Consider the following 55993-nt stretch of genomic DNA (forward strand, 5'->3'; position numbering starts at 1 on the left):
TGAACTCCAAGATCGCCACCGTCCAAAAACGCGCTTGTGGCTATCGCAACCCAGACAATTTCAAGATCGCTGTCTATTTCCACTGTGGTGGCCTCAACCTCTATCCCGCTACCGTGACCCACACAAAAGTCGGATGAATCAAAATTTTAGGGAAAGTTACAGAGAAATGTCTCTTAGAGCCGCAGTTAAGAAAGGTCTCCGAAAAATTGGACTGGAGGCACATCGTTTTGTCCCGGCGTCATCGCCTACGGCTCAAATAATTGCATCGCTGCGAAAATTCGGGATTGATCTGGTTCTGGACGTTGGCGCAAATCAGGGGCAGTTTGCGTTAGAAATTCGAAGCGGTGGCTATGAAGGCAATATCCTCTCATTTGAGCCCCTCTCAACGGCCCATAATCAGTTGCTGCAGACAAGCAGCAGAGATCCAAAGTGGGATGTCTGCCCACGAACTGCGTTGGGCGACCATGATGGTGAAATTGAAATCAATATTGCAGGGAATTCCGTCAGCAGTTCCATTTTTCCCATGCTAGAGTCGCATCGGAACGCTGCCCCGGAGTCAGCTTATATGGGAAAAGAAAAGGTTGGAATGGCAATGCTGGATACCTTGGTCAGGCCATATCTTGACCAGTCAAGGGCCGCTTTTTTGAAAATTGATACTCAGGGATATGAATGGCAAGTTCTCGATGGGGCCAAGGATTCATTGTCGAGATTTCAAGGCGTGCTTCTTGAGCTTTCTTTCGTACCTCTTTATGAAGGCCAGCATTTGTGGAGAGAAATGATTGATCGCCTGGAAGCTGATGGATTTTCGCTTTGGGCAATGCAGCCGGGATTTACGGATGCACATTCCGGGCAGACGCTCCAAGCCGATGGCATATTTTTTCGCACGTAATGCCCTTGCTTTACAGACTTTGACAATGCAGATAGGACAGAAAAATTAAATCAACCATCAAATCAATCGCGATCCGGTTTCTGCCTCTTGCTGATGTACTAATGTCACCGCTGGTGGCATTGAGTAGTTTCATTCTCTGGCTTGTTCGCAAGGCAGGGATCAAGCGAATGCGGGTAAGCAAAAGAATTTTTTGCATGCTCGGGGTGTATCCACTACGAGATCATTATTACGAACCTTTGTTCAATCCGGCGCATCTGCGTAAGCCACTCGATCAGGACCGTACTTTGCTTGGACTGGATTTGAATGGGCAGGAACAACTGGAATTGTTGTCCAAGTTCGATTACGCAGAAGAATTGGCAAGAATTCCAAAGGTTCCATCTAAAAGTGGGCCGTCGGAGTTTTTCTATGAAAACCCATCGATCCTTTATGGCGACTCTGAATATCTGTATTCGGCAATCCGTCATTTCCAGCCCGGAAAAATTATCGAAGTGGGGAGTGGGTTTTCAACCTTGATGGCCATCAAGGCGGTTAATGCCAACAAATCGGACGATCCGACCTACGCCTGCCAGCATACCTGCATCGAGCCGTACGAAATGAAATGGCTTGAATCGACTGGCGTCCAGGTAATCCGGCAACGTGTAGAGGAAGTGGATTCAGCCGTGTTTGAAGGCTTGAGTGCAAATGACATTCTCTTTATCGATTCATCTCATGTGATTCGGCCACAAGGTGACGTGCTGTTCGAATATCTGGAACTGTTGCCGAAATTGCGATCCGGTGTTCTTGTGCATATTCATGACATCTTTACACCGCAGGATTACCCCGAGGACTGGGTGGTAGACCAAGTCAAGCAGTGGAACGAGCAATATCTGCTTGAGGCTTTTCTGAGTTTCAACAATCAATTCAGGGTGCTGGGTGCATTGAGTTGGTTAACAAAGCATCACTTTGATGCTATGTCGCGCCCATTTCCGATGCTGCGCAATCATCCAGAAGCGATTCCCGGTTCATTCTGGATGGTCCGCAACTGATGTCGAGCAAGGACTCAAGGGAAATATTCCTGTCCGTTATTTGTGCGACAAGGAATGCCGCAGCGACACTGCCCAATCTTCTTGAGTCCTACAAGGCGCAGCGCACCGATGAAACCGAACTGATTGTGGTGGATGCGTGTTCTGCCGATTCAACGGCAGAGGTATTGGAAAGATACCGCCAATACATCGATGGTCTGATCGTGGAACCAGACCGCTCGATTTATGATGCCTGGAACAAGGGAGTAAGCTTGGCGCAGGGGAGGTTCGTTTGCTTTGTCGGCGCAGATGACAAAATTGCGCCAGATGCAATCACTGCACTGCTAAGCGCGATTCATGAACACAACTCGGCGGATTATATCCACGGCCACAATATCATGCTCAGGAAGGGCCGGATTTCGGGACTGATTGGGCGCCCATACACTAAGGATATCCTTGAAAAGTACCTGCCGATGGCGCACGGGATGTCTGCGCATCGGCGCGACTGGGTTGTTAATGGTGGCGGATTCGACGTCTCGTTCAAGTCATCAGGCGATTATGATTTCTTGCTACGCATGCGAAAAACGATGCGCGTCGTCGACTGCCAAGCCATTCTGGTCTATGTCGAGGACGCAGGAATCAGCCGTAGCAGTATCAGGCCCATTCTCGAGTCTTTTAGGGCGCGTCAAATTAACGGTGTAGCGATGGTCAGAAATTTTCTGTGGACTCTACGTGGCCTGGCTGGATTCTGGATCAGAAAGATTGCAAGTTGGCTTCAAAGAAATTAAAAATTTCAGGGATCAAGAAAAAGTGAACAAGTTTCTGGCAATGACGAATCGGGCAATCCGAGAGTTGGGTCTGCTGAATGCCTCTGAAAATATCAGATATTTTGCAAAAGTGATCAGGTGCTATTGGCCGAACAGGCAATTCAAATCGGCACATCCTGAATTCAAAACGCCTCCACGCGAGCTGGCTTTTGATGCTTACTCCGCACCCGATTGGGATTTTTATAAGACAAGTGGGGAGGGGACGGCTGCGTTTCTGGCTACTTTGATCAAGCAGTACCAGAGTTCTTCGCCTGATGGCCTCAAAGTCCTCGAATGGGGCTGCGGACCCGCGCGAGTTATCAGGCATTTGCCAGGAGTTCTTGGGGCTGGTACGGACGTGTCAGGCTCAGATTACAACGAGAAATCAATTACGTGGTGCTCCCGGAATATCCCGGGCGTTACTTTTTTAACAAACGAATTGAATCCTCCACTTAAGTTGAGCGGGAACTGCTTTGACGTCTGCTATTCCATATCAGTTTTCACACACTTGTCCAATGATGTCTGCAGGGCATGGGTGAAAGAGATTTATCGGGTACTGAAACACGGCGGTATTTTCATAACTACCACCAACGGTGAGTCAAAGCTGGAAGATCTTTTTCCGGATGAGATTGAGAAATATCGATCCGAGGGCGTTGTCGTGAGAGGTAATTTCGAAGAGGGAAAGAAAATGTACTTTGCCTGCCATTCTCCGAAATATCTGGCGGAAAATTTATTCAAATGTTTCGAAGTTCTTGAGCATCGATCGGCAAATTTCCCTTTCACTGCCCAGGATATGTGGGTGTTAAGAAAATAAGCTCTCTCCGGCCATCTATTTTGAATAAAGAATCCCAGTGCACGCTCGTGATTTCAGCCGTTAATTTCAGCGAGGGCGGTCCTTTGACCGTCTTGCGTGAATGCTTGAGAGCGACAAGTCAGGTGCTCTCCGAAAATTGGCGGGTGATAGCGCTGGTGCACGATAAACACTTGTTCGAGGCCACTGCGGGCGTCACTTTCATCGAGTTTCCGTCAGCCAAGCGCTCATGGTTGCTGCGACTCTATTACGAATGGTTTCAGTTCAATAGCCTCTCGCAACGCTTGAAGCCGGATTTGTGGCTGTCCTTGCACGATATTACGCCACGCGTCACGGCTCGCAGGCAGGCCGTCTACTGCCACAACCCTGCCCCGTTTTTTACGGTATCACTGCGAGCTGCCCTGCTTGATCCGAAGCTGTATCTATTCAACAAGTTTTACAAGCATTTGTACGCATCGGGCATTTCCAGAAATCGGCATGTGATCGTTCAGCAATCGTGGCTGCGACATGAGTTTCAACAGTCTTTTGGTCTTGATGAGGTGGTGGTTGCTTATCCTGAAATGAAAACCGGCAATATCTCCCCTGTGCCAGAGCGGACGATCACGACGCGCAACAAGGTGTTTTTTTATCCGGCCTTGCCCAGAGTGCCGAAGAATCTGGAAATTATTTTTGAGGCGGTTCGTCTGCTAAATTCACAAGGCGTTGATGGCTTCGAAGTTCGCCTGACCATTGACGGTAATGAGAACCGCTATGCACGGATGCTGCTGAAACAATATTCTGCCGTGACGGGCATTGTTTTTACCGGGCGCCAAAATCAATCGCAGATGGCCGCACAGTATAAAAATGTGGATTGTTTGCTGTTCCCCTCACGACTGGAAACCTGGGGTCTGCCCATCAGTGAGGCCAAAACCTGTGGGCTGCCTTTGCTGGTCGCTGATTTGCCGTATGCGCACGAGACGGTGGGAACTTACGATCGTGTGCGTTTCTTCAATCCGTTGGCTGCGGGAGAATTGGCCGCGATGATGAAGGGTTTTATTGACGGCCAACTGAATTTCGAGTCGGTCAGAGAATGCACGCCGGAACAGCCGTTTGTCGATAGTTGGCCTGGATTGATTCGTCTTCTGGTCAAGGACCTGGATTCTGTCGAACCGCTCAATGGATCGGCAGATGTTTCTGATCCACCGCAGGTCTTCAACCGAATTGTTTCTTGAGTACTAAAAAGCACACGCTCTGGAATATCGCAGGCTCAGGCTTGCCATTGCTGATGGCAGCAGTAACGATTCCGGTATTGATGAAAGAGTTGGAGCTCGAGTCATTCGGCGTACTTACTCTAATCTGGACCCTTATCGGCTACTTCAGCTTGTTTGATCTCGGTCTGGGCAGGTCGATTACCCACCATGTTTCGGCAAAGCTGGCATCGAATTCTGCTGCTGAAATTGCTGGCATCATCAAGGCCGGACTGACCTTTGCCGGTCTTGCTGGTCTTCTGGGTGGAGGCATCCTCTTGGTTCTGGCCAATCCTCTGAGTAATTCCTGGCTTCATGTTTCAAAAGCAATCGAGCAGCAAACCTACCATGCACTTGTCTGGTCGGCTATCGGGATTCCTTTCGTGGTGTTGTCCAGTGGCGTTCGGGGCGTTCTTGAAGCCTATAGCCAGTTTGATCGAGTCAACATCACGCGCATTCTTCAGGGCGTGACTACATTCGCTTTCCCTGTTCTGAGTGTTTTTGCATTTGGGCCGGACTTGGGAACCGTTGCCCTATGGCTGGTCATCTCCAGAGTACTGACCTTAGTTATCTACGTCTATTTTCTTGGAAAAGCGATCCCCCAGTGGTCAAGTACCGTTGGGAACACCGTGCAAAAATCGTATTTGCTGAGATTCGGCGCCTGGATGACGATCAGTAATACCATCAGTCCACTACTGATTTATCTGGATCGATTCGTCATATCGGGCATGTTTGGAGCTGCTGTCGTGGCTTATTACACCGTTCCTTTTGAGGTGTTGACCAAATTGCTGATTCTTCCCGGTGCTCTTGGATCTGCCCTGTTCCCCAGGCTGTCACGCGAGTATCAGGCCGACTACCAGGAAACGCATCGCCTGATGATGCGCGCCGTTATTGTCACGACATCGACGATGGCCGTACTGTGCACCCTGGCGGCAGCAGCCTATTTTCCGCTTGTGTCGTGGTGGATGTCACAGGACTTTGCTCAGGCTTCTTGGAGAATAGCTTCATTGCTCGCTTTCGGCGTGTTCGTTAATAGCCTTGGTTTTGTTTTCTACACTGCGGTTCAGGCAAAGGTCGGGGCTAGGCAAACAGCCCTGTTGCATTTGACGGAACTCGTTTTCTTCGTTCCCGTTCTTTATGCGCTGTCATCGCTATTAGGGCTGGAAGGTGCCGCTGTGGCGTGGACGGTCAGGGTTTCATTCGACGCGTTGGTGATGTGGTGGTTTTACACAAAAGGGGTTAGGCATGCTGTTTGATCCGCGAGTGATTTTTGTATCCCTGTGGTGTATTGAATGCCTTGGCCAGATATTTTTTGGTGTCGTATTCGGCTCATTCGCGACTGAAACCTGGGCGGTCGTTGCCATCGCTGTTATTGCCTTCTTGTCCGGGGCACAACTTATGCAGTACGGGTTTGCTGGCCATCGTTCTCAAGAATGGATTGATCAGCGCTGGCCCGTTGTCAAATTGCCCGAAGTCATTTCGGAGAGATTCAAGCTCTTGATGATTCTCATCTACTCAGTGGTGGCCCTCTTTGTCATACAGCGCATTATCGAGGTGACTGGCATCGCTGATGTAGCGCGTCCGCTGGAATGTTTGCGACTCAAGATTGTCAAGGATCACATCGCGGAAAGAGAGATCGCCGCATTGATGAAATGCCTTATTTTTGGTGCGGCGCTTTCATTGTATTTCTTGAGCGATGCGGTTCATTCTTCCAAAATAACGGTGATCTTGCTTTGCGTTGTGGGCTTGCTGTCTGCACTGGCCACTACCGGAAGGCTGCTTCTGTTAATGTTCGTTCTGACCTTGATCTATCTGATGTACGCCCAAAAAATTTGGGGTTACAAAGAAATTTTTGCTAGCCTGGTGGGATTTTTCTTTCTGTTTTTTCTGATCGCATTTGTTACCAATAAGGCCCCGGCAGAAGAATGGATGCAGGAGAAGGTATGGAGTTGTGAAGTAGGCCATACAAAAAATATTGAGCAAGCAACTGCTAAAGCTCAATCCAATCCGACGAATGCAATAGAGAGTTCGGCAGCAGCGTCAAGCTCATCTTTTTCAGCCACAGACCGACTGGTATGGAATGCCAAAACCTACTTTCTAGCCAGTTTCGCTGCGTTCGATCATTTCGTTAAAACGGGACAACCTCGCATCGAAGGCGGCGCGTTTCTGCCCAACGCCATGAGATTAGTTCTAAACCGATTGGGTGCAGACTTGGCAATGAGGCCGGCGGTGAACCCGGTAGCAGAAATAGCGATGCCAACCAATACCTATACGGCTGTATTCCCGCTTTACCATGACATGGGTCGGGTCGGGGTACTCGCATGGTTTTTTTTCCTCGGTGGGCTTCATCAGTTTCTCTATCGGATGAGCCAAAAGCCAGGCCATCGGCTTTTCAGATATTTCTATGCAATCTCACTTTACCCCTTGTGCATGGTAATTTTTGAGGAGGCTTATGCATCATCTCCCGGTTTTTGGACTGTATTCGTGTTGACTCCATTTGCCATCCAACTCATCCGTCTAGTGTTAGCTAAATTAGTTATATCAGGAAAAAACACCTTATGAATCGACGTGTGGCTGTCGTAACGATTTGCGCGAAAAACTACTTTGCCAAGGCAAAGGTATTGCAGCAGTCCTATCTTGATCATCACCCTGAACATTTCTTTTATATATTGCTTGTCGACCGCAAGGATGAAAATTTCGCAGCCCTGCACACCGATTGCAATTTGATTTGGGTAGAAGACCTTGGGATTCCTGGCGTACTCAAATACGCTTTCATGTATGACATCATCGAATTCAGCACAAATGTGAAACCCGTGGCGCTTCGATCGCTTTTGGGCAAATACGATGAGGTTTTGTATATTGACCCCGATATCCAGATTTTCGACCACCTCACTCCAGTTTTCGATGCCCTGGCTAAGCATTCGATCGTGATTACACCCCATGCGCTAAGCCCAGTTCTGGATGGAAAATCTCCTAACGATATCGATTTCCTTCGGTTTGGCGCGTACAACTTGGGTTTCATCGGGGTTTCAAATTGCAAGGAGGCGTTTGAATTTCTAGATTGGTGGTCAAGCCGTTGTCTGTCTCACGGCTTTTATGAACCTCAGACGGGTTTAGCTGTGGACCAGAAATGGATCGATCTGGTGCCTGCGTATTTCCCGGGTGTCAAGATAATGCGTGAGCCTGGATTGAATTTGTCATTCTGGAATTTACATGAAAGATTCCTCAGTAAAGTCGATGGGCACTGGTTGGTGAATGACATACACAAATTGTATTTCATTCATTTCTCATCTTTCGACGAGTCCGAACCGGGTGCCATCGCGATGAAGCAAAACCGCTTCTCGCCAGAAGAAAGAGAAGATGTTCTGCCGTTGTATGCGGCGTACGCGCAACTGCTTAATCGACATAAGGCGAAGGAATACAAATCCATGTCTTATAGTTTCGATTTTTTTGATGATGGCGTTTACATCACAGCCGCCATGCGCAGATTTTATGCCTGTCTTCAGGTGAAATTCGATGCCGTCAGCAATCCATTCGCATCGAATTCCACGGTTCGAAAATGGGGCGAATCCAAAGGGCTGGTTTCAAGAAAAATTCTGCCCATGCAACGTCAGAATTTTAAAAGCCTGGAAAATTACGGTACTCAACTCAAAGTCATCTATTTCTTTCTACGGATTATTTTGAGGATAGTAGGCCCTATTCGCTATTTTTCATTAATGAGACTACTACCTTCCTTGTCTTCAATTAGAGGGCAGGCACGGGTGGTTGTCTGAGCATTTGGAGTGGGATCAAATAACTGATGGGAAAGTCAATATTAGTTACCGGAGGGGCAGGTTTCATAGGCCAGCACCTGTGCCGAAAACTGCTTATTAGTGGCCATGACGTTCGTATACTGGACTCCTTGCAGCCACAAATTCATGGCAGCAAGCCCAAGTTGTCCGATTTTACTTGCGAAGGTCGTGTTGAATTCATACAGGGTGATGTTCGTGACCGTGCAGCCTTGGAACGCGCTGTCACCGAGGTGGATATGGTCGTGCACTTGGCTGCCGAAACAGGGACAGGACAATCGATGTATCAAATAGCGCAGTATTTCAGTGTAAACGTTCAAGGTACAGCGCTATTGCTTGATGTGTTACAAAACGAGAGTTGCGCAAGAGACATTCAATCCATTGTTATGGCATCGAGTCGCGCCATCTATGGTGAAGGCGCATATCGATGCGCGATGCATGGCCTCGTCTATCCTGAACAGCGAACGGTTGAGCGCCTGTCTTCAGGCAGGTTTGAGCCCGTGTGTCCAGCGTGTGGTGATCCACTTGAACTTCTACCGACCCCCGAGAGTGCTCCATTCAAACCCATGTCAATCTATGGATTGACCAAACAGGTTCAGGAGCAGGCGATTCTGATGTATGCCCGAAACAGGCGAATCAATGGATTTGGGCTTCGCTATCAGAACGTTTATGGCCCTGGGCAATCTCTAAAAAATCCCTACACGGGGATTCTTGCGGTATTTTCCAATCTGGCCAGACAGAATCTGCCCATCGAAATTTATGAAGATGGTCAAGAATCGCGTGACTTTGTCTATATAGATGACGTGGTGGAAGCTACCCTGCGCTGTATTGATTTCTCGGGAAATTACATTGGCGCTTTGAACGTAGGTTCCGGGAAGGCCACGACCGTCATGCAGGTCGCAGAAAAAATCAGAGCTTTTTTCAGAAGTGATAGCTCCATAGCGGTTTCCGGAGCCTATCGTGCTGGCGATATTCGCCACAACATCGCCGACATGTCCTTAACAAATGAAGTTCTTGAGTTTGTGCCCGGAGAACCATTCGAAAAAGGTCTGCATCATTTTTTGCGGTGGGTTTGCGCACAAAACCACGAAGACGGGGCCAACTACATCCGCTCAGTTGAAGAGTTGCAAGCAAAGGGTTTGATGGGAAATCAGCAGGTAGGCGCATGACGCTTCGTGAATTCCTGTGCGTGCTAAAGGCCGACTTGATACGCTTGTCCCCAAAGCATCCAAGCGGAATTCAACCATTTGAGTGGGGGAACATATTCAATCCTCGCTTCACCCCCGTCGTCATTCTTCGCATTGCACGGTTTTGTTATTTGAGCAGGACTTTCCGCTGTATGAGTCCGGTTTTTACATGGCTCAATGTGCTTCTGTTTGGAATTGAAGTCACCCCAAGGTGCGAAATTGGCCCCGGGCTATTGTTGCCCCATACCCACGGAACGGTAATCGGTGCGAGTCGGATTGGGGCAAATGCCATCATCTTTCAGGGCGTAACCTTGGGAGCGAAATACGCACAGATGGACTACCACCCCGAGAGTCGGCCAACCGTTGATGACGATGTGATGATAGGAGCCGGTGCCAAAGTGCTGGGGGGGATCAATATCGGATCTCGTGCGCGGATTGCAGCAAACTCCTTGGTGATCGAATCCGTTCCTCCAGATTCGACTGTCATCGGTGTGCCGGCCATCATCAAAAACGCCAATAATCACTAGAACTGCAATCGCGTATGGCTGATATGAATTTAATTGGGAAAAATATAATTTTTTTCTGCCCGAAGTTTTTTGGTTATGAAATAAAAATCAAATCCGATCTTGAGAGCATGGGGGCTACGGTTTTTTATCATAGTGACCGGGCAGGTGAGGGTTTATTGATTAAGATTCTGACTCGCCGATATCCGAAATTGGTCTGGATATTATCCGATTTTATATTCACCAGATGGCTGAATAAGAAAACTATAGAAAAATGCGATATTGTTTTCATCGTCAAAGGTGAGGGGGTATCGCCAAATTTCATCAAAAAATTACGGTTGAGATATCCAGATGCTCAATTTATCCACTACCAATGGGACAGCATTGCCAATGTAAGACATTCTGAATCAAAACTAAAATTGTTTGACCACGTCGCAAGTTTTGATCTTGAAGATTGCCAAAGACTATCGTTTATTGATTACCAACCGACATTTTTCAGTTGTGAAATAAAGTCGGTCCAGGATAAATTGCAGAGCGAAAGTCTTTTATTTGTTGGAACACTCAATGGCGACAGGCCTCGTGTAATAGCGAATATCATTAAGACTATTGGCAATGAAATACAATTTGATTACAGCCTTTTTGTAAGAAGCAGGCTCGAATTGCTGCTGCGGAAAATATTTGATCCATCATTCAAAGTAATCGATGAGCATCGGTTGGTATATGAGCCAATTACAGCCGAGGAGATAAATCGGCGAATGGCTAATTGTGGAGCGGTTCTCGATATACAGAACCACAATCAATCTGGACTTACATTGCGTACCTTCGATGCGCTGGTAACAGGAAAGAAAATAATAACCACAAATCATGCAATTGCAACGCATGATTTTTACGATTCAAATCGAATTTGTATTATTGACAGGGATAACCCAAAAGTGCCTGACAGCTTCATGACTTCCCAGCTTAACAAGTTGCCGGATTATTTTATTAAAAAATATTCTTTGCGTGGTTGGCTGGAAAGAGTTTTTAAAAAATGAAAATTATTTTTGTGGCAGCCATTGTGCCATTCGTTCTGGCCATATTCCTGTTGCACTGGATGCTTCATTCTAAACGGATGAATTTTGCCATTGATCAGCCTAACCATCGCTCATTACACACTGTGCCTGTCCCAAGAACGGGTGGCCTGGCTATTGTTAGTGCCACGCTCTTACCCGTGGGCTTAACTGGTGAGCCTTGGAATATGCAATTGACAGTGTGTGCCATTTTGCTTATGGCGTTATCGCTGGTAGACGACGTTCGTGGCCTCCCGGTCGCGTTGAGATTTTTTGGACATTTTGCTGTGACTGGTATTTTTTTGGTTTGGGCAATGTCATCCGTTCCCGCTTGGGCGATGCTCGTATTGACAGCGGGTATCGTCTGGATGACCAATTTGTTTAATTTTATGGACGGATCAGATGGATTGGCGGGGGGCATGGCTATTTTTGGTTTTGGCGCTTACGCCATTGCCGCCTGGCTGGTTGGGAATAGCGGATTGGCAGCAATTTGTATAGCTATCGTAGCATCAGCTACCGCTTTTCTCATGTACAACTTCTATCCAGCCCGTATTTTCATGGGTGATGCCGGTTCGATACCGCTAGGATTTCTTACAGCAGCGATTGGGCTTCTAGGCTGGCGGTCAACTGCCTGGCCATTTTGGTTTCCCCTGGTGGTATTTTCTCCGTTCATCGTCGATGCCACGGTGACGTTAATTAAACGTCAGTTGCGTGGCGAAACAATATGGCGCGCACACCGTTCTCATTATTATCAACGTTTGGTGCAAATGGGTTGGAGCCATCGTAAAGTGGCCATCTGTGAATATGCATTAATGTTTCTGCTTGGTACTTCTGCACTGTGTTTTCTTAGGCAACCCGTAATGGGACAATTTTTGGGGTTAATGTTTTGGCTGCTGGTTTACGTAGTCATGGCGATCAAGATAGACCGCATGTGGAGTAAATTTCCACGTCTTTAAGAGAGGCTGCTTCAGACATCTATGCGCTGGCGTAATAACTTCCGCCCCGATCGTGCCTCCTGAATGAAGTACAATGGCCGGCCTTATAACGAAAGTTTTCTTTAATTGATGAGTTCCCCACTTTTCTCCAAGCGCGCTTTGGCCATGGCGCATGATCTTATCTCAGTGATTGTGTGCTGGTTTCTTGCCTATTGGCTGCGCTTTAACCTCGATCTGCCCGAGATTTACCTGGCCAGCGCCAGTCGCGCGCTATTACTTGTTTTGTGCATTCACGCACCTTTATATTGGCTGTTCGGTCTTTATCGGGGTATCTGGCGTTACGCCAGTCTCATGGATTTGCGGCGCATTATCCTTGCTGTTGGTCTTTCGGCTCTTTCCGTCGCTTTTGTTGTCTTCATGCTTTCTGTCCAAGCCGTTCCAAGATCAGTACTTGTGCTGCACCCCATCCTACTGATCGTTTTTATGGGAGGAAGCCGTTTCGTCTATCGCGCGTGGCAAGATCAGATGCTCTATGGTCGCATGGTGGTTAAGGGAGAAGCAGTGCTTGTTCTTGGCGCCGGCGATGCTGCCGAACGCTTGCTGCGAGAATTAGCGCAGTCGCCTGACTGGAGCATCGTTGGTCTGCTCAGTGAGGAAACTTCGCGTATCGGGAATGAGTTGCGGGGCGTCAAGATTCTCGGCTTGATTGATGACCTTCCCAAATGGGCAGGTCAATTGTCGGTTCTGAAGGCAATTGTGGCCATGCCCGAAGCCTCATCGGCGGAGCGCCGCCATGCCATGGAGGTGGCAGTTCAGGCTGGCCTTTCGGTGCTTACTGTGCCAAGCCTTGACGATATGCTGACGGGCAAGGTGGCGGTCTCGCAGATTCGACAGGTACAACTCGAAGATCTCCTTGGCCGTGAGCCCGTGCAATTAGATAATCGCGGTTTGCGCGCCTGGCTTGGCGAGAAAGTGGTTTTGGTCACCGGTGCTGGGGGTTCGATCGGCTCGGAACTGGTGCGCCAGATTGCACAGTTCAGCCCACGCCAGTTGGTCCTGATCGACATTTCGGAATTCGCGCTGTACCAGATCGAGCAGGAGGCCTTGCAGCAGTTTCCCGAGCTTTCAATCTCCTGCGTTGTCGGTGATGTGAAAGACGACGCCTGTCTTGATCGGGTATTTTCCAACTATTCTCCAGAGGTCGTTTTCCACGCCGCCGCCTATAAGCATGTGCCACTGATGGAGGGCGAAAATGCTTGGCAGGCGGTGCGTAACAATGTGCTGGGTTCCAAGTGCCTGGCCGAGGTTTCTCAGCGTTACGGCGTCGAAAAGGTGGTACTGATTTCGACCGACAAGGCGGTTAATCCGACCAATGTCATGGGCGCAACCAAACGCCTGGCTGAGCGTGTGCTGTGCGGCCTACAGCAAGACGGTACACGCTTCGTCACTGTCCGTTTTGGCAATGTTCTTGGCAGCAATGGATCGGTTATTCCGAAATTCCACGAGCAGATCGCGCGGGGTGGGCCAGTGACAGTCACTCATCCGGATATCATTCGTTACTTCATGTTGATTCCCGAGGCAGCACAACTCGTGCTGCAAGCTGGATTGATGGGGCAGGGAGGTGAGATTTTCGTTCTCGAAATGGGCGAACCGATCCGAATTGCCGATCTAGCGCGTGACATGATCCGCCTGTCAGGCTTCTCGGTAGACGAAATCAGTGTTGAGTTTACTGGTCTGCGTCCTGGTGAAAAGCTTTTCGAGGAGTTGCTGACCGACCACGAGTGCACCCTCCCAACGCCGCATCCAAAATTGCGGGTGGCGCAGGCCGAAACGGCTCCTGATACTGACTGGCAGAAAAATCTGGACTGCTGGCTACATGCACCAGCACCAGCCACTTCGAATGAGTTGAAGTTGCAGTTACAGAAATTTGTTCCAGAATATTCTCCCCAGCTGCAATAACCCAGTGAAATCTCTATTTAGTTGGGCAGAACTGAGTTTCCGCCGTCGGGCGATGTAAGAATCTGGGAGAAGCGCTTGGCAACCTATGCGATCGGCGACATTCAGGGTTGTTTCGATTCATTGACCCGCTTGCTTGAGCACTGCGCCTTCGATTCGGCTAACGATCGGCTTTGGCTGGTCGGCGATCTCGTCAATCGTGGGCCACGTTCTCTGGAGACACTGCGTTTCGTTCGTGATCTCGGTCAGGCGGCGATAACTGTTCTCGGCAATCATGATCTTTCCTTGCTGATGGCTGCCGAAGGTTTCGGTAAGAGAGGCAAGGGAGACACCTTCGATGAAATTCTCGCTGCACCGGATTGCGAAGTACTGCTCGACTGGCTACGGTATCGACCCCTGTGCCATGTCGAAGGCGACTATTGCCTGGTGCATGCCGGATTGCTGCCGCAGTGGACGGCAGCCAGGGCGCGCGCACTGGCTGCCGAAGTCGAGGCGGCGCTGACCGAGGCTGATTGGCGCACCTTCCTGGCCAATATGTGGGGTAGTGATCCCGCCTACTGGCAAGACGACCTTGAGGGTTGGCCGCGTCTGCGTGTCATCGTCAATGCCATGACACGTATGCGCTTCTGCTCGCCCGATGGTGTGATGGATTTTAAGGTCAAAGGGGAACTGGCCAAGGCGCCGGCGGGTTATCTGCCATGGTTTGAGGTGCCGGGTCGGCGCAGTGCGAATACAGTGCTGATTACCGGTCACTGGTCAGCACTGGGACTTAAAATCATGCCCAACCTATTGGCGATCGATTCCGGCTGCCTGTGGGGCGGCCCGCTGACGGCTATCCGGCTTGAGGATCGGGCAATTTTTCAGATGGATTGCTCGCCGGAAGAAATCCGAGCCTGGTAGCGATGGCGGCGTGCGCCGCCTGTGAGAGCTCGCGCCGGGTCTGTCCTGAGGTATCAATTGCTGGCGCTGGACGCAGGCGTGCGGTCAGCGATCGGCAGGCGAAAATGGCCAAAAAACACTGGCTGAGCGTCGTATTGCCGGCAAACGAGGGGGCCTGGCTGAGGTTGCCCTGCTCATCGTGATAGGACAGCGCCAGCGGCAGAACTGGACGTCTGGTTTCGATCACAGGTTGTAATAAAGCAGCGTGGAAGCTGAGCATATGGGTCCCGTCGGTTGTCGTTCCCTCAGGGAAAATAGCGACATCGACACCGGTATTGAGCAAGGCGTTGATTTCTCCATTGACCACCTTGGCGTGTCCGCGGCTGCCTCGGTGCAGAAAGACCGTGTCATTACGTGCGCCCAACCAGCCGATGAATGGCCACTGACGGATCTCGGCCTTGGCGACAAAGGCCGCTGGGCGCAGAGTATTAATGACAAAAATGTCAAGCCAGGAGACGTGATTGGCAACGATCAGGCTGCCGGGAGGCGCGTCGGACGGCTGCGTTTCAAGTCGAACGCAAAGAATCTTCAGGGTCTGTAGCGACCAGCGCTGTTTTAGCCGCGCTTGACCCACGGTGCCAATTAGCGGGTAAAGGAGCGCAGTGCCCAGAGCGATCCAGGCGAAGTGCAACCCCAGCCTGAGGCCACGGAAAACACGGATCAGGTAAGGCGTCGGGCGTACTTGGATCATCAGCCCGGGGGTTAATGGGTGACTCGCGTCGAGCCATTGCCGCTCAGGATGCGAACCCGTTCCCCCGGATTGAAAATCTCGCCCATTTCCTGAACCACGGCGATCAACTGGCCACCATCAAGCCTGACCGTAATTTCCAGCGCATTTTTCTTGCTGGCGCTTTCTTCAATCGCCGAACCCGCCATGCCGCCAAGTACAGCACCGAAAATTGCTCCGACGATTTGCCCCTTACCGCCGCCGACGTTGCTGCCTGCCACGCCGCCGACCGCCGCACCGGCCAACCCGCCAACGCCCGACTGAGTGCCCTCCATGGTCACTTCACGAATACTCTCGACGACGCCGCTGCGCACCAGCATCTCGCGCCTGGCCTGGTCGCGTGAGTAAACGTCACCTGATTTGCTGGTCGCACAGCCGGCGAGAATCAGCGAAATCAACAGTACAGAACAAATTTTCAGAGCGTTCATTGTCATTCCTTTAGCAAGTTACCAAAGTGCATTGCCGAAAGCTTTAGCAAAACGGTCGCCGATTTCCTGGCGATCCGGGCAGTGATTCTGTCCGCCACGATGGGCAATCTTGATCGACCCCATCAGTGCCGCCAGCCGCCCTGTCTTCTCCCAATCCCAGCCGTTAGCGATTCCGTAAAGAAGGCCGGAACGGTAGGCATCCCCGCAGCCGGTCGGGTCTACCAGTTCATCAGCTTCAACGCAGGGAATCTCGAAGCGTTGCCCCTCGGCGTAAATATGTGAGCCCTCACCACCGCGCGTCACAATCAGCGCCTGGACCTCACCCGCCAGCTGCTCCAGCGAGAGGCCGCTACGGTCGCACAGCAGCTTCGCTTCGTAGTCGTTGAAGCAGGCAAAATCGGCAAGTTTCATGAACGTCATCAGCTCATCGCCAGAAAACATCGGCAGCCCCTGACCAGGGTCGAAAATGAAGGGAATGCCGGCGGCGGCAAAATCACGCGCGTGCTCGATCATTCCTTCGCGGCCGTTGGGAGCCACGATCCCCAGTTTGGCTCCGCTGACTTCGGTGACCTTGTTGAGGTGCGCAAAACTCATCGCGCCAGGGTGGAAGGCAGTAATCTGGTTATCGTCCAGATCGGTTGTGATGAAAGCCTGTGCGGTAAAGCTGCCGGCGACACGTTGCACATGAGTGCGAGATAGGCCAAGACTGTCCAGGCGCGCGAGGTAGGGGTCGGCGTCATCGCCGACAGTGGCCATGATCAAGGGATCGCCACCGAGCAGTTTTAGGCTATAGGCAATGTTTCCCGCGCAGCCACCGAATTCGCGGCGCATCTCGGGGACGAGAAAGGCAACATTCAGAATATGAATCTGTTCGGGCAAAATATGATTTTTGAAACGATCACGGAATACCATGATGTTGTCGTAAGCCATAGAGCCGCAAATGAGCGTGGACATAGGGGATTTTTGGAATGAGTGATAAGTGGAAGGGGAAAATTATAGCACCCGGCTACTGACGCTTTCTGGCGTGCAGTCAAAACCAGGTCAGGGATAGAAGACGTACAGGCGATAGCCGGCCGCACTGATGCCTTTGGCATCGATCCAGAGACGCACGGTGATATCGGAGTTGGCCGCAAAAGGCTGGTCGGCTGGTGTCTTTGCTGAAAGATACTCGCTGGGGGGGAAAACACGACGGGCGATAGCGGCATCCTGCGTATCGGTCAATGAGAGTTCAAGTGAAGGATAGGCTTGTCCGTAGTTCGCCCGGTTGCGCAGCGAGGCATTGAGCACGAGCAGATTACCGCGTGCCGGGTCGGTTTGCAGGTCGGACATTTCTATGTTCACCAATTCGACGTGGCGGGGCAGGGGAATATCAACGTCGAGCGTCTGGCACAGCAACTCAAGTACTGGGCGCAAGCTGGGCATCGTAATGGCGATCTCGCTGCGAAAACGGAAGACCAGTTGTCCTGCAAGAGCAAGAAGAAGCAGCAGGGCGGCGAGGACAAAGGGCCAGCGGGCGGCCTTGTCGACCGACAGCGACACCGGTTCGGCCATCACCCCTTCGCTCCACTTGCTGTAGCCGGGGATACCGGTAGTCTCACGCGGCATGATGAGCCCGGTTGCCCTGCCCAGTTCTTGTACGGCGGCTTCACTCAATGGCAGTACAACGGCTGGGCTTGAATCGACCTCGGGAGCGGGTGTTTCAGACACGAAGCCGGCTGCCTGATCGCCAGTGACTTGAGCAGCCGGCTCTAACGGCAGCGTGGACTGCGGCGCCGATGGGGCGCTTGTCTTCGCTTCATCAAGCAGGCTGTCGAGGGCATTGAAAACAGTCTGGCATTGCCCGCAACGCACCTTCCCGGCGCGCGCCTTCAATTGTTCCGGGGTAACGCGGAAGGTCGTCTGGCAGTCGGGGCAGCGAGTTTTCATCGCCTCGGTTTAATTCCCGTCAGACAGACCCAGCCATCCCGCGTGTCGGTGACACTCAGCGTGGCATAGGGGGCATAACTGGCGATCAAATCTTCCGCCTGTTCAATAAGAATTCCAGAGAGCGCAAGCTTGCCGCCCGGACGGATGTATGAACAGATCGCCGGGGCCAGCGCCTTGAGCGGATTGGAGAGGATGTTGGCGACCACAATATCAAACTGCTCCTTGATGTCCTTTGCCGAATCGTCAAAGCGTGCACTTACATCGTTTGCTTTGGCGTTGCTTCTTGCCGCGCTGACGGCCTGCAAATCAATGTCGGCACCGAAAACGACGCTGGCTCCGAGCTTGGCCGCTGCAATGGCCAGGATACCTGATCCGCAGCCGTAATCAAGAATCGAGACGCCGAGAGTAACCGAACGCTCCAGCCATTCAAGACAAAGACGGGTGGTTGGATGGGAGCCCGTGCCAAAAGCCATTCCCGGATCGAGGATCAGATTAATGGCGTCCGGATCAGGGGCTTGATGCCAGGATGGAACAATCCACAGACGCTCAGAAACGCGAATCGGGTCGAACTGCGACTGGGTAAGTTGCACCCAGTTCTGCTCAGCGACCACGTCCTGAGTGAACGTCGGAAGCGGGTCAAGTCCGGCGAGTGGGGCACAGATGGCGATCAAGGCTTTAACATCGGCGTCGGATTCGAGCAGGGCAACGACACGTGAACGTTCCCAACCCGGTGTGGTCGGCGAACCGGGTTCGCCGAATTGTGGCGTTTCGTTCGGCGTTCCAGCGTCGGCATCCTCAATGCTGGCCGACAGGGCGCCAGCTTCAAGCAAAGCGTCTGCAAGCGCCTCGGCATGCTGGCAGTCGGTTTCAATAGTGACGGAAAGCCAGGCCATGGTGCCGGCTCAGCCGTCTTTCTTTACCTCGCCTTGGGCGGCGAGTTTTTTCTCAAGGTAGTGAATGTTCATTCCACCCTTGATGAAGCGAGCGTCCTGCATCAGTTCCTGGTGCAGCGCGATGTTTGTCTTAATGCCTTCGATACTCATCTCCGACAGTGCGATGCGCATGCGACGAATGGCCTGGTCACGGCTATCGCCGTAGGCGATCACCTTGGCCACCATCGAGTCATAGTGCTGCGGGACGGTGTACCCTTGATAGACATGCGAGTCGACTCGAATACCAGGACCGCCGGGCGGATGATAAGTGGTGATTTTTCCAGGAAATGGAACAAACGTGTAGGGATCTTCGGCGTTAATGCGACATTCAATAGCGTGACCGCGAAAACTCAGGTCGCGCTGCCTGAAGCGCAACTTTTCGCCGGCAGCGACACGAATTTGCTCCTGCACTAAATCAACGCCGGTAATCATTTCAGTCACCGGATGTTCGACCTGAATCCGGGTGTTCATTTCAATAAAATAAAACTCGCCATTCTCATAGAGGAACTCGAAGGTGCCGGCGCCACGATAATTGATACGCCGACAGGCTTCAGCACAGCGCTCACCGATGCGTGCAATATGACGCGTTGGGATTCCGGGCGCCGGCGCTTCTTCGATGATCTTCTGGTGGCGACGCTGCATTGAGCAATCACGCTCGCCAAGATAAACGGCATTCCTGAAACTATCGGCCAGCACCTGAATTTCCACATGGCGCGGGTTTTCGAGGAACCTCTCCATGTAAACGTTGGGGTTGCCGAAAAAGCTTTGTGCTTCCGAACGCGTCATGACTACCGCATTGAGCAGCGCGGCTTCGGTATGCACCACCCGCATGCCGCGTCCACCACCACCGCCAGCGGCTTTGATGATTACCGGGTAACCGACAGCCTTGGCGGTTCGGATGATTTCCTTTGGGTCTTCGGGCAGTGCGCCCTCGGAACCGGGAACGCAGGGAACGCCGGCCACCTTCATGGCGTCCTTGGCCGAAACCTTGTCGCCCATCAGACGGATTGTTTCGGGGCGCGGGCCGATGAAAACGAAGCCAGACGATTCAATTCGTTCAGCAAAATCGGCGTTCTCCGAGAGAAAACCGTAACCGGGGTGGATCGCCTCAGCGTCTGTAACCTCGGCCGCCGAGATGATCGCCGGAACGTTCAGATAGCTCAGATTGGATGGAGGCGGGCCGATACACACCGATTCGTCGGCGAGTTTGACGTATTTGGCATCGCGGTCGGCCTCGGAATGCACAACGACCGTCTTGATTCCCAACTCACGGCAGGCACGCTGGATGCGCAGGGCAATTTCCCCACGATTGGCAATGAGCACTTTTCCGAACATGGCGCAACGCCCCCTTAGCCGATGATGAATAGGGGTTCGCCATACTCGACCGGCTGACCATTCTCGACCAGGATGGCTTTTACTGTTCCGGAGCAGTCAGATTCAATTTCATTGAGCAGTTTCATGGCCTCGACGATGCACAGCGTTTCGCCTGACTTGACAGCGCTGCCGATTTCGACAAAGGGGTCGGAACCGGGGCTGGCCGAGCGGTAGAAGGTGCCGACCATCGGCGATTTGACGACCTGCCCGTTAGGCAGATCGGATTCCTCTGCGGCCGTGGCCACTGTTGCAGCAAGTACTGGGGCGGCCAGTGACGCTGCTTGCGGCATCATATAGGTTTGCTGAGGAGCAGCCAGGGGTTGTTTGGCGATACGAACCCGTTCCTCGCCCTCGGTGACTTCAAGTTCGGTAATGCCTGATTCCTCGACCAGATCAATGAGCTTCTTGAGTTTGCGCAAATCCATTAATAGCCTCCTTCTAGAACAGATAATTGCCAGCAGGATAAGGCTGGCGCGGCTGGTTGCCGTGAACTCAGCCTGACTTGATTTGATTTTTCAAAGTGCTCGATTGCAAGCAATTTCAGGGATTTTCCATCCAGACAGGGCGAAAATCCCTGTGAGTTTTGTCTGGCAATGGAAGATTTTACACCGTTATGTCTGCAAGTTTGCCGTATATCACAGCATTTTTATCGCCGGACAATTTTTGGCAGCAGCGTATCGAGTTCCTGTTCGAAAATGCGGCCCAGCCGAGCCAGTTGAGCCTCGCCGCCGGGCCCGAGAACAACGGTATAGGGCAGTGCCAGGCGCGAATTACCAAGATCTCGGATCAGTTCGGCACCTTCCGAATCGGCGATGAGAAGTGGGTAGCTGACTGCTTGCTGCTTCGAGAAACTGATGACGTTGTCTGCCGTATCAAGAGCGATGCCAACAAATTGAACGCCATTTGCTGAATATTTTGTTTGTAACCGTGAAAAATAGGGCATTTCCTCACGGCAGGGTGGGCACCAACTTGCCCAGAAGTTGACGACCAAAGTTTTTCCCTGCCACTGAGAGAGCGCCTGAACTTTGCCGTTGGCGTCGACCAAACGGGTAGCAAAAAGGCGCGCAATGGCTGCGCCGGATACGACTGGCAAGGAAGTTTCGGGCGCGCGCGCGACAAAACCAAGATAGGTACCGGCAACCAGGGCCGCGATAGCGACGACAAGACCTGCGAAAAGGGATTTTCTCCTTCTCATGGGATGTCCGTGCCTGGAGAATTCAAAAGTCTATTTACGGCGTCGAGGCGGGCGTGCTGCCGAATTTTGCCGTCACGGGTCTTGAACATGATGCGCTCCTCGCGTGCCGGATAAACAATCAGATTGACTACGGCGTCCTCGTCATGGATAGTCAGCACAGCTTCCGCGCGTGGCGAGCGCGGAACGCTGTGCTCGTAGTCAAAATGCTGGTTGAGCATGAATATTTCGACATCCTTGGCGTTATCGGTGAATAACTGAATGTCTATTTCGGCATAACGGCCAGCACTCCCGTCGAGCACCGGGCCTGTAAGATAGGGATTAAATCTATGCATGATCACCATTATTTCACTGGCTTTTTGCCGAAGATAGTCAACTCTTGCATTGTGCTCTTCATCCTGGAACAGGCGCTGGTAAATTTGCAACTCAGTGTCGATCTCGGCGTTTTCAGGGAGGTGGGTGTTTTCCGGCAGGCCCAGGCCACTCGCCGCCTTGCGCTTGGCCAGCGCATAATCACTGATGCCATTCTCGGCGATCAGCCGGGCGGCGGCGCTGGCAATCAGTTTGCGCAATTGAGTGGTATTCCGGTGATCGTTGGCTCGGGGCATGGTGTGGATGTCGGTTAACTCGTTTTGCTAACGATTTAACACGTCTGCAAGGGTACAATTCACGCGCTTCGGCGCCGGGGCTGTCGGCCAATTCTAACTTGGATTTTTTAAATGCATATTCATATTCTTGGCATCTGCGGCACCTTCATGGGTGGCATAGCCCAGCTGGCTCGCACTGCCGGACACCGAGTCACCGGCTGCGACAGTGGCGTTTATCCGCCGATGAGCACGCAGCTTGAAGCCGCTGGCATCGAACTCGTCGAAGGCTACGGCAGCGAGCAGATCGCTCTCAAGCCGGATTGCTATGTGGTGGGCAATGCCATTTCACGCGGTAACCCGCTGCTGGAAGAACTGCTGGATCGCGGCCTGCCCTACGTTTCCGGCCCCCAATGGCTGGCCGATAATGTTTTGCAGGGGCGTTGGGTGCTGGCGGTCGCCGGAACGCATGGCAAAACAACGACCTCGGCAATGCTGGCCTGGATTCTCGAAGATGCCGGCCTAAATCCGGGCTTCCTGATTGGTGGCGTCCCAATAAACTTCGGCGTATCGGCAAGACTATCGGGGAAATCAAGCGATTCTCCGTTCTTTGTGATCGAAGCCGACGAATACGACACTGCCTTTTGCGACAAGCGTTCGAAGTTCATCCACTACCGGCCAAGAACTTTGATTCTGAACAACCTTGAGTTCGATCATGCGGATATCTTCGTCGATCTGGCTGCGATCGAAACACAATTTCACCATTTAGTGCGTACTATGCCACGCCAAGGCCTGTTGCTCAGTAACGCCGCTGAAACCAGCCTCGAGCGAGTCCTGGCGCGAGGCTGCTGGACGCCAGTCGAACCTTTTAACGCGCTTTCGGGCTGGCATGGCCAAGGCAATGACGCTGATGGCTCGTTACGCCTGATGCGTGGCGAACAGGAGATCGGCGCCACGCAGTGGGCCGTGAACGGCGAGCACAATCGCGCTAACGCCGTGGCGGCGCTGCTCGCTGCGCGACACGTTGGCGTTCCGCTGGACCAAGGGCTGGCGGCCTTGTCGCGCTTTGAAAATGTCAAGCGCCGGCTTGAACTGCGTGGCACCGTTCGCGGCATCAGCGTCTACGACGATTTCGCCCATCACCCGACGGCAATTGCTACAACAGTCGCCGGATTACGTCGCAAGATAGGTGGCGGGGCCAATGCGCCGCGTATTCTGGCCGTCCTTGAGCCGCGCTCGAACACCATGAAACTTGGTGTCATGAAGGCGCAACTGCCGGCCAGCCTGGCAGACGCCGATCAGGTGTTCTGCTATGGCGCCAATCTCGGCTGGGACGCCGCCGAGGCTCTGGCGCCGCTGGGCGACAAGGCGGTCGTCGCCGACAATCTGGACGCTCTCGTCAAGCGCATCGTTGCTGCCGCACATTCCGGCGACCAGATCCTGGTGATGAGCAATGGCGGTTTCGGCGGTATCCACGACAAGCTGCTGGCGGCACTCCTACGCGGTGTGACTTGACGCTTGCCAAAGCTGGAAATTGAATGCCAGAGTCACGCTGAGCAGGACAGCGGCGCCAGCGTTGTGGGCAACGGCGACAGGCAGGGGCAGCGCAAGCAGGATGTTAGCGATGCCCAGCCCGACCTGAACGAGCAAGGCGGCGGCGAGCAGTCGTCCCCACGGGCGCCATTCGGGTCGGCGTAAAACCCAGGCCAGTCGGCCAACGATTACCGTCACAATCAGTGCGCCAAACCGGTGTGACCAATGAATGGCCGTCAGCGCAGTGTTCGAGAGCAGCGCGCCATCAGCGCTCTGGCCAAGTTCGCGACGCATCTGAAAACCCTGGGCGAAGTCCATCTCCGGCAGCCAGACGCCAAGGCAGGTCGGAAAGTCGCCGCAGGCCAGGGCGGCGTAGTTGCTGCTCACCCAGCCGCCGAGTGCAATTTGGACGCCGACCACGAACAGGGCAAGCGCAGCGTGAATTCTGAGTGCTCGCAACTCTCCCCCAAATAAAAGCTGCCCGCCGTGGTGCTGGCGCAGCAGCAGCCAGACCAGCAGGGACAAAGTCATCATGCCGCCGAGCAGATGGGCGCTGACGATCACCGGTTTGAGCAGCAAGGTGACGGTCCACATGCCGAGCAGTGCCTGTACGCCGACGACGCCGACCAATACGCTCGGGAGCCATGGCGACTGGTGCAGGGCGCGATGGTGTCGCCAGGCGAGCAGCGCGATAAGAGCGATCAGTAGGCCAAGGCCGCCGGCAAAGTAGCGATGCACCATTTCCTTCCACGCCTTGTGCCCCTCGACCGGCTTGCCGGGGAAGGCTTGCAACGCGGCTGACTGCTCGTGCGCAGCGGCGGGGACGCCAATCAGCTGACCGTAGCAACCGGGCCAGTCGGGGCAGCCTAGTCCGGCGTCCGACAGGCGGACATAGGCGCCGAGCAAGATCACGCCAAAGGCAAGCAGCGTGGCGACGACCAGCAGTTGGCGATAAAGGCGCATGGCTGCTCAGATGAAATGGTCAGCCAGTAGTACGGCGAAGAGCAGTGTCAGATAGATGATCGACCAGCGGAAGGTACGCTTGGCCAATGCATCGCTGTAATTGCGCCACAAGGCGATAGCGTATGCCAGAAAGATCGCGTCCAATACCAGTACCGCAGCCAGATACCCCAGCCCGCTCATGCCCAGGGTGTAGGGCAGCACCGTCGCGCCGCTGAGCATGACAACGTAAAGCAAGCTGTGCAAGCAGGTGAACTCGACACCGTGCGTGACCGGCAGCATCGGCAGGCCGGCCTTGGCATAATCAGCGCGCCGGTAGCAGGCCAGCGCCCAGAAGTGTGGCGGTGTCCAGATGAAAATGATCAGGAAGAGAATCAGCGCTTCCGGGCCGACATTGCCGGTCATCGCGGTCCAGCCGAGAAGCGGGGGCATGGCCCCCGAAGCACCGCCGATCACGATGTTCATCGGCGTCGCCGGTTTGAGCAGGAGGGTGTAGATCACCGCGTAGCCGAGGAAGGTAGCCAGCGTCAGCCACATGGTCAGGGGATTGACCAAGGCGTAGAGCAGCCACAGACCGTTACCGCCGACCAGAGTAGCCAAGGCCAGGGTCTCGGCCGGCGAAACGCTTCCCCGTGCCGTCGGCCGGGCTCGGGTTCGCGCCATGCGCGCATCAACTGTCCTTTCGACCAGGCAGTTGATCGCCGCCGCCGCACCGGCGACCAGGGCGATTCCTGCCGACGCGGCGAGGAAGAGGCCAAGCGGTGGAAAGTCGGGCGTGGCGAGAAACATGCCGATCATCGCGGTAAACACGATCAAGCTATTAACGCGCGGTTTGCACAAACCAAAGAAGTCAGCGAGGCGCTGCCCAAGTGGGCGCGGGGCGGTGACCTGGTGGCGTCTGACAGTGACGGACATGCAACTCCTCCTAAAACGGTTAGCGGATCCAGGAATACTTCAGCAGGCGCTCAAGATCCTTGAGTACGCCGCGCAGATCGTTCGGCTCGGCATAGCGCATCATGACATTGCCTAGCGGGTCGACAATGTATATAGGGTGCCCACGACCATCAAGTGCGCGCTCCCAGGCATCGACTGCGGTCCCGGACGGTACGCTGGCAATGACCAGATCGGGGAAGCGCTGCTGCACCTGCACCAGATTTGCCGTATCGGCCGCACCGCCAACGAAGAGGACACGCTGCAGACGGCTTTGCTCCTTGTTAAGTGCGACGTGCACCTGAAGCATCTGCTGCAGTCTGGTCTGACAACTGGCGTTGCATACATCCTGGACAGGCATCAGCAGCAGCCATTTGCCGCGCAATTCGGTACTCGGCAGGGGGCGTCCATCGCCATGCAAAAGGCCGGTTTCCGGCAGAGGGCGGGGTGGTTGCAGCAGGTCGCCGTGGTTGGCGAACTTCCCAGGGCGCCAGTCCAGCCAGAACAGTCCACTACTGATGAAGAAGGGCAGAAAGAATATGGTTGCCAGCAACAATAGCGTGCGTCGTGAAGAATTTGGCGTTGGCAGGGCTGCGGTCATGGTCGGCATGGGGGTTCCGGTAAAAGTCAGGAGGGTCGGCGAAAATTGACGACCAGCCAGAGCACCACAGTGGTTGCGGCGAAAGCCCACCATTGCAGGGCATAACCAAGATTGGTCTGCACTCGTTCGTCGGGACGGCGCCATTCGCGGACAAAACCGCCGGCTGCGCTGTGAGCGTCGAGTTCTATGACGACGGGTTGGATCGGAAAACTGACGACCTTGCTATACGCAGCCACATCCAGATTTTGCCAGACGCTTTGCCATCCGGTCTTGGCGCTTGCGCTGTCTGCGCCGAGGGTAAAGAAGCGTGTGCCAGGGAGCACCGCTGTGCCTACTACTTCGAGAGGACCAATCGGGGTTGTCAACTGCGGTAACTGGCGATGTTCGGCCAGCGCCGGCACCCAGCCACGATTGATGAGCAGGCGCATTTCACTGCCTTCGAGACGCAGCGGGGTGATCACGTGATAGCCAGCCTGTTCGCGATGGGTACGATTGTCGATCAGAATCTGGTACTGAGGTTCGTAATAGCCGCGCGCGGTGATTTTGCGATAACGCAGCGACTGCGCATCGACCGGCGTGCTGGGCAGTGCCATCGCCGGTTCGGCGCCACGGGCGTCGAGCTGCTGTTGCAGAGCGTTCTTGCTGCCGGCTTTAGTCCACTGCCATTGTCCAGCAGCAATGAAAACGGGCAGCAGAAGCGCGGCCGCCAGGGTCGGCCACAGACGCGGCCGGAAACGACGTACAGATGGCGCGGGTTTCTGCGCAGGCGCATCGGTTGCCGTCAGCAGCGTGGCGCGCGCATAATTGCCGCTCGTCCTACTGGAGTCGGCCATGTTCAAGCTCATCATCCTTGTCATCTTGCTTGGCGTGATCATCAGCCTGTTTTCCGGGCTTTTCTTTCTCTTTCGGGATCAGGGAGAAGGCGAACGCACCGTGAAGGCGCTGACCTTGCGTGTTGGCCTGTCGATCGTAATCTTTGTCCTGCTGATGTTGGGCTATCGCTTCGGACTGATTCCCGGCTATCTCCCGTAAGGGAAAGCACGCGCACTGACGGCCAAGAGTCAAAACCATCGCCAAGCCGCCGGCGCCTTGGCCGTCGACGTGCTGTCAGCGACAATGAAAAATGCATAGGCCAGGGTAATCGTTCGGATATCGCTGTCAATCTCTGGCTTGACCACGAAGGTCAGCGGCAATTCCTTCGTTTCGCCTGGTGCCAAGGGCTGTTGCGCAAAGCAGAAGCAATCGAGTTTTTCAAAATGCTGGGCGGCCAGTCCCGGAGAAACGCTGGGTACAGCCTGGCCGACGATCGGTTTCTCTGAAAGATTGTGCACGCGGAACCTGGCCTGATGCAGTTCGCCCGGGTGCAGGTCAAGGCTAGTCGTCAGCGCTTCCATTTCCCATGGCAGACCGGGCATGACGGTGCCGGTGAATTCAACGGTGATGATGCGGTTGGCATCAATGCGACTGGCGGTCGCCGTGACTGGCTGGCTAAGACCACCAATGCCAACACTGGCGGCTTTGGCGCCAGCCGTTTTGCCATTGAGGCCGGTAGCCAAGCAAAACACATCGTACAGCGGCACCAGGGCAAAACCAAAGGCGAAGGCGAGTGCGACGACGGCCAGCAGCTTGATGAGCAACTTGCGATGGCTGGAGACCGGCAGGGGGCTAGCGACGGAAACAGCCATCGCTTCAGCTTCTCAGAAACATCGAAAGGAGAAAAATGGCCAGCGCCACCACAGCGATAGACCATCCCAAGCGGCGATTGGCGGCACGGCGGTGTGCCGCTTGCACGAGGTCAGTTGCCATCATTTAAGACCTTCAGCCTGCTGACGGACACTTGCGCACTGAGCTGTTCAGTGGTGACAGCAGTTACCCCGGCAGCCGATGGCAGGTTCTGCGCAATCGCCAGTTGGGCCATTGAGCTCCGATCTGCCGGCGTCTCGATCAACGCGAAATCGATGCCAACAAGAATGGCAATGGGAATTACTGCCCATAGCCATTGCACGCTTCCGCTTGGCCCGAAAAACTGTGCCGCCGACTCGCCAGCGGTCTTCTGGTGTCTGACCAGCGAATAAATCATGATCGCAAACACCACCGCAAAAAGGGCGCTCAGAAGGATCAGATAACTGTTGTGCAAGGTCAAGTCAGAATCTCCGTTCGCTGATAACGACAGGCTGCTAGAGGCAATAAACAAAAATGAACAGCAACAGCCAGATCACGTCCACGAAATGCCAGTACCAGGCAACCGCCTCGAAGGCAAAATGCCGCCCGGGCGTGAAATGACCGGCCAGGGAACGCAACAAAATGACGATCAGCATGACAGAACCCATCATCACGTGGAAACCGTGGAAACCGGTCAGCATGTAAAACGTGGCGCCGTAGATGCCGTCGCGGATGGTGAACGCGGCTTCGCCGTATTCATGAATCTGCAGACCAATGAACAGGATACCAAGCGCGATGGTCAGTGCCAGGCCAAGCTTGAGTTGACGCTGCCGGTCCTTCTGCAACCCCCAGTGCGCCCAGGTCAAGGTCGCACCGGAAGAAAGCAGGATCAGAGTGTTGAGCGCCGGAATGCCCCAGGCATTGACCGGGGTGATGACGGTCTTCAAACCAGGGCCGGTCGTTGGCCATGCCGCGGAAAAGCCTGGCCACAACGACTGTGCGTCGGCAAGCCCAGGCAGCGCAAGGTTGCGGGCATAGAAGAGCGCGCCAAAGAAGCCGGCGAAGAACATTACCTCGGAAAAAATGAACCACACCATCCCCCAGCGGAAGGAGGTATCAACCTGACGGGCATACTTGCCGGCCAGACTTTCCTTGATGACGGCGCCAAACCAGCCGAATAACATGATCAGCAAAATCCCGGCACCAAGGGCCATGACTAGGCTGCCGACGGCCACCTTGTTGAGTACCAGAGCGAATCCGACGGCCAGCGTGAGCAGAGCGACCGAGCCGACAATCGGCCAGATCGAAGGCGGCGGAACGTAATAGGCGTTGTTATGTGCTTGCATGGCGGCTCTCCCTTAACCTACTTCACGAGCGGTGGGGTGACGAACGAGTGGTACGGCGGCGGCGAGGTCTGCGTCCATTCCAGTGTGTCGGCGCCATCCCAGGGCTGGTTGCCGGCTGCAATGCCACCACGCACGCACTTGATCACGACGTAAAGAAAGAGCAACTGACTGGCGCCGAGCAGGAAACCGCCCAGACTGGCGATCATGTTAAATTCGGCGAACTGCAACGCATAGTCAGGAATGCGGCGCGGCATGCCGGCTAGTCCGAGAAAGTGCATCGGGAAAAAGGTAATGTTGAAGGCGATGGCAGTCAGCCAGAAATGCACTTTGCCAAGTTTTTCGTCGTACATGTGGCCAGTCCATTTCGGTAGCCAATAATACACACCGCCCATGATGGCCATTGCCGAACCGGAGAACAGCACGTAGTGGAAGTGGGCAACCACGTAGTAGGTATCCTGCAACTGGATATCGACTGGAACCAGCGCCAGCACCAGCCCGCTGAAGCCACCAATGGTGAACAAGAAAACGAAGGCCAGCGAAAACAGCATTGGTGTTTCGAAGCTGATCGAGCCGCGCCAGAGCGTCGCGACCCAGTTGAAAACCTTGATCCCGGTGGGGATCGCGATGAGCATGGTGGTGTACATGAAGAACAACTGACCACCGAGCGGCATGCCGGTGGTAAACATGTGGTGCGCCCAGACGATGAAGGACAGGAAGGCGATCGAAGCTACCGCATAGACCATCGAGACATAGCCAAACAGTGGCTTGCGCGCAAAAGTCGGGATGATCGTCGAGACAATGCCAAAGGCCGGCAGGATCATGATGTACACCTCGGGGTGGCCAAAGAACCAGAACACGTGCTGGAACATGACCGGGTCACCGCCGCCGCTGGCGTCAAAGAAATGGGTGCCGAAATTGCGGTCGGTGAGCAGCATGGTGATCGCGCAGGCCAGTACTGGCATCACGGCAACCAGCAGGAAAGCGGTGATCAGCCAGGTCCACACGAACATCGGCATCTTCATCAGCGTCATTCCCGGAGCGCGCATATTGAGTATGGTAACGATGATGTTGATCGCCCCCATGATCGACGAGACGCCCAGGATGTGCACCGCAAGAATGGACATGTCATAGGCAATGCCTCCCTGCATAAAGAGCGGAGGATACATTGTCCAGCCGCCGGCAATCGCGCCGCCAGGAACGAAAAAAGTCGAGATGAGCAGCACCCCTGCCGCCGGAAGCAGCCAGAAACTCCAGTTGTTGAGGCGCGGAAAGGCCATGTCCGGGGCGCCGATCATCAGTGGCACCTGCCAGTTGGCGAAGCCGACCAGTGACGGCATGATGGCGCCGAATATCATGATCAGGCCGTGCATTGTCGTCAGTTGGTTAAAAACAGTGGGCTGAAATAGTTGCAAACCGGGCTGGAACAGTTCGGCACGAATCAGCATGGCTAGTGCACCGGCGAAGAAAAACATGAACAGGGAAAACCACAGATAGAGCGTACCGATATCCTTGTGGTTGGTGCTGGTCAGCCAGCGCATGACGCCGGTCGGGGCGTGATCATGCGCATGATCATGGACGGCAGCAGCATTGCTGACAGTGCTTGTGTTCATTTAGAGACTCCCGGTTAACGGCGCCGTGCGGCGATGTCGGCTGGCTGCACGAGGTCACCCGTGGTGTTGTTCCAGCTATTGCGTTCGTAGGTAATGACTGCGGCGAGATCAAGATCGGACAGTTGCTTGCCAAAAGCGGCCATCGCCGTCGCCGCTTTGCCGTTAAGGACGATGTCAATATGTCCGGCTTTCTCGCCAGAGACGATCGCTGATCCGTTGAGCGCCGGAAAGGCGCCAGGGACTCCCATGCCGGTAGGCTGGTGGCAGGCCACGCAATTGGCGGCGTAAACCTTTTCGCCAAGGGCTTTCAACTCGGCCATTTCGTAAGTTTTCCCGACGTTTGCCGCAGCCGCAGCGACCAGGGTTTTCTGTTCCTGCTTCCAGGTGGCGAATTGCTCCGGGCTCACAACATCCACAACGACCGGCATGAAGCCGTGACCAACGCCGCACAGTTCAGCGCACTGACCACGGTAAGTCCCCACCTGGTCGACCTTGAACCAGGCGTCGCGAATAAAGCCAGGGATGGCGTCCTGCTTGACGCCGAAAGCGGGAACCCACCAGGCGTGAATGACGTCACTGGCGGTCAGCACCAGACGAACCTTCTGTCCAGCGGGAACCACCAGTGGCCGATCAACTTCAAGCAGGTAGTGTTCCCCCTTGGACTGCTCGCCGTCGATCTGCACTTTGGGTGTCGAGGAATTGCTCATGAAACGGATATCTTCGCCAAGATACTCGTATTCCCATTTCCACTGATGGCCGGTGACCTTGATGGTCAAGTCCGACTTGCTGGTGTCCTTCATCGAGGCGACCAACCGGGTCGCTGGCCAAGCCATGCCGATCAGAATCAGCACCGGAACAATTGTCCACGCAATTTCGACGCCTAGGTTGTCGTGGAATTTTGCCGCCTGGTGGCCGACAGACTTACGGTGCCGTATCAGGGCGATAAGCATCGGAACGAAAACGACAATCAGAATTGCCAGGCAGATCCAGAGAATCAGGCTGTGCAGATCAAAAATATCCTGCGCCAGGCCGGACGCTGGCTGCGGAAGATTGACGGCGAAATCGGCCCAGGCCAGCGCGGGAATCAACCCGAAAAATATGGCGCACAAGGAACGAATGGCACTAAAAGGCTGACCAAGGCGTCGGCCGGTGTATTTTGGCATGCTCAAATTATCTTCTCCCGCCCTATATTAATTACGTTTTGGGTAACACTTAGACCCTATTGTCAATAAAAGTTCAGTGATGTTCAAATTATCCTTGTCGAAAGTTAAGTATGCTGCGGGTCTTAATTCTAATACTTTGCCTGTCCCTGACCGGCTGCTCTGAGCGAGAGCCGACGCCATTTCGCAGCACCGACATCACTGGCGCACAGTTCGGACGTGCGCTGGCGGGCTTCAAGGATCATCATGGCAAACCGAGAACGCTCGCCGACTTTCAGGGCAAGGTCGTCGTTCTCTTCTTTGGCTATACCTTCTGCCCGGACATCTGCCCAACGACGCTGGCGCGCTTTGCCGAGGTCATGAAGCTGCTTGGGAATGATGATGAACGGGTACAGGTGCTGTTCGTCACGCTCGATCCGGAACGCGATACGGCGCAAAAACTGGCCGACTACGTGCCGTGGTTTTATCCATCGTTCATTGGCCTCTATGGGGATATGGCGGCAACCGAGGCGGCGGCCAAGGAGTTCAAGGTTTTCTTCGCCCGCAGCAAGGGCAGTGACGTTATGACTTACGCAATCGACCACTCGGCCGGCGCCTACGTCTTTGATCCATCCGGACGAATCCGTCTTTACGTAAAGGACGTTACCTCAGTTGAGGCCATCGTCAGCGACCTGAAAACGCTGCTGGCCGGCAAATAGTCCGATTGAAAACAAGAGATGCACGGCCTGTCTAAAAGCGTTCGTCTTCACGCAGGTAGCGCCACTGACCTGAGGGAAGTTTGCCGAGCGCTACGCTGCCGATGCGAATGCGTTTGATACTGGTCACCCGCAGGCCGACCAGTTCGCACATGCGTTGAATCTGTCCTTGCCTGCTTTCGTGCACGACAAATCGCAGTTGCTGCTCGTTTTGCCAGGAGACCTGCGCACGCTTGAGTTTGACTTCGTCAAGTTCAAGGCCGTGGTTGAGCAGCTTCATACCCTCCGGGCTAAGTTCGCCTTCCACCCGCACCATATACTCCTTCTCCAGCCTCGTATCGTCGCCGGTGATGCGCCGGGCGACACTGCCTTCCTGGGTAAATACCAGCATCCCGGTCGACTCGGCATCGAGTTTCCCGGCCTGCGCCAGACCGCGCAAATGGGTCGCCTTGAAAGTGCACCGGCTAAGGTCCTCGACCCAGCGATTTTCCGGGCGGATCAGTTGCATCAGGGCTTCGCTGCCGCCTTCGCCCGGACCGCGATCCGCCGCGAGCGGTTTGTTGAGCAGGATAGTCACGCTCTCACTCTGATGCTTGCTGGCCTCTTCCTTGATCTCGATGCGGGCATTGGGGTGTACCCGGGCGCCCAGCGTAGTGACCACCACACCATCGACACGAATCCAGCCGTTTTCAATCCACTCGTCGGCCTGTCGACGCGAGCAAAACGCCATTTCGCTGACGCGCTTGGCCAGTCGTGGTGGCTCATTGAGCGGACGGTGCGGCGCTGGCGGCGCGCTAGCCTGCGGCACTGGCTCCGCGCGCGGTGCACTGTAGTCGCTATGAATGCGTGCCGGTGGCAGGGCGCGCGCACCGGTGCTGCGCGCCACGCCACGTTTGGGATGGACCTTGACGGACAGGACGCCATGAACTGGGGGCAGTGCTGGCGCTGGCTTGCGCGACTCGACGGCGTGACGCTCAGTCTTGGCGGCACTGTGCGCAAACGATTGTTTCAACGCCTTGGAACCGCCGCGCAGCGGCTTGCGATAAGGCGATCTCGCGTCGTCAGTGACGGGTTTGGCGGGCAGTTTTAGCGTTGGGCGGGGCATGGCAGCAGGCTTTCATTTTCGACAGACGAGCAGTGTACGCCTGCGACGGTCGAACCGTTGCAAAATCAGCGCCGATTGCTGCCGGCGACCATCTTGAATTCGAACAAACGACATTCGATGGCGCCGTTGTAGAGCGGCGTCTTCTTGCTCGGTGTCAGGCGCATCAGCTTGGGCAGGCGTAGGTCGGCGCTCAACAGATAACAGTTCCAGCCGGCGAAATTGCGTTTGAGGGCGCTGCCGAGCAGAGGGTAGAAGGCCGCCAGTTCATCAAGTTCCGACAGGCGTTCACCGTAGGGCGGGTTGGCAACCATCACGCCTTGTTCGGTAGGAGCTCTGATTTCAAGGAGATCGCCAGTACTCAGCGTGACGGCAGGCAGCAGGCCGGCGCGGTCAAGGTTAGCCAACGCGGCGCGCACGGCGACGGGCGACAAATCGCTGCCGTAGATATGCGCGTCGGCAGCTGGCTTTTCGTCATCCATGGCGCGTTCGAGCAAATTTTTCCAGAGGTCGAGCTGGAAAGCTTTCAGGCGCTGGAAGCCAAAGCTGCGTCCTGCACCCGGCGCAATATTGAGCGCCATTTGTGCCGCTTCGACCAGAAAGGTGCCGCTGCCGCACATCGGGTCAAGCAGCGGGGTTCCCGGCTGCCAGCCCGATAGACGCAGGATGCCAGCCGCCACATTCTCCTTAAGCGGCGCTTCGACGGTCTTCTGGCGCAGGCCGCGCTGGTAGAGCGGGGCACCCGAGGTGTCGACGTACAGCGTGCATTCGTCGACGGTGATGAAGCCGTGCACACGCACATCCGGTTCGCGCGTGTCCACATTCGGACGCTTGCTGGCATCAGCGCGGAAGCGGTCGCAAATCGCGTCCTTGATGCGCAGGGTGATGAATTCGAGGCTTCTGAGCGTGCTCTTGACCGCCGTCACATCGACGCGGATCGTCTGCTCGGCGGTAAACCACAGGGGCCAGGGCGTATCCAGCGCCAGGCGGTAGATGTCGTCTTCCTTGGCGTAGCGGCCATGGGCGACGCGCCACAGAATGCGCGTAGCGATGCGCGAATGCAGATTGGCGGCGTAACATGCTGGCCACTTAGCAACAAAATGCACGCCGCCGGGAATGACTTGTAGTTCGCTGACGCCAGCGGCTACGAGGTCCTCGGCAAGCAGGGCTTCAAGGCCGCGCGGGCAACTGGCAAAAAACTTTTCCAAGGGGAATTCCTAGAAGGGTTTGAGAATGACCAGCAAGGTCACGACAAGCAGCACGATTACCGGGATTTCGTTGAACCAGCGGAACCAGACATGGCTGCGTTGCTTGCGCCCGGCCTGGAAATCGTTCAGCAGCTTGCGACAGTAGAAATTATAGGCCAGCAAACCGGCGACCAAGGTTGTCTTGGCGTGCAGCCAGCCGCCGCTGATGCCAAAGCCGAACCACAGCCAGAGGCCGAGGGCGATCGCCAGATAACCGATCGGGGTCATGAACCGATAAAGTTTGCTGGCCATGAGCAGCAAGCGGTCGCGCTCGGCGCTGCTATCCGCCGGCACCATCGCCAGGTTGACGAAGATGCGCGGCAGGTAGAAGAGCCCGGCGAACCAACTGACGACCATCACCAGATGCAAGGCTTTGACGATCAGGTAATCCATTATTGCTTCCTTTCCAGCCAGGCGGCATTGACGCCATCCGCGACCTGCGGGTAACGCAATTGTGCCCGAAGTTCCTTTTTGATTCGCCGGTTGTCAAGCCGGCGCGATTCGCTCATGAACGACAATTGTATTGGCGACATCTCCTGCTGTGCCGCGCTGCGCCCAATGCGCGGCGCGCGTGGCAGGCTGAAGCGGTCAGCGACGAGGTCAAAATACGCGCCCATTTTCATTGCCGAGTCGTCGCTCGCGTTGTAGCAGCGGTTAGCGCGCCCATAGCGCAGGGCAGCGCAGGTCAGCATGGCCAGATCGTCGGCGTGGATGTGATTGGTGAATACATCGTCCTCGCTACGCAGCGCCTTGACGCCCTGGCGCAGGCGCTCGATCGGCAAGCGCTCAGCAGCGTAGATGCCGGGCGCACGCAGGATGGAAACGCAAACTCCATGGCGACAGCCAAAGCGCCGCAACTGGTTTTCGGCGTCGACGCGGCGCACGGCACGGGCAGTATTCGGGCGCGGTGGACGTGTTTCGTCGATGCGTGCGCCAGCACAGTCGCCATAAACGCCGCTGGTACTGATGTAGATCAGTCGCTGTGGTAGACTTTTTCCTCGTGTCAGCGCCGCCAGCAATTTACGCGTGCGCGTATCCACCGTGCCGCGCTCGGATGGTGGGGCAAAATGCAGCACGATGTCGGCCAGTCCGGCGATGCGTTTCAAACTTGACGCACGATCCAGGTCGGCCAGCAGCGGGCTGGCGCCGTGATCGCGCCAGAAAGCGAACTGCGCCGGATCACGCAGCAGGGCGAAGACCCTGTAATGACCGAGCAGGCGAGGCAAAGTGCGGCGGGCCACATCACCGCAGCCGACGATCAAAAGTTTTTGCACCGCGCAATTTTACCGGATTAGTTGTTAGTCAACGATGAAGAGCGAAACACCAAAGCTTGTCTTTATAAAGTTCGCGCTTGCAGGGAGATTTAATGGCGTTTCAGATCACGATTTTGCCGAGCCAGCATGTTTTTCAGGCCGAGGCCGACGAGATCATCCTCGATGCTGCCTTGCGGCAGGGGGTGGTGCTACCCTACGGCTGTCGCGATGGGGCCTGTGGCGCCTGTCGCGGCAGGGTGCTAAGCGGCCAGGTGGATCTCGGCCAGGCACAGATCAAGGCCCTGAGCAATGCCGAGCGCAGCGCCGGCTTCGCACTTCTCTGCTGCGCCAGAGCGCACAGCGACCTCTCAATCGAAGGCCGAGAACTGCTGTCTGCGCAAGCCTTGCCGGTGAAGACACTGCCGGCGCGGGTCCAGAAACTGACGCGTGTAGCGCCCGATGTAATGCTGGTGGAGCTCAAGTTACCAGCCAGTGAGCGGCTGCAGTTTTTCGCCGGGCAATACATCGAAATTCTGCTGAAAGAAGGCCGGCGCCGAGCATTTTCGCTGGCCAATGCGCCGCATGACGATTCCTGCCTGCAACTGCATATCCGGCACATGCCCGGCGGGCAGTTTACCGACCGCCTGTTCTCGACCATGCAAGAGCGTGACATTCTGCGTTTCAACGGGCCGCACGGCAGTTTCTTTCTGCGCGAGGACTCAACCAAGCCGATGCTGTTGGTGGCTGGCGGCACCGGTTTCGCACCGATCAAGGCGATTGTCGAACACGCCATTGCCGAGCAGTCGACACGGCCGATGGCCATCTATTGGGGCGGGCGCGGGCGCGCCGATCTCTACCTGTTGCCGCTGGCCGAACAGTGGGCGGCAGCGCATTCCGGCATTCGTTTCGTTCCGGTCCTGTCGGAGGCTCCCGAAAGCGATCATTGGCAAGGACGAAGCGGCTTTGTCCATGCGGCGGCCATGCACGATTATCCTGACCTTTCGGGTCACCAGGCTTATGTTTGCGGTTCGCCGGCGATGGTAGCTGCCGCCCGACGCGATTTTGTTGGACAATGCCAGCTGCCGGAAACTGAATTTTTTGCTGATTCCTTTGAACTGGCTAACGACCATCAATCCCCTACCGCAGGTTAATCGCCATGCCCGACGTTTATATCTCCCGACAGCCATTAGTCAATCGCCAAAGCAAAATCATCGCCACCCGCCTGACTCTTCACCTCGAACCCGGGGCGACGACGAAGGACGCGGCGGCGGCTCTCGGCGCGCTTACCGAGTTCTGGCCACAGGGCGAAAAACTGGTCTTCATCAATTGTGGTCAGACGCCTTGTGATGAAACCTTGTTCGAGTGGCAAGCGCCGGCCAATGCGACGATTGAAGCCCACTCGGCGTCACTGGTTGGGCCAGATGCCGGCCCGTTCATCGCTGTCCTGCAGGCTACGCCAGTCTCGCTTTGCCTGCTCTTCGAAAGCCAGACGCAGGCGGCGCTGGCAAGTGGTGTTCCCTTCCGTTTCATCGCCTTGGATGCACAGCGCTATACGCCGATGCAACTGAAAAGTCTGGCGACGCAGACCCAACCCTTCGGCATTTCGGTGGCGCTTAACGTCAACGACGGCCCGGAGTTCCAGGCCTGCCTGGACGCTGGAGTGAGTGCCGCCGCCAGTTGGTTTTTTATGCATCCGACCAAGGCCCCAGCCAAGGCGCTCAATCCGGGGCAGGCGCAAATCGTTCGCGTCCTCAACCTGGTGCGCAGGAATGCCGATGTCAAGGAAATCGAAGTCGCACTCAAGCAGGATGTGGCGCTCTCCTACAAATTGTTGCGCTACATCAATTCAGCCGGTTTCGGACTTTCCTGCGAAGTTCAGTCTTTCCGGCATGCGGTGACTATTCTCGGCTACGACAAGCTCAACAAATGGCTATCGCTGTTACTAGCCACGGCGAGCAAAGACCCGATGGCGCCAGCGCTGATGCACACCGCACTGGCGCGTGCCCGGCTGATGGAAGTGCTGGCCACGGGTTTGGTCGAGCCACAGGAATACGATAACTTGTTCATCACCGGCGCCTTCTCGATGCTTGATGCCCTGCTCGGCGTGAGTATGGATAAAGTGCTCGAATCGATGAGCCTTCCCGCATCGATCGTCGACGCCCTGCTCGGCCACGGTGGGGTTTATGGCCCCTTCCTCGAACTGGCCAAAGCTAGCGAAGGCGATGACGGAAAAGCAGTTGCCGACCAGGCGTCAATGCTCGGCCTGTCGGCGGACCAGTTCAACCGAGCTCAGATGCAGGCGCTGGCTTTTGCCGATACGATGGAATTGTGACATCGATGATTATTTGTTCTTACAAGGAGGGGTACTGCGCGGCTTGCGCCGACGATCCAGCCACCAGGCGTAAACCGGTAGCAGCAGCACGGACCCGGGAAGCAACAGAAACAAAAGATACGGTGAAACGCGCGAAATGATACGCATCTGAGCGAGCAGTTCGGATTTTTCCTCGCTTGTCCACCTGCCGCCGTTGCGATTCTTCATCAGCAAGGGCATTAGATTACGCATACGAACAATATCGGCAACAAACTCCCTGGCTTGCCGTTTCTGCGACGCTTTCAAGCGCGAAATGGCACCCTCTTGCGTTTTTCCCGCGTCGCTCACGAGCGGGTTCATAAACCAGACATCGCCAATTTGTCGCGCAGGATTCGCCAAATTTGCCACGCGGAGAAAGCGCGCGTGGACCAGCGATACGCTCGGCGGGGCTTCATGATGAGCAAGGCAACAATTGCCAGCGCGGCAATGCTGGGGTGAGTTTTCAAGTAGTCGACACCTGCAAGAACGCGCGCCAGCAGACGATCCACCGTGTCCAGCGCAGAGCGCACGGGCCGTAGCTCTTGGCCCAAAGCAGCGCGTTGTGTGTCGATGCGTTCAAGCAAGCGTCCACGCTTCAAGTGCAGTTCATTTAGTCGCTGATTCATGGCCAGCGGCCGCCTTTAACTGTCGAAGATCCTCCTGAAGTTCGGCAATGCTGGCGGCAAAGACGTGCTCCGGATGGTGTGTGGCGCGCTTGAACTGGGTGTAAAAAACGCCCCCGAGAAGCAGAAAAAGTCCGGCAGATGCGCCCAGGACGAGCAGCCGGTTGTCCCAGAACAGCGCCGTGAGCAAGGCGACGGCAAGCAGTATGCCAACGCCAAAGCAGAACACCATCCCTTGCGCCATGAGCATGAGTTGAATTGCGCGCAGCTTCCCCACCTCGACTTCGTTACCGAGGAGTTCAAGCCGCGTCCTGCCGCTAGCCAGGAGTGTTGCAGCGATGTTTTGCAGGGCCGTGAACAGGCCGCTATTCACTCTGCCGTCGCTCATCTCGCAGATCGTTGCTTAACGGCGACCAATGATAATTCCAAGCAGCAGGCCGATTCCCGCAGCGATGCCGACAGCTTGCCATGGATTATCATTGACGTAGTCATCGGTCGCGCGCGCCGCTGCCTTGGTCCTGTCAACCAATGCTGCTTCGGCGTCGGCAATACGCATCTTGGCATCGCGCAGGTGCTCGCCGATACGGTCGCGCAGATCAGCCATCTTCTCACCGGCCACGCCTGCGGTCGCACGGAGTATTTCTTCTGCGTCGGAAACAACCATTTTCATATCGGAGACAAATCTTTCTTTGCTGTTGTTGGTCAAATCGGAAACTTCGGACATAGCACACCTCGACAGGTTAACGTTAGGAAGAATATATGGAAAGGAAAGGCGCAGCGCTCGTGAGCCACCGCCCTCAGGGTATCCAATTTACCCATACATATCAATGATCGTTTGATTACCGCGTCTACCCGAGCCGGTATGCCGAGACGATAGTGTGCATTTCGCGCGCCAGGCCATCCAAATAGCATGCTGACTCGGAACTGTTTTTCGCTGCGGAGCTGTTCTCTTCCGCCATCTGAGCGATACGCTCAACACTGCCGGCGATAGCATTGCTCGCCTGGCTCTGCTCCCTGATCGCCGAAGTGATTTCTTCTACCATAGCTACCGCTTGCTGGCTCTCTTTGCTGATATTCCTGATCGACTCACTGGCATCGCTGGCCCGGCGCACACCGGTATCAACCTGAACGACTGCTTGTGTCATGCTTTCAGCCGCTTGTTGCGAGACGCCCCGGATTGCGTCGATTATCGTCGCGATTTCAGTAGTAGACTTTGCTGTCCGCTCGGCCAATTTGCGGACTTCGTCCGCGACCACGGCGAATCCGCGCCCCTGTTCGCCTGCCCGTGCAGCCTCAATCGCTGCATTCAAGGCCAGCAAATTGGTTTGGTCGGCAACTTCCTTGATTACCGACAAAATCGATGAAACGCCCACGACATTGTCTTCCAGTTCCCGAATGCGTGAAGACGCCTGATTGACCGAATCCGCGATCCTGTTGATGTCCTCTACCGTCTGGCTAATCACTCGTTCTCCAGCCAAAGCATGCTGACCCGATTGGACCGTGAGCGAATGGGCTTCGTCAGAGCGATCGCTTGCATGGTGAATGCTGACGGACATCTCCTCAACGCTGGCGGCCATACTGGACGCAGAATCGCTCTGCAGTGACGAGGCGACGGCGACTTTATTCGACGCCAAAGCGAACTGAGCAGAAGACTCGGCGACTTTTGCAGCGTTGCTTTCAATGGCGTTCAGACTACTGCGGAGCTTATCCAGCAATCGATTCAGTGCAATGGATACTTCGGTAATTTCGTTTTTGCCAATGAGTGGGGCGCGAACGGTAAAGTCCAGATCAGCTTCAATGTGCGAAACGGTATGCAGAATGGAAGACAAGGAATGCTTGATTGCGCGTGACATGCTCAGCGCGATCGTGATGACGATCAACATAATGACAAAGCCAATAAACACAAAGCGCAGGGCTTCGTTCCAGTAGGCTTGGTCAATATCATCGGAAAATTGACCGAAGCCAATAATCCATCCCCACTCCGGGATCTTGAAAAGGCCGTTGATCTTGGGTACTTCAACACTGCCACTAGGCCGTTTTGTCTTGATTTCGACGAGTGCCAGATTTGTAGTCTTTATGGCATCGAGATAAACCTGCAACACGGTGCGCCCATCCGCACCCTTGCTCCCCACATCGACCTTTCCTTCCCGGCGCGGGTCAGGGTGAAGTAAAAACATGCCTTCCATATTACGGACAAAAACATAGTCATCGCCCTCCCGCAAACCTGAAATGGCCTGCTTGGCCTTCTCTTGGGCTTCTGCCCGGGTCAGCGTGCCAGCCTTCTCTTGGGCAAGATAGACTCCGGCTACCCGGCCAGCCAGTGTGGTTACCAACTTGATTTGGGCCTTACGGTCTTCAAGCATTGACGACCGGATCGTCTGCAAGGCGACGAGCACTAGAATCAGTGCGCCCAATACGGAACAAGCCACGATGAGGCCAAGACGGGTAGAAATGCGCATGAGTGACCCTCCAAATTAATTTTGTGATGGCTGGTGCTGCATGTGAGACAGCCTTGTGAATATTACCTTAATCGGCTTTTTCCGTAAGGCGTTTCCCTGCGCGATGTCTACGCAAAGCGCATCCACCAACTGTTATTGCAGGCGAAAGATGACCGGCAGGATCAGTTCGCGCGAGATGGCGCCGGTCAGTTTGCCCATCGCGTAGGCGGCCTTGATGGCGGCGTTGTCAAGAACCGGATAACCACTGCTGGCGGCAATGCTAACGCCATCAACCGAGCCATCGGCAGCCAGCCTGAGAATAAGACGTACTTCACCTTCGAGGCCGCGAGCAATAGCCTCGGGCGGGTAAAATAGGTGCTGTGAAAGCTTTCTCTGCGCGGCCTGCTCCTCGCGTTTGGCAACAGCCTTTGGCTTGCCTTGCGTGGTGACTGGAGGCACAGGCACCAACGCTGGCGGCGTTTCTTCGCCATCGATTGTATTCTTGAGCAAAGGATCGGCATCGGGCTTGGCCGGTAGGCGCAACGAAGCCTGCAGCGCCGGGCGGGGCGGGGCGGCAGACAGGCGCTTGACGAGATCCGGAAGAAATAGCCCACTATGCAGGGCAAGCGAAAGCGCAAGGGCGGGAATCAGACGCAATGACATTAGCGCAGTATTGTGCAACAAAACGCGGCGGGGCATCGCTTGTTGTGAAGAAGGTGGAGGATCATTTCAATGCGGGTGATTAGCAGAAGCGGCGGAGCCTTTATATTAGTGCTTTGCCTGTTGGCAGTTTCGGCAGGCGCGGCCTGGGCGGCGTTGCCCGATCCGGTCGCCTTTGGCTGGACGGTTGAGCGCGGCGATGTCAAAAAGGTCAAGGCCTGGCTCGATGAGGGGCTTGATCCCGAGTTCCAGAACAACCAGATCGGCTCCGGGCTGATGATTGCCGCCTGGAACGGCAACATTGAAATGATGGCGCTGTTTATCGAGCACGGCGCCAATCCTCGGCGCGCCAACCGCAACGGCGAACAGCCCTTGCAACTGGCCGCCTGGAACGGCCACCTGGACGCGGTCAAGTGGCTGCTCAATCACGGCGCTGCGCTTAACCGCGAAGGAAAGCAATGGGGCGCACTGCACTATGCCGTATTCAATGGACACCAGGCCCTGGCCAAGCAACTGATCGAGCTGGGGGCTGAAGTCAATGCGCCTTCGCCCAACGGTTCGACCCCGCTCATGCTGGCCGCGCGCGAAGGCCGCGAGGAGCTAACCAGGGTCTTGCTTGAGTCGGGCGCTGACCGCAAATCGCAGAACGACTGGGGTGACAACGCACTGACGATGGCCATGCGTTACGACCATTACCGGGTCGGCAAAATGATTTCGTCGCCCGAAGAGTTTGCCATTGCGGTCAAGGTGCCGAAGGAGAGTTTCGGCGTGACCAGCCGCTCGGCATCGGCGCCGAGTGAAATCGAGGAGTTGCTGAGCAAGATTCGCGAGGCCGAAGTCGAAGGGCGGCCGATTGAGGAATTGCAGCAGCAGTTGATGGTCGCGATCAACGCCTTCAGGCGCAATGCGATGGCGTTGAAGAACACACGTCGCAGCACGATGCCTTTGCCCTATCAACCGAAGACCCTCGTGATCACAGCCAGTCGCAAACGACCGGGTGCCGAGCGGGCGCAGGTGATGGTCGATGGCAAAGCCGTCAGCTCGTCAGCCACTGCAAAACCGACCACCAAATCCGCGTCGATCACCATCACGCCGGTAAACCAGCGCGCCACGCAGGCCCAGATCGCTGAAACGATGCGCCAGATTCGGCTGGCCGAAGCGCAAGGCCAGCCGGCGGATGACTTGCGGCGACGGCTTTCCGAACTTATTGACGTGCTGAAGTCACAATAATAATCGCCTCTGTCTGGCTATCGCTCCCGCAAACTCTCATCCTTATACTGAAGCAAGGGGCTCAGGAAATACTCGATCACCCGGCGCTGGGCAGTCTTGACTTTTACGGTGACCGCCATTCCCGGTGACAGATTGACGGTCTTGTTCTCCACCTGGATCGTCGACCTTTCCAGACTCACCCGCGCCGGAAAAATCAGTCGTCGCTTTTCGTCATTCACCGCATCGTTCGAAACGTGGGTCACCTTGGCGTTGATGGTGCCCGTACCTGGCGGTAGAACAAATTTACCCTGTCGCTATCAGGCCTAACCATCAACCCAGTCAATGATCGGCTGCCACTGCACCCTGTCTTTCTCGGCGCGCAACGCTGAAAGATCAAAGAGGGTCATGCCGTTGGCGGCCAGTTGCACGTAGAGTTGCGTATCTCTCAGGGAGGTGAGAACGGGCAACTCGTAGGAAGCCAGAAAACGCTCCAGTTCACCGGCGGCTCGCGTTCGTGCATCGATACGCATGCCGACCACGGCAACGAAAACGCGCTCCTTGCGCACGGCTTTTTCTGCGAGCAGGGTTTCAAGAAAATGGCGTGTCGCGAGAATGTCGAAGAGCGAAGGCTGTAGCGGAACAATGACCCGACTGATCTTGCCGAGCATCCGTTCGAGCGCCTTGCCGTGCAGCCCCGCCGCACTGTCCAGCACAACATGAGTGGTCTCCTTGGGCGGCTTTGCCGGCAGGCCATGTTCAACGTCCCAACTGCGGATCGTCGGCAGGATGTTCGGGCGAATCTGCAACCAGTCACGCGCCGATTGCTGGCGGTCGGTATCCCCGAGCATGACCTGATGACCACAACGGGCGAAATAGCCGGCCAGGTTGGTGGCCAGAGTCGATTTCCCTGAGCCGCCCTTGGGATTGGCGATAAGAAAGGATTTCATATGCTGGCCTCATGACGGCTTGCAAGCTGGAGAAGCTCGGCGCGAACGAGGTTGATGTGCTCACGCAGGGTATAGAACAAGTCGCTAAAAGACCGTGGAATGTTGCGTGAATAAGCGTCTTCCTCGATACGATCGAGCCTGACCAAATACTCTGCATGGCGTGATGGATCATAGCTTTGGCGCAACTCGCTCTCGAGGAACTTCAGATCACCATAGCACCGGAATATCTTGGAGCGCACCCGCCAGTTATAAATTGATGGAGCGACCTTGAGCAGGGGCAGCAGCAAAATGATGACCGGCAAGATCAAGACGAACAGTCGCTCGACGAGCACGGCGATCCAGAAGGGCAGGTAGCGCTGTAGGAAGGACGGCCCGGACTTGTAGTAACGTTTCGCTTCGTCGGACAGCTCGAAGCTGTGATCCTTGTAGGCCGGAAATTCGCCAGCACGCTGAAAAAACCCGCTCTTGCCATTCACTTCGCTCATTGCCTGCAACAGGAGACTAACGAGGGCCGGATGCAGGCTGTCGCGGACAATCACGTTGGCAGTCGTCGCCAGGAGGATGGTATCTCTTGGCGGAGTATCGCGCACCAAGTCAACAACGCCGCGCGGCAAAACGATTTTTGACAGGAAGGGGAAACGCCGTACATAGGCATCGGCCTGACTGAAACTCATCACCCGCACGCCCGGCGATCGCAGCAGAACCTGAACGACAGGCGCTTCCTGTGCGGCGACAATGAAGGCGGCGTCGATTTGCCCCTGTTGCAGGGCTTCGGCCGCATTAAGCCCGGCCACTGGCAACAGATTCCTGCTGTTTGCGGCAATCTCGTTGGCCTCCAGCATTTGCAACGCAAGCCCCCGGATACCGCTGCCCTCTTCACCGACGGCGATGCGCTGGCCGCTCAGTTGATGTAGTTTGTCAATCCGGGTATCGCTGCGATAGAAAACCCATACCGGTTCATAGGACACACTGCCCAGCGAGAGAAGCTCGCTTTCATCGTCACTGTTACGTGACTCCTGAACGCCGCCCTGAATGAAAGCGATGTCGGCCTCACCCTTTTTAAGACGTTCCAGATTCTGCAGCGAACCGGCCGAAGTCCTGACCTCAAGCGTGACGCCGCTGGCCGCGAGAAGTTGGGCGTAACGCTTGGCGTAAGCGTGGTAGGCGCCCGTCTCGCCGCCAGTCGAAATCGTCATGTGTCTTGGCGGTGCCGGCTCGACGAACTGATAGGCGACAACGAAACCAATGCTCGTAATCAGGACAATAGGCCAGGCCGTCGCCAGCAGGTCGCGTAGTGAAACAAACTTCGCCCGCAGTTTGTCCATGGCGCTTACGGCAGAAAAATCGTCGAACCCGTCGTTTTGCGAGCTTCAAGGTCGCGATGTGCGTTGGCCGCATCAGCTAGCGCATAGGTCTGATTGACCTCGATCCTGACTTTTCCCGAACTGACGACAGCAAAGAGCTCAGCGCCAAGAGCGACCAGTTCATCACGCCTGGCGGTGTAGTGTCCGAGGGTTGGTCGGGTAATGAACAGCGAACCCTTCTGGGACAACAGTAGCGGGTCAAATGAGGGAGCCGGCCCGGAGGCATTGCCGAAGGAAACCATCATTCCCCGCACGCGCAGGCTGTCGAGCGAACCCATGAAGGTATCCTTGCCGACGCCGTCATAGACCACAGCAACGCCTTCCCCGCCGGTGATCTCGCGCACGCGTTTGGCCACGTCCTCCCGTGTATAGAAGATGATCTGGTCGCAACCGTGGCATAGCGCCAGCTCGGCCTTGGCCTCGCTCGACACGGTGCCGATGACGGTGGCCCCGAGTGCTTTGGCCCACTGACACGCGATCAGGCCAACACCGCCTGCCGCCGCATGAATCAGCACGCAATCGCCGGCTTGCACCGGGAAGGTGCGGCGTAGTAAATAGGCACTGGTCAGGCCCTGCAACATCATCGCGGCACCGGTGTGAAAATCGATGCCATCGGGCAGCTTGAGCAGACGGTCCGCCGGCAGGCAACGGACTTGGCTGTAGGCTCCCAGCGGGCCGCCAGCGTAGGCCACGCGGTCGCCGGCGCGTAGATCGCCAACACCGGCACCGACCGCCTCGACGACGCCCGCCCCCTCCGAACCCAGTCCGGAAGGCAAAGATAGGGGATAAAGGCCGCTACGATGATAAATGTCGATGTAGTTCAAGCCGACCGCCTCGTGGCGCACACGCGCCTCGCCAGGCGCCGGATCGCCAACGGCAAGCGCCTCCCAGCGCATCACTTCGGGCCCACCGGTCTGATGGATGCGAATGGCAAAAGACATGGTTTTCTCCTGGGCAAAGGTCGCAGGGTGCACTTGGCGCGATGGCATCCGCTACCAGACGCGCCAACTCAAACCACTAGACTAGCCGCAGCACAACGATCGAGCAAGCCATGCAGCAGCATGGCTTGCTCGATAAAGTTGATAGAAAGACCGGTTTCAGTTCTAGTCTGGATCCGCAGGGTCACTATTTTCAATTGATGCAGGTACTCCAGCCGCAAGAATCGTTGGATACCCATCGCTAGCTCACAAAACGGTAGCCAACCCCAGATTCGGTCAGGATGTATTTCGGCCGTGTCGGGTCATCCTCGATTTTCTTCCTGACATGCCCCATATAGACGCGGACATAGTGACTATCTTCGGTGTGGGAGGGACCCCAAACGGCCTTCAATAGCTGCCGATGGGTCAGTACCGAATCCGGATTAGCGATCAGATAGGCCAGCAGCCTGAATTCGATCGGGGTCAGATGGAGTTGCTGCCCAGCTTTTTCGACAATCCGTTTTCCGAGGTCGACGCGAACATTACCGAACTCGAAAACCGTCATCCCCGTCGTACCCGCCCTAAAACGTCTGCGCAAATGCGCTCGGACGCGGGCCAGGAGTTCGGCGGCCCCGAACGGCTTGATCAGGTAATCGTCGGCGCCGGCATCGAGCGCGGCCACTTTGTCGGCTTCGGCCGTTCGGGCGGAAAGAACGATGATGGGGATGTCCGACCAGGTGCGCAGCTCACGGATCAAATCGACGCCGTCGCCATCCGGCAATCCAAGGTCGAGGACCACCAGGTCAGGTTGCCGGGTACCCACTTCAATCAAACCGCGGGCCACCGAATCTGCCTCGAATACTTCCAGTTCCTCGGCTTCCAGCGCCAGTCGGATGAAGCGCCGAATCTTGGCTTCATCCTCGACAACGATCACGATCGGTGTGGTGGTGGACATTCAGCGACTCCCCTCATCTGCTGTCACTCCCTCATCGTCAAGAAGCGGCGGGTTGCCCCTGGGCAGAGAAAACATGAAACGGGCGCCGCCTTGCGGACGATTTTCGGCATGGATTTCCCCGCCATGTGCCTCGACGATGGCACGGCAAATGGCCAGCCCCAGCCCGACGCCACGGGTGGCGCCTTCCGGCTGGCCGCGCTCGAATTTCTTGAAAATCATTTCTTCTTTGCCTGCGGGCAAGCCGGGGCCGTTATCGTCGATCCAGACCTCGATGCTTTTTTCCGTTACATTCGCCCCGATGTCGACCAGGCTGCCCGGCGGCGTATATTTCACGGTGTTTTCCAGCAGGTTGTAAATCACCCGCTCCATCAGCACGGAGTCGATATTCACCAGCGGCAGGTTTTCATCGAGGGAAACCTTGATCTGGTGCTGGGCAAAGGCCCGCTCCAGGGTTTTCAGGGCGCTGACGACAACCTCTTCCAAAGGTTGCCATTGCCTGTTCAGTTCGACACGGCCGGCCTGCAAGCGGGCCATGTCGAGCAGGTTATTGACCTGGCCGCTGACGCGCAGAGCCTCTTCTTTCAGGGAGCGAGCAATTTCAGCCTGCGGGCCGGTCGGCGGCGGCTGGGTCAGGAACATCGAGTCGGCCAGGCCGACCAGAATGCTCATTGGCGTCCTTAAATCGTGGGAAATGGCCGACAGCACGGAATTACGTAAGCGTTCGGATTCCATTTGGACGGTCGTATTCTGGGCTACGTCGACGTAATGCACCCGCTCAAGGGCAATAGCGATTAGCGACGCAAAAGTGTCGAGCAGGCGCCGTTGTTCCGGGATCAGCAGGCGATCCGAGTGGCACATTTCCAGGGCCAGGACGCCGCGCAGGCGCATCGGCGCCTTCAGCGGCAAATACAGGATGGGGCTGGCGGCCAGGGTGTTGGTGCCTTGCCCGGCCGCTTCCCCGTGACCAAAAGCCCACTGGGCAATGCCCATATCGACGGCTGGCAGACCGTTGGCTGAAGGCAGAGCGGTTTGCAACTGGTCGTTGTCATCGGTCAGCAGAAATGCTGATTTTGCGCCGAACTCGGCGACGATGAAGCGCTCGCCAATTTCGGCAATCTGCTCAGGCATCAGCGCGCCCGAAAGATCCCGCGACATTTCATAGAGGGAGCGAACGCGCTGCTCGCGACGCGTTGCCACCTTGGCCTGGTATTTTGAGCCGGCAGTCAACTGACCGGTGATTAGTCCGACGACCAACATGACGACGAAAGTCATCAGGTACTGCACATCGGTAACTGCAAAGGAAAAGCGCGGAGGAACAAAGACGAAATCAAAAATGGCGACCGACAGGAAAGAAGCCAGCACCCCCGGGCCGCGCCCGTAACGCACACTGACTAGCACCACCGCCAGCAGGAAGACCATGACGATGTTGGGCAGATCAACTATTGGGAAGACCGCGGCGGCGGCAAAGCCGGCCAGCGCACAACCGAGGGCGGCCTTGGCATAGGCAGGCCACTGGTCAAAAATGCTGTCGTCGACATTCTCCCGTCCGTATTTTTCGCTTTCCCTAGCCACTTCCGAGCGCGCTACCTGCAGCACATCGAGGTCGGGCGCACGCTGCCCGATCCGGTCAGCAAAGGATCGGTACCACGGGCGCCACGGGCGCGGGTGATCCCGGCCGACGATGATTTTTGCCAGATTGTGATCACGGGCATATTTGATCGCCACCTCGCCGGCCTCGCTGCCCGACAGGGTCGCCGTCTGGGCGCCCAGTTCCTCGGCGAGCTTGAGGTTGCGCAGAATACGGTGGCGGCTTTTCTCCGAAAGTCGCTGCAAGTTAGGGGTTTCGATGTAGATGGCGTGCCATGGTGCCTCCAGCCGACCGGCTACCCGCGCCGTGGTGCGGATGACCTTTTCCGCCCCGGTGCCGGTGCCGATGCATGCGAGCAGGGAATCGCGGGTTTGCCAGACCGGCGAGACAAACTGGTCGCGCCGGTATTGCAGCATCTGGTCATCAACCCGGTCAGCCGTGCGGCGCAGCGCCAACTCCCGCAGGGCGATCAGGTTGCCCTTGCGGAAGAAGTTGCGGATGGCGCGTTCCGCCTGATTGGGCAGATAGACCTTGCCGGCCTGCAGGCGCTGCAGGAGTTCGTCGGGTGGCAGGTCGACTAACACCACCTCGTCGGCGGCATCGAAAACTTTATCTGGCACCGTTTCCCAGACCCGGATGCCGGTAATGCCAGTGACGACATCGTTGAGGCTTTCCAGGTGCTGAACATTGACCGTCGAGTAGACGTCGATGCCGGCCGCCAGCAACTCGTCGACGTCCTGCCAGCGCTTGCTGTGGCGTGATCCGGCGACATTGGAATGGGCCAGTTCATCCATCAGGATCAAAGCCGGCTGGCGGGCCAGTGCTCCGTCGAGGTCGAATTCCTTGAGACTGCGGTCGCGATAGGGCACATCCCGCAAGGGCAAGCATTCCAGGCCGTCGGCCATGACCTCGGTTTCCATGCGGCCATGGGTTTCGACGACGCCGATGACCACATCCACCCCGGCCAGCAGTTGCTGCCGTGCCGCACCCAGCATGGCGTAGGTCTTGCCGACGCCAGCCGAGGCGCCGAAAAATATCTTCAGCTTACCGCGTCGGGCCTTCACCTCTTCCTCGTTCAGGCGGGTCAGAAGTTGGTCGGGATCGGGTCTTTGATCGGACATGTGGACCTTATTTCTCCTTGGCGCCTTTGGCTATTTCGGCCAGTATCCTGGTCCGTACCAACCCGGGGTAAACAGACTTGCAGTGCGGGGAGCAGGTCCTCGGTCGACCGTAGGACAACTGGTCTAGTATTGCATGGACTTCATGGGGCCTGCCGCAAACCGGGCAAATATGTCGCGTCATAGTGTTTCACGCCGTATGTTCGGCATAACGCGCAAGAGCCATCGCCTGATTGGCAATGCTGGAAGATACGATGAAGGTTTCGCGCCCGCATACATTGCCCAGGGTCAACGCCAGGCTGAGCGCCGCGACACCTGCCACCGCCATTCGCACCGGGTCGCCGTAACCGGACAGAAAGACCCTGATCCCTTCGATGCCCATTCCCGTCGCCGGGAATTTCATCACCACGGCAGCCTTGCCTGGTTCCAGGGCGGCGACTTCAAGCGAGTCATTCGTCGAAGCAATACCGATGCATAAGTCTGAGTTCATTTGATCCTTCACTTTCGATTGATAAACAGCCAGGCCAGGTACATGACGAATACTAGGCAAAACGATTTCAATATTTTGAAAAAAATAGGGGCTTCGTTATAAAAAGAGCGTAAAAATTGACGTTACGGAATCACTCGAGGAGTGACCAGGTAGTGAACAGTTGCTTTACTTCCAAGGGTTGTTTGCACAAGTGCAGGCGCTCACGGAACCGCTGGTTGGAAAACATCCGCGTCGCTTCGGCGAGAATGCCAAGATGCGCCTCAGTGGCTTCCTTGGGAACCAGCAGAACGAAAATATCGCTGACCGGTTTGCCATCCGGCGCAGCGAAAGGCAGTGGCGATTTGAGGCGCACGTAGGCAAGCTGTATGCGGTAAAGATCCTTGATGCGGGCGTGCGGAATGGCCACGCCCTCACCCAGGCCGGTTGACCCGACCTGTTCCCGACGTGACAGACTGAGGACAATCCACGCTTGCGGCATGCCATGCATTCCCTCCATGTGCTGGCCGATTTCTTCAAAAAGCTGGGTTTTACTCACCACCTCCAGATCAAGGATGACGTCTTCGGTCCGGAGAAGATCAGCGATGCTGTCCAATTTGTGTTCCTCCACAGGATGATAAATCCGCCATCGTTCGATCCACTGGCGGGGCACAAGGGAGCGGGATTGCCCGCCCCCCCGTTCTTTCTCTGTCTTCAATGCAGACATGGGCCTTGCTGCCTGACTCGATCAGAAACTCTTGGTCACGGAAAGAACGGCGATGCCGCGACCGGCATCCTTGGCTTTGCTGCCGTTCTGGACGTTCTGGTTGCTCAGGGAATTGGAGAAACAATAGAACTCGCCGTTGCCACAATCCCCCTTGGCATTGGTGTCCACATAGGCAGCACCGACCACCCAGCCCGACATATCCTTGGTCAAGCCGAGTTTCCAGTCGGTATAGCTGCCGTTGGTGACGTTCCTGAAATTCAGACGGCCAACGTGGCCGTTGATGCCCCAGCCCTCGCCCAGATCGTAGTTGGCCGACAGATCAAGATAACTGCTGCCCTTGCTGTCTGGCATGGCGAAATAGTCGCTGATTGCATGGGAATATTTCAGGGACAGGAACTTCCAGGAGGCCGCGAGATAAATTTCCGTGTTATCGACCCGGCCGGTATTGGTTTTTCCACCATTGGTAATGGTCAAATCAGTACCGGGGTAGTAGTAGTAAAGACCACCGACATCGATCCCGAAATCACCGAAACTCGCCTTGTAGCCGCCATAAAAATCCATTTCCAGATTGCCTTCCGGATAACCGGCACCGGAGGAAACATTGGAGTTCCAGTTGCCAAGATAGAGGCCGCTGGAATGCGCGTAATCAACGCCACCTTGCAAGGCAGGCTTGCCAAAGGTCTGGTCGATACCACGGAAGCGGTAGCTGCTGAACAGGCCGAGGTTGCCGGTCAGGCTGTGCTCGGGCGTCGGGGCGTCCTCGGCCAGGACCGGCGCCGAAAGGCCGGCGGCCAAGGCAAGGACGGCAAGGGAACGAAGGGAAGCGGAATGTTTTTTCATGAAGATATCTCTCTGTGTTGTATTAACGAAGTGAATCAAGCGCGATATTGAGCTGCAATACATTGACCCGGGGTTCGCCGAAGACACCCCACTGGCGACCTTCAGTGTTCTTGGCAACCAGGGTCCTGACGACCTCCACCTGGAGTTGGCGTGTTTTGGCGACCCGTTCGATCTGGTATTCGGCAGCGGCCGGGCTGATCTCGGGATCAAGACCGCTGGCCGAAGCATTGACCAGATCGGCCGGAATTGGCTTGCTATTGCCTGGATCAGCCGTCTTCAGGGCGTCGATCCGCCCCTTGACCGCGTCGACCAGGGCCGGATTGAGCGGTCCCTGGTTGGAGCCACTGGAGGCCGAGGCGTTGTAAGGCTGCGGCGAAGTGGCCGAGGGGCGGCCCCAGAAATACCGAGGATCGCTGAAGTTTTGCCCGATCAGACGGGAGCCGACCGGCTTGCCATCCTTGATGACCAGGCTGCCGTCAGCTGCTTCGGAAAAGGTGACTTTGGCAAGGCCGGTAACCGCCAACGGGTAAACAACGCCAGTCACGGCAGTGAGCAAGACAAAGAGACTGACGGCGGGGCGTAACAGGGTTTTCATGTATTTTCTCCTCAAGCCAGACCGATGGCGGCAATCGCCATGTCGATCAACTTAATGCCGATAAAGGGAACGACGACGCCACCCAGGCCGTAGATCGCCAGGTTCTGCCGCAATAGCGTCGCGGCGCCGAGCGGCCGGTACTTGACGCCCTTGAGGGCCAGCGGGATCAGAAAGACGATGATCAGCGCGTTGAAAATCACCGCCGACAGGATGGCCGAGGCCGGGCTAGCCAAACTCATAACGTTGAGCGCGGCAAGTTGCGGATAGGTCGTCACGAACGCCGCTGGAATGATGGCGAAGTATTTGGCGACGTCGTTGGCAATACTGAAGGTGGTCAGCGAACCCCGGGTCATCAGCATCTGTTTTCCGGTTTCGACAACCTCAATCAGCTTGGTCGGATTCGAATCCAGATCGACCATGTTGCCAGCTTCCTTGGCGGCCTGCGTACCGGTGTTCATGGCTACCGCGACATCGGCCTGGGCAAGCGCCGGGGCGTCATTTGTACCGTCGCCCGTCATCGCCACCAGCCGGCCTTCGCTTTGGTACTGGCGGATCAGCGCCAGCTTGGCTTCCGGCGTCGCTTCCGGCAGGAAGTCGTCGACACCGGCTTCGGCAGCGATGGCCGCCGCAGTAATTCGATTGTCGCCGGTCACCATGATCGTCTTGATACCCATCAGGCGCAGTTCGGCAAACCGCTCCTTAATGCCACCCTTGACGATGTCCTTGAGTTCGATGACGCCCATGACTCGAGTGCCATCGGTTACTACCAGCGGCGTGCTGCCGCGTCGCGCAACCTCATCCACCTTGTCGACGAGCGATTTGGGGAAACTGCCGCCCAGGGCTTCGACATGTTTCTTGATCGCTTCAGCCGCACCCTTGCGAATCTGACGACCCGCCATGTCGACGCCGCTCATCCGGGTATTTGCCGAGAAATGCACGAAGTGGGCATCCAGCGCATGAATGTCGCGCTCCCGCAACTGGAAACGCTGCTTGGCGAGGACCACAATGCTGCGTCCTTCCGGCGTTTCGTCGGCAAGCGATGCCAGTTGGGCCGCATCGGCCAGTTCGCCTTCCGTGACGCCATCGGCCGGCAGGAAGGTGGAAGCCTGGCGATTGCCCAGGGTGATCGTGCCGGTCTTATCCATCAGTAGCACATCGACGTCGCCGGCCGCCTCGACAGCACGCCCGGAAGTGGCAATCACATTGGCCTGCATCATGCGGCTCATGCCGGCCACGCCGATGGCCGAGAGCAGGCCAGCAATAGTGGTCGGGATCAGGCAGACGAGCAGCGCAATCAGTACGGTAATACTGATCGGCGTACCAGAACCGGCTACCTCGACACTGAACATCGAAAACGGCAGCAAGGTGACGACCACGCCCAGGAAGACGATAGTCAGTGCCACCAGCAGGATGGTCAGGGCGATTTCGTTGGGCGTCTTCTGACGCTTGGCGTTCTCGACCATGGCAATCATCTGGTCGACAAAGGTTTCACCGGGATTAACCGTGACCCGCACAACAATCCAGTCGGACAGCACGCGGGTGCCGCCGGTGACGGCCGAGAAGTCGCCGCCGGATTCCCGGATGACCGGAGCCGATTCGCCGGTGATGGCGGATTCATCGACCGAGGCGACGCCTTCGATGACCTCGCCGTCAGCCGGAATCGTTTCCTGAGCCTGGACGAAGATGACATCGCCCTTGCGCAGATCAGTCGCCTGGGCCATATGCCATTGGGCACCAAACCGGGGCTCACGTAACTTCTTGGCCCAGGTTTCCTTTTTCAGGCCACGCAGCGAAGCGGCTTGCGCCTTGCTGCGTCCTTCGGCCAGTGCCTCGGCGAAATTGGCGAAGAGCACGGTAAACCACAACCAGATGGTGATCGCCAGGATGAAACCGGCCGGCGCCTCTCCTTGCCCACCCAGGGCTTGCGCCCAAAGGATGGTGGTGAGGATGCTGCCAACATAGACGACGAACATCACCGGATTGCGCCATTGCACAGCCGGATTCAGTTTACGGAAAGCATCGGCAATGGCCGGAAAGGCCAGCGCCGGATCGAACAGAGTAAAAGTCTTGCGTGTCATTATTTTCTCCCCTAGCTTAATGACCGACCCAGAGCACAAGGTGCTCGATGACGGGGCCAAGGGCCAACGCCGGGACGTAATTCAGGAGGCCGACCAGCAGCACGGTGCCAATCAGCAGCGTGACAAATAGCGGACCATGGGTTGGCAGCGTGCCGGGACCAACGGCAATACGTTTCTTGGCGGCCAGCGAACCGGCAATCGCCAGTACCGGCACGATCACGCCAAAGCGGCCGAACCATACGGCGATGCCCAGCATGATGTTGTAGAAGGGCGTATTGGCGGACAGCCCGGCGAAAGCGCTGCCGTTGTTGTTGGCGGCCGAGGTGAAGGCATAGAGGATTTCCGAGAAACCGTGGGCGCCCGGGTTGGCGATGCCCGCCTTGCCATCGACGGCCATGACCGCGATGGCCGTGCCGACGAGAACCAGCAACGGTGTGACCAGGATGGCGATCGACGTCATCTTCATCTCGTAGGCTTCGATCTTCTTGCCCAGGTATTCCGGCGTGCGGCCGATCATCAGGCCAGCAATGAAGACGGCCATGATGGCGAAAACGAGCATGCCGTAGAGGCCAGAACCGACACCGCCGAAGACCACTTCGCCCAGTTGCATGTCGATCAGCGGCACCAGACCGCCGAGCGGCGTGAAAGAATCATGCATGGCATTGACCGCACCGCAGGAAGCTAGCGTGGTAATGGTCGCAAACAGGCCAGAATCGGCGATGCCGAAGCGGGTTTCCTTACCTTCCATGTTGCCGGCCGCCGGATC

61 protein-coding genes (1 of these 61 cut by a window edge) are annotated in these 55993 nt (G+C 55.9%); 20 read left to right on the top strand and 41 right to left on the bottom strand.

The features are described 5' to 3' along the window. Positions 1-133 precede the first annotated feature (133 nt). The 14 genes from Q1J43_RS13345 to Q1J43_RS13410 all read left to right on the top strand — a co-directional run bounded on the left by Q1J43_RS13345 (position 134) and on the right by Q1J43_RS13410 (position 15051). On the top strand, positions 134-889 hold the full coding sequence (locus tag Q1J43_RS13345; RefSeq protein WP_301102993.1) for an FkbM family methyltransferase: 756 nt from the start codon (positions 134-136) through the stop codon (positions 887-889). Positions 890-990: 101 nt separating this feature from the next. Then, on the top strand, positions 991-1914 hold the full coding sequence (locus Q1J43_RS13350) for a class I SAM-dependent methyltransferase (RefSeq protein WP_301102994.1): 924 nt from the start codon (positions 991-993) through the stop codon (positions 1912-1914). Continuing rightward, positions 1914-2678 carry a glycosyltransferase gene (locus Q1J43_RS13355; RefSeq protein WP_301102995.1) on the top strand — a complete coding sequence of 255 codons (765 nt, stop codon included), beginning with the start codon at positions 1914-1916 and terminating at the stop codon, positions 2676-2678. The genes Q1J43_RS13350 and Q1J43_RS13355 overlap by 1 nt, the downstream gene beginning before the upstream one ends. Further along, entirely contained in the window at positions 2623-3510 is an 888-nt protein-coding gene (locus tag Q1J43_RS13360) for a class I SAM-dependent methyltransferase (RefSeq protein ID WP_301102996.1), read from the top strand. Before Q1J43_RS13355 ends, Q1J43_RS13360 begins: the two co-directional genes overlap by 56 nt. Then, a complete protein-coding gene (locus Q1J43_RS13365) occupies positions 3492-4718 on the top strand; it encodes a glycosyltransferase (RefSeq protein WP_301102997.1) in 1227 nt (408 codons plus the stop codon). The genes Q1J43_RS13360 and Q1J43_RS13365 overlap by 19 nt, the downstream gene beginning before the upstream one ends. Next, a complete protein-coding gene (locus tag Q1J43_RS13370) occupies positions 4715-5989 on the top strand; it encodes a flippase (protein WP_301102998.1) in 1275 nt (424 codons plus the stop codon). Before Q1J43_RS13365 ends, Q1J43_RS13370 begins: the two co-directional genes overlap by 4 nt. Continuing rightward, entirely contained in the window at positions 5979-7295 is a 1317-nt protein-coding gene (locus Q1J43_RS13375; RefSeq protein WP_301102999.1) for an O-antigen polymerase, read from the top strand. Before Q1J43_RS13370 ends, Q1J43_RS13375 begins: the two co-directional genes overlap by 11 nt. Further along, positions 7292-8506, top strand: a complete 1215-nt coding sequence (locus tag Q1J43_RS13380; RefSeq protein WP_301103000.1) for a hypothetical protein — start codon at positions 7292-7294, stop codon at positions 8504-8506. The genes Q1J43_RS13375 and Q1J43_RS13380 overlap by 4 nt, the downstream gene beginning before the upstream one ends. Positions 8507-8532: 26 nt before the next feature. Beyond that, the gene (locus Q1J43_RS13385; protein WP_301103001.1) at positions 8533-9690 is read left to right on the top strand and encodes an SDR family NAD(P)-dependent oxidoreductase; all 1158 of its coding nucleotides are present in this window, start codon (positions 8533-8535) and stop codon (positions 9688-9690) included. Further along, on the top strand, positions 9687-10235 hold the full coding sequence (locus Q1J43_RS13390; RefSeq protein ID WP_301103002.1) for a DapH/DapD/GlmU-related protein: 549 nt from the start codon (positions 9687-9689) through the stop codon (positions 10233-10235). The genes Q1J43_RS13385 and Q1J43_RS13390 overlap by 4 nt, the downstream gene beginning before the upstream one ends. A gap of 14 nt (positions 10236-10249) precedes the next feature. Then, positions 10250-11245, top strand: coding sequence for a hypothetical protein (locus Q1J43_RS13395; RefSeq protein ID WP_301103003.1), 996 nt, complete (start codon positions 10250-10252; stop codon positions 11243-11245). Beyond that, the gene (locus tag Q1J43_RS13400) at positions 11242-12216 is read left to right on the top strand and encodes a glycosyltransferase family 4 protein (RefSeq protein ID WP_301103004.1); all 975 of its coding nucleotides are present in this window, start codon (positions 11242-11244) and stop codon (positions 12214-12216) included. Before Q1J43_RS13395 ends, Q1J43_RS13400 begins: the two co-directional genes overlap by 4 nt. A gap of 108 nt (positions 12217-12324) precedes the next feature. After that, the gene (locus tag Q1J43_RS13405) at positions 12325-14154 is read left to right on the top strand and encodes a nucleoside-diphosphate sugar epimerase/dehydratase (protein WP_301103005.1); all 1830 of its coding nucleotides are present in this window, start codon (positions 12325-12327) and stop codon (positions 14152-14154) included. Positions 14155-14229: 75 nt separating this feature from the next. Beyond that, positions 14230-15051, top strand: a complete 822-nt coding sequence (locus Q1J43_RS13410; RefSeq protein WP_301103006.1) for a symmetrical bis(5'-nucleosyl)-tetraphosphatase — start codon at positions 14230-14232, stop codon at positions 15049-15051. Here the strand turns inward: Q1J43_RS13410 and Q1J43_RS13415 are convergent. From Q1J43_RS13415 to Q1J43_RS13455, 9 genes are all read right to left on the bottom strand, one after another. Next, positions 14984-15781, bottom strand: coding sequence for a lysophospholipid acyltransferase family protein (locus tag Q1J43_RS13415; protein WP_301103007.1), 798 nt, complete (start codon positions 15779-15781; stop codon positions 14984-14986). The genes Q1J43_RS13410 and Q1J43_RS13415 overlap by 68 nt on opposite strands. An 11-nt stretch (positions 15782-15792) precedes the next feature. After that, a complete protein-coding gene (locus Q1J43_RS13420; RefSeq protein WP_366141919.1) occupies positions 15793-16245 on the bottom strand; it encodes a glycine zipper 2TM domain-containing protein in 453 nt (150 codons plus the stop codon). A gap of 18 nt (positions 16246-16263) precedes the next feature. Next, on the bottom strand, positions 16264-17199 hold the full coding sequence (locus Q1J43_RS13425) for a carbohydrate kinase family protein (RefSeq protein WP_301103009.1): 936 nt from the start codon (positions 17197-17199) through the stop codon (positions 16264-16266). Between the two features lie 87 nt (positions 17200-17286). Next, a complete protein-coding gene (locus Q1J43_RS13430) occupies positions 17287-18171 on the bottom strand; it encodes a DUF3426 domain-containing protein (protein WP_301103010.1) in 885 nt (294 codons plus the stop codon). Further along, positions 18168-19064, bottom strand: a complete 897-nt coding sequence (gene prmA, locus Q1J43_RS13435; RefSeq protein ID WP_301103011.1) for a 50S ribosomal protein L11 methyltransferase — start codon at positions 19062-19064, stop codon at positions 18168-18170. Before prmA ends, Q1J43_RS13430 begins: the two co-directional genes overlap by 4 nt. Positions 19065-19073: 9 nt before the next feature. Then, positions 19074-20438, bottom strand: coding sequence for an acetyl-CoA carboxylase biotin carboxylase subunit (gene accC, locus Q1J43_RS13440; RefSeq protein WP_301103012.1), 1365 nt, complete (start codon positions 20436-20438; stop codon positions 19074-19076). A gap of 14 nt (positions 20439-20452) precedes the next feature. Further along, positions 20453-20902: an acetyl-CoA carboxylase biotin carboxyl carrier protein gene (gene accB / locus Q1J43_RS13445; RefSeq protein ID WP_301103013.1), complete on the bottom strand. Its 450-nt coding sequence runs from the start codon at positions 20900-20902 to the stop codon at positions 20453-20455. Positions 20903-21123: 221 nt separating this feature from the next. Beyond that, on the bottom strand, positions 21124-21672 hold the full coding sequence (locus tag Q1J43_RS13450; RefSeq protein ID WP_301103014.1) for a TlpA disulfide reductase family protein: 549 nt from the start codon (positions 21670-21672) through the stop codon (positions 21124-21126). After that, the gene (locus tag Q1J43_RS13455; RefSeq protein ID WP_301103015.1) at positions 21669-22277 is read right to left on the bottom strand and encodes a hypothetical protein; all 609 of its coding nucleotides are present in this window, start codon (positions 22275-22277) and stop codon (positions 21669-21671) included. Before Q1J43_RS13455 ends, Q1J43_RS13450 begins: the two co-directional genes overlap by 4 nt. Positions 22278-22388: 111 nt before the next feature. Between Q1J43_RS13455 and mpl the strand changes: the two genes are divergently transcribed. After that, positions 22389-23768 carry a UDP-N-acetylmuramate:L-alanyl-gamma-D-glutamyl-meso-diaminopimelate ligase gene (gene mpl, locus Q1J43_RS13460; RefSeq protein WP_301103016.1) on the top strand — a complete coding sequence of 460 codons (1380 nt, stop codon included), beginning with the start codon at positions 22389-22391 and terminating at the stop codon, positions 23766-23768. On the opposite strand, the gene Q1J43_RS13465 is transcribed toward mpl, so the two are convergent. From Q1J43_RS13465 to Q1J43_RS13480, 4 genes are read right to left on the bottom strand one after another with little or no spacing between them, the layout of a single operon-like run. Beyond that, positions 23751-24749 carry a COX15/CtaA family protein gene (locus Q1J43_RS13465; protein WP_301103017.1) on the bottom strand — a complete coding sequence of 333 codons (999 nt, stop codon included), beginning with the start codon at positions 24747-24749 and terminating at the stop codon, positions 23751-23753. The genes mpl and Q1J43_RS13465 overlap by 18 nt on opposite strands. A 6-nt stretch (positions 24750-24755) precedes the next feature. Further along, positions 24756-25661, bottom strand: coding sequence for a heme o synthase (gene cyoE, locus Q1J43_RS13470; RefSeq protein WP_301103018.1), 906 nt, complete (start codon positions 25659-25661; stop codon positions 24756-24758). Positions 25662-25680: 19 nt separating this feature from the next. Next, on the bottom strand, positions 25681-26286 hold the full coding sequence (locus tag Q1J43_RS13475) for a hypothetical protein (protein WP_301103019.1): 606 nt from the start codon (positions 26284-26286) through the stop codon (positions 25681-25683). 17 nt (positions 26287-26303) lie between these two features. After that, entirely contained in the window at positions 26304-27110 is an 807-nt protein-coding gene (locus Q1J43_RS13480; RefSeq protein WP_301103020.1) for an SURF1 family protein, read from the bottom strand. Between Q1J43_RS13480 and Q1J43_RS13485 the strand changes: the two genes are divergently transcribed. Then, positions 27109-27309, top strand: coding sequence for a twin transmembrane helix small protein (locus tag Q1J43_RS13485; protein ID WP_301103021.1), 201 nt, complete (start codon positions 27109-27111; stop codon positions 27307-27309). The two genes, Q1J43_RS13480 and Q1J43_RS13485, sit on opposite strands and share 2 nt — an antisense overlap. A gap of 29 nt (positions 27310-27338) precedes the next feature. Here Q1J43_RS13485 and Q1J43_RS13490 read toward each other — a convergent pair whose 3' ends face one another. The 5 genes from Q1J43_RS13490 to coxB all read right to left on the bottom strand — a co-directional run bounded on the left by Q1J43_RS13490 (position 27339) and on the right by coxB (position 32058). Further along, positions 27339-27962: a cytochrome c oxidase assembly protein gene (locus Q1J43_RS13490; protein WP_301103022.1), complete on the bottom strand. Its 624-nt coding sequence runs from the start codon at positions 27960-27962 to the stop codon at positions 27339-27341. Positions 27963-28072: 110 nt separating this feature from the next. Continuing rightward, complete coding sequence (locus Q1J43_RS13495; protein ID WP_301103023.1) at positions 28073-28420, bottom strand: cytochrome c oxidase subunit II transmembrane domain-containing protein; 348 nt, start codon at positions 28418-28420, stop codon at positions 28073-28075. A 34-nt stretch (positions 28421-28454) separates the two neighbouring features. Then, a complete protein-coding gene (locus Q1J43_RS13500; protein WP_301103024.1) occupies positions 28455-29285 on the bottom strand; it encodes a cytochrome c oxidase subunit 3 in 831 nt (276 codons plus the stop codon). A gap of 17 nt (positions 29286-29302) precedes the next feature. Continuing rightward, the gene (gene ctaD, locus Q1J43_RS13505; RefSeq protein WP_301103025.1) at positions 29303-30895 is read right to left on the bottom strand and encodes a cytochrome c oxidase subunit I; all 1593 of its coding nucleotides are present in this window, start codon (positions 30893-30895) and stop codon (positions 29303-29305) included. Positions 30896-30909: 14 nt separating this feature from the next. After that, the gene (coxB, locus tag Q1J43_RS13510; RefSeq protein ID WP_301103026.1) at positions 30910-32058 is read right to left on the bottom strand and encodes a cytochrome c oxidase subunit II; all 1149 of its coding nucleotides are present in this window, start codon (positions 32056-32058) and stop codon (positions 30910-30912) included. Between the two features lie 110 nt (positions 32059-32168). Between coxB and Q1J43_RS13515 the strand changes: the two genes are divergently transcribed. Next, positions 32169-32753, top strand: a complete 585-nt coding sequence (locus Q1J43_RS13515) for an SCO family protein (protein ID WP_301103027.1) — start codon at positions 32169-32171, stop codon at positions 32751-32753. A gap of 31 nt (positions 32754-32784) precedes the next feature. Here the strand turns inward: Q1J43_RS13515 and Q1J43_RS13520 are convergent, their stop codons facing one another. The 4 genes from Q1J43_RS13520 to Q1J43_RS13535 form a co-directional block, all read right to left on the bottom strand. Further along, entirely contained in the window at positions 32785-33855 is a 1071-nt protein-coding gene (locus Q1J43_RS13520; protein ID WP_301103028.1) for a S4 domain-containing protein, read from the bottom strand. A gap of 65 nt (positions 33856-33920) precedes the next feature. Then, positions 33921-35060, bottom strand: a complete 1140-nt coding sequence (locus Q1J43_RS13525) for a THUMP domain-containing protein (RefSeq protein WP_301103029.1) — start codon at positions 35058-35060, stop codon at positions 33921-33923. 9 nt (positions 35061-35069) lie between these two features. Then, positions 35070-35492, bottom strand: a complete 423-nt coding sequence (locus Q1J43_RS13530) for a CopD family protein (protein WP_301103030.1) — start codon at positions 35490-35492, stop codon at positions 35070-35072. Continuing rightward, the gene (locus Q1J43_RS13535) at positions 35492-36373 is read right to left on the bottom strand and encodes an SDR family oxidoreductase (protein WP_301103031.1); all 882 of its coding nucleotides are present in this window, start codon (positions 36371-36373) and stop codon (positions 35492-35494) included. Before Q1J43_RS13535 ends, Q1J43_RS13530 begins: the two co-directional genes overlap by 1 nt. Before the next feature lie 92 nt (positions 36374-36465). Between Q1J43_RS13535 and Q1J43_RS13540 the strand changes: the two genes are divergently transcribed. Both Q1J43_RS13540 and Q1J43_RS13545 read left to right on the top strand, forming a co-directional pair. Then, positions 36466-37503: a CDP-6-deoxy-delta-3,4-glucoseen reductase gene (locus Q1J43_RS13540; RefSeq protein WP_301103032.1), complete on the top strand. Its 1038-nt coding sequence runs from the start codon at positions 36466-36468 to the stop codon at positions 37501-37503. A gap of 5 nt (positions 37504-37508) precedes the next feature. Beyond that, positions 37509-38684 (top strand): HDOD domain-containing protein, encoded by a 1176-nt coding sequence (locus Q1J43_RS13545; RefSeq protein ID WP_301103033.1) that lies wholly within the window; start codon positions 37509-37511, stop codon positions 38682-38684. Between the two features lie 9 nt (positions 38685-38693). Here Q1J43_RS13545 and Q1J43_RS13550 read toward each other — a convergent pair whose 3' ends face one another. From Q1J43_RS13550 to Q1J43_RS13575, 6 genes are all read right to left on the bottom strand, one after another. Next, on the bottom strand, positions 38694-39023 hold the full coding sequence (locus tag Q1J43_RS13550; protein ID WP_301103034.1) for a hypothetical protein: 330 nt from the start codon (positions 39021-39023) through the stop codon (positions 38694-38696). After that, a complete protein-coding gene (locus Q1J43_RS13555; protein WP_301103035.1) occupies positions 39020-39286 on the bottom strand; it encodes a YqjK-like family protein in 267 nt (88 codons plus the stop codon). The genes Q1J43_RS13550 and Q1J43_RS13555 overlap by 4 nt, the downstream gene beginning before the upstream one ends. Positions 39287-39308: 22 nt before the next feature. Beyond that, complete coding sequence (locus tag Q1J43_RS13560) at positions 39309-39713, bottom strand: phage holin family protein (RefSeq protein ID WP_301103036.1); 405 nt, start codon at positions 39711-39713, stop codon at positions 39309-39311. A gap of 15 nt (positions 39714-39728) precedes the next feature. Further along, complete coding sequence (locus tag Q1J43_RS13565) at positions 39729-40049, bottom strand: DUF883 family protein (RefSeq protein ID WP_301103037.1); 321 nt, start codon at positions 40047-40049, stop codon at positions 39729-39731. A 124-nt stretch (positions 40050-40173) separates the two neighbouring features. Beyond that, the gene (locus Q1J43_RS13570; RefSeq protein ID WP_301103038.1) at positions 40174-41784 is read right to left on the bottom strand and encodes a methyl-accepting chemotaxis protein; all 1611 of its coding nucleotides are present in this window, start codon (positions 41782-41784) and stop codon (positions 40174-40176) included. 132 nt (positions 41785-41916) lie between these two features. Continuing rightward, positions 41917-42462, bottom strand: a complete 546-nt coding sequence (locus tag Q1J43_RS13575; RefSeq protein WP_301103039.1) for an energy transducer TonB — start codon at positions 42460-42462, stop codon at positions 41917-41919. Positions 42463-42534: 72 nt separating this feature from the next. On the opposite strand from Q1J43_RS13575, the gene Q1J43_RS13580 reads away from it, so the two are divergent. Continuing rightward, entirely contained in the window at positions 42535-43653 is a 1119-nt protein-coding gene (locus Q1J43_RS13580) for an ankyrin repeat domain-containing protein (protein WP_301103040.1), read from the top strand. Positions 43654-43670: 17 nt separating this feature from the next. On the opposite strand, the gene Q1J43_RS13585 is transcribed toward Q1J43_RS13580, so the two are convergent. The 13 genes from Q1J43_RS13585 to kdpA all read right to left on the bottom strand — a co-directional run. After that, positions 43671-43895: a hypothetical protein gene (locus Q1J43_RS13585; protein WP_301103041.1), complete on the bottom strand. Its 225-nt coding sequence runs from the start codon at positions 43893-43895 to the stop codon at positions 43671-43673. A gap of 60 nt (positions 43896-43955) precedes the next feature. Next, on the bottom strand, positions 43956-44579 hold the full coding sequence (locus tag Q1J43_RS13590) for a ParA family protein (RefSeq protein WP_301103042.1): 624 nt from the start codon (positions 44577-44579) through the stop codon (positions 43956-43958). After that, the gene (locus tag Q1J43_RS13595) at positions 44576-45904 is read right to left on the bottom strand and encodes a TAXI family TRAP transporter solute-binding subunit (protein WP_301103043.1); all 1329 of its coding nucleotides are present in this window, start codon (positions 45902-45904) and stop codon (positions 44576-44578) included. Before Q1J43_RS13595 ends, Q1J43_RS13590 begins: the two co-directional genes overlap by 4 nt. Before the next feature lie 5 nt (positions 45905-45909). Next, positions 45910-46884, bottom strand: coding sequence for a quinone oxidoreductase (locus tag Q1J43_RS13600; protein WP_301103044.1), 975 nt, complete (start codon positions 46882-46884; stop codon positions 45910-45912). 68 nt (positions 46885-46952) lie between these two features. After that, positions 46953-47120: a hypothetical protein gene (locus Q1J43_RS13605; protein WP_301103045.1), complete on the bottom strand. Its 168-nt coding sequence runs from the start codon at positions 47118-47120 to the stop codon at positions 46953-46955. Between the two features lie 2 nt (positions 47121-47122). Next, complete coding sequence (gene kdpE / locus Q1J43_RS13610; protein WP_301103046.1) at positions 47123-47815, bottom strand: two-component system response regulator KdpE; 693 nt, start codon at positions 47813-47815, stop codon at positions 47123-47125. After that, positions 47816-50524: a two-component system sensor histidine kinase KdpD gene (gene kdpD, locus Q1J43_RS13615; protein ID WP_301103047.1), complete on the bottom strand. Its 2709-nt coding sequence runs from the start codon at positions 50522-50524 to the stop codon at positions 47816-47818. It abuts the gene before it with no gap. Positions 50525-50711: 187 nt separating this feature from the next. After that, positions 50712-51011, bottom strand: coding sequence for a hypothetical protein (locus Q1J43_RS13620; RefSeq protein WP_301103048.1), 300 nt, complete (start codon positions 51009-51011; stop codon positions 50712-50714). Positions 51012-51141: 130 nt separating this feature from the next. After that, positions 51142-51603, bottom strand: coding sequence for a PTS sugar transporter subunit IIA (locus tag Q1J43_RS13625; RefSeq protein ID WP_301103049.1), 462 nt, complete (start codon positions 51601-51603; stop codon positions 51142-51144). 132 nt (positions 51604-51735) lie between these two features. Continuing rightward, on the bottom strand, positions 51736-52554 hold the full coding sequence (locus tag Q1J43_RS13630) for a TorF family putative porin (protein WP_301103050.1): 819 nt from the start codon (positions 52552-52554) through the stop codon (positions 51736-51738). Positions 52555-52576: 22 nt separating this feature from the next. Next, a complete protein-coding gene (kdpC, locus tag Q1J43_RS13635) occupies positions 52577-53149 on the bottom strand; it encodes a potassium-transporting ATPase subunit KdpC (RefSeq protein ID WP_301103051.1) in 573 nt (190 codons plus the stop codon). Between the two features lie 11 nt (positions 53150-53160). Continuing rightward, positions 53161-55227, bottom strand: a complete 2067-nt coding sequence (gene kdpB, locus Q1J43_RS13640; protein WP_301103052.1) for a potassium-transporting ATPase subunit KdpB — start codon at positions 55225-55227, stop codon at positions 53161-53163. Between the two features lie 16 nt (positions 55228-55243). Beyond that, positions 55244-55993, bottom strand: partial view of a potassium-transporting ATPase subunit KdpA gene (gene kdpA, locus Q1J43_RS13645; protein ID WP_301103053.1) — the 3' end only. 1029 nt of this gene lie beyond the right edge of the window; only the last 750 of its 1779 coding nucleotides appear in the window; its start codon lies beyond the right edge, outside the window — the gene reads right to left on this strand; its stop codon occupies positions 55244-55246.

This window comes from Propionivibrio sp. (assembly GCF_029255185.1).
Lineage (GTDB): Bacteria > Pseudomonadota > Gammaproteobacteria > Burkholderiales > Rhodocyclaceae > Propionivibrio.

Bases quoted from the DNA above. Each gene is read 5' to 3' on its own strand.
- kdpD (WP_301103047.1), bottom strand. From the start codon at position 50,524: ATGTCCGATCAAAGACCCGATCCCGACCAACTTCTGACCCGCCTGAAC.
- Q1J43_RS13485 (WP_301103021.1), top strand. From the start codon at position 27,109: ATGTTCAAGCTCATCATCCTTGTCATCTTGCTTGGCGTGATCATCAGC.
- Q1J43_RS13425 (WP_301103009.1), bottom strand. From the start codon at position 17,199: ATGTCCACGCTCATTTGCGGCTCTATGGCTTACGACAACATCATGGTA.
- Q1J43_RS13550 (WP_301103034.1), bottom strand. From the start codon at position 39,023: ATGAACCCGCTCGTGAGCGACGCGGGAAAAACGCAAGAGGGTGCCATT.
- Q1J43_RS13395 (WP_301103003.1), top strand. From the start codon at position 10,250: ATGGCTGATATGAATTTAATTGGGAAAAATATAATTTTTTTCTGCCCG.
- Q1J43_RS13570 (WP_301103038.1), bottom strand. From the start codon at position 41,784: ATGCGCATTTCTACCCGTCTTGGCCTCATCGTGGCTTGTTCCGTATTG.
- Q1J43_RS13590 (WP_301103042.1), bottom strand. From the start codon at position 44,579: ATGAAATCCTTTCTTATCGCCAATCCCAAGGGCGGCTCAGGGAAATCG.
- Q1J43_RS13405 (WP_301103005.1), top strand. From the start codon at position 12,325: ATGAGTTCCCCACTTTTCTCCAAGCGCGCTTTGGCCATGGCGCATGAT.
- Q1J43_RS13620 (WP_301103048.1), bottom strand. From the start codon at position 51,011: ATGAACTCAGACTTATGCATCGGTATTGCTTCGACGAATGACTCGCTT.
- Q1J43_RS13475 (WP_301103019.1), bottom strand. From the start codon at position 26,286: ATGCCGACCATGACCGCAGCCCTGCCAACGCCAAATTCTTCACGACGC.
- Q1J43_RS13375 (WP_301102999.1), top strand. From the start codon at position 5,979: ATGCTGTTTGATCCGCGAGTGATTTTTGTATCCCTGTGGTGTATTGAA.
- kdpE (WP_301103046.1), bottom strand. From the start codon at position 47,815: ATGTCCACCACCACACCGATCGTGATCGTTGTCGAGGATGAAGCCAAG.
- Q1J43_RS13560 (WP_301103036.1), bottom strand. From the start codon at position 39,713: ATGAGCGACGGCAGAGTGAATAGCGGCCTGTTCACGGCCCTGCAAAAC.
- Q1J43_RS13355 (WP_301102995.1), top strand. From the start codon at position 1,914: ATGTCGAGCAAGGACTCAAGGGAAATATTCCTGTCCGTTATTTGTGCG.
- Q1J43_RS13455 (WP_301103015.1), bottom strand. From the start codon at position 22,277: ATGCCCCGAGCCAACGATCACCGGAATACCACTCAATTGCGCAAACTG.
- coxB (WP_301103026.1), bottom strand. From the start codon at position 32,058: ATGCCAAAATACACCGGCCGACGCCTTGGTCAGCCTTTTAGTGCCATT.
- Q1J43_RS13400 (WP_301103004.1), top strand. From the start codon at position 11,242: ATGAAAATTATTTTTGTGGCAGCCATTGTGCCATTCGTTCTGGCCATA.
- Q1J43_RS13600 (WP_301103044.1), bottom strand. From the start codon at position 46,884: ATGTCTTTTGCCATTCGCATCCATCAGACCGGTGGGCCCGAAGTGATG.
- Q1J43_RS13605 (WP_301103045.1), bottom strand. From the start codon at position 47,120: ATGGGTATCCAACGATTCTTGCGGCTGGAGTACCTGCATCAATTGAAA.
- Q1J43_RS13430 (WP_301103010.1), bottom strand. From the start codon at position 18,171: ATGAAAACTCGCTGCCCCGACTGCCAGACGACCTTCCGCGTTACCCCG.
- Q1J43_RS13545 (WP_301103033.1), top strand. From the start codon at position 37,509: ATGCCCGACGTTTATATCTCCCGACAGCCATTAGTCAATCGCCAAAGC.
- kdpB (WP_301103052.1), bottom strand. From the start codon at position 55,227: ATGACACGCAAGACTTTTACTCTGTTCGATCCGGCGCTGGCCTTTCCG.
- Q1J43_RS13565 (WP_301103037.1), bottom strand. From the start codon at position 40,049: ATGTCCGAAGTTTCCGATTTGACCAACAACAGCAAAGAAAGATTTGTC.
- Q1J43_RS13420 (WP_366141919.1), bottom strand. From the start codon at position 16,245: ATGAACGCTCTGAAAATTTGTTCTGTACTGTTGATTTCGCTGATTCTC.
- Q1J43_RS13595 (WP_301103043.1), bottom strand. From the start codon at position 45,904: ATGGACAAACTGCGGGCGAAGTTTGTTTCACTACGCGACCTGCTGGCG.
- Q1J43_RS13385 (WP_301103001.1), top strand. From the start codon at position 8,533: ATGGGAAAGTCAATATTAGTTACCGGAGGGGCAGGTTTCATAGGCCAG.
- Q1J43_RS13450 (WP_301103014.1), bottom strand. From the start codon at position 21,672: ATGAGAAGGAGAAAATCCCTTTTCGCAGGTCTTGTCGTCGCTATCGCG.
- Q1J43_RS13345 (WP_301102993.1), top strand. From the start codon at position 134: ATGAATCAAAATTTTAGGGAAAGTTACAGAGAAATGTCTCTTAGAGCC.
- accB (WP_301103013.1), bottom strand. From the start codon at position 20,902: ATGGATTTGCGCAAACTCAAGAAGCTCATTGATCTGGTCGAGGAATCA.
- prmA (WP_301103011.1), bottom strand. From the start codon at position 19,064: ATGGCCTGGCTTTCCGTCACTATTGAAACCGACTGCCAGCATGCCGAG.
- Q1J43_RS13490 (WP_301103022.1), bottom strand. From the start codon at position 27,962: ATGGCTGTTTCCGTCGCTAGCCCCCTGCCGGTCTCCAGCCATCGCAAG.
- Q1J43_RS13515 (WP_301103027.1), top strand. From the start codon at position 32,169: ATGCTGCGGGTCTTAATTCTAATACTTTGCCTGTCCCTGACCGGCTGC.
- Q1J43_RS13380 (WP_301103000.1), top strand. From the start codon at position 7,292: ATGAATCGACGTGTGGCTGTCGTAACGATTTGCGCGAAAAACTACTTT.
- Q1J43_RS13540 (WP_301103032.1), top strand. From the start codon at position 36,466: ATGGCGTTTCAGATCACGATTTTGCCGAGCCAGCATGTTTTTCAGGCC.
- Q1J43_RS13575 (WP_301103039.1), bottom strand. From the start codon at position 42,462: ATGCCCCGCCGCGTTTTGTTGCACAATACTGCGCTAATGTCATTGCGT.
- Q1J43_RS13630 (WP_301103050.1), bottom strand. From the start codon at position 52,554: ATGAAAAAACATTCCGCTTCCCTTCGTTCCCTTGCCGTCCTTGCCTTG.
- ctaD (WP_301103025.1), bottom strand. From the start codon at position 30,895: ATGAACACAAGCACTGTCAGCAATGCTGCTGCCGTCCATGATCATGCG.
- Q1J43_RS13465 (WP_301103017.1), bottom strand. From the start codon at position 24,749: ATGCGCCTTTATCGCCAACTGCTGGTCGTCGCCACGCTGCTTGCCTTT.
- cyoE (WP_301103018.1), bottom strand. From the start codon at position 25,661: ATGTCCGTCACTGTCAGACGCCACCAGGTCACCGCCCCGCGCCCACTT.
- Q1J43_RS13530 (WP_301103030.1), bottom strand. From the start codon at position 35,492: ATGGATTACCTGATCGTCAAAGCCTTGCATCTGGTGATGGTCGTCAGT.
- mpl (WP_301103016.1), top strand. From the start codon at position 22,389: ATGCATATTCATATTCTTGGCATCTGCGGCACCTTCATGGGTGGCATA.
- Q1J43_RS13480 (WP_301103020.1), bottom strand. From the start codon at position 27,110: ATGGCCGACTCCAGTAGGACGAGCGGCAATTATGCGCGCGCCACGCTG.
- Q1J43_RS13520 (WP_301103028.1), bottom strand. From the start codon at position 33,855: ATGCCCCGCCCAACGCTAAAACTGCCCGCCAAACCCGTCACTGACGAC.
- accC (WP_301103012.1), bottom strand. From the start codon at position 20,438: ATGTTCGGAAAAGTGCTCATTGCCAATCGTGGGGAAATTGCCCTGCGC.
- Q1J43_RS13500 (WP_301103024.1), bottom strand. From the start codon at position 29,285: ATGCAAGCACATAACAACGCCTATTACGTTCCGCCGCCTTCGATCTGG.
- kdpC (WP_301103051.1), bottom strand. From the start codon at position 53,149: ATGAAAACCCTGTTACGCCCCGCCGTCAGTCTCTTTGTCTTGCTCACT.
- Q1J43_RS13390 (WP_301103002.1), top strand. From the start codon at position 9,687: ATGACGCTTCGTGAATTCCTGTGCGTGCTAAAGGCCGACTTGATACGC.
- Q1J43_RS13350 (WP_301102994.1), top strand. From the start codon at position 991: ATGTCACCGCTGGTGGCATTGAGTAGTTTCATTCTCTGGCTTGTTCGC.
- Q1J43_RS13415 (WP_301103007.1), bottom strand. From the start codon at position 15,781: ATGATCCAAGTACGCCCGACGCCTTACCTGATCCGTGTTTTCCGTGGC.